This window comes from Thioalkalivibrio sp. ALE20 (assembly GCF_000381405.1).
In the GTDB taxonomy this organism is placed as follows: Bacteria; Pseudomonadota; Gammaproteobacteria; order Ectothiorhodospirales; family Ectothiorhodospiraceae; genus Thioalkalivibrio.
In genome coordinates this window covers 112,943-169,660 of record NZ_KB906471.1, presented here as the reverse complement: position 1 = coordinate 169,660, position 56,718 = coordinate 112,943, and the positions used below count along the sequence as shown (strand labels likewise).

Annotated in this window: 54 protein-coding genes and 1 pseudogene (2 of these 55 only partly in view); 34 read left to right on the top strand and 21 right to left on the bottom strand. The window is 68.6% G+C overall.

Going from position 1 to position 56,718, the window contains the following annotated elements; translation table 11 throughout:
* The 3 genes in view from lolA to F790_RS0100820 are tightly spaced (at most 29 nt apart) and all read left to right on the top strand, a layout consistent with a single transcriptional unit that may run on beyond the window.
* Window positions 1-184, top strand: the 3' end of a protein-coding gene (gene lolA / locus F790_RS0100830; protein ID WP_019590591.1) for an outer membrane lipoprotein chaperone LolA. 440 nt of this gene lie to the left of the window's left edge; 184 of the gene's 624 nt are visible here — the last part of the coding sequence; its start codon lies beyond the left edge, outside the window; the stop codon is at window positions 182-184.
* 29 nt (window positions 185-213) lie between these two features.
* Window positions 214-1,620 (top strand): replication-associated recombination protein A, encoded by a 1,407-nt coding sequence (locus F790_RS0100825; protein ID WP_019021058.1) that lies wholly within the window; start codon window positions 214-216, stop codon window positions 1,618-1,620.
* A 5-nt stretch (window positions 1,621-1,625) separates the two neighbouring features.
* Window positions 1,626-2,402, top strand: a complete 777-nt coding sequence (locus F790_RS0100820) for a TVP38/TMEM64 family protein (RefSeq protein ID WP_019021057.1) — start codon at window positions 1,626-1,628, stop codon at window positions 2,400-2,402.
* Here the strand turns inward: F790_RS0100820 and F790_RS0100815 are convergent.
* The gene (locus tag F790_RS0100815) at window positions 2,337-2,894 is read right to left on the bottom strand and encodes a TMEM165/GDT1 family protein (RefSeq protein ID WP_018876967.1); all 558 of its coding nucleotides are present in this window, start codon (window positions 2,892-2,894) and stop codon (window positions 2,337-2,339) included. The two genes, F790_RS0100820 and F790_RS0100815, sit on opposite strands and share 66 nt — an antisense overlap.
* 303 nt (window positions 2,895-3,197) lie before the next feature.
* On the opposite strand from F790_RS0100815, the gene F790_RS0100810 reads away from it, so the two are divergent.
* From F790_RS0100810 to F790_RS0100760, 11 genes are all read left to right on the top strand, one after another.
* On the top strand, window positions 3,198-3,440 hold the full coding sequence (locus tag F790_RS0100810) for a hypothetical protein (RefSeq protein ID WP_019590155.1): 243 nt from the start codon (window positions 3,198-3,200) through the stop codon (window positions 3,438-3,440).
* A gap of 90 nt (window positions 3,441-3,530) precedes the next feature.
* Window positions 3,531-3,887, top strand: coding sequence for a DsrE family protein (locus tag F790_RS0100805; protein ID WP_017941855.1), 357 nt, complete (start codon window positions 3,531-3,533; stop codon window positions 3,885-3,887).
* 127 nt (window positions 3,888-4,014) lie between these two features.
* Window positions 4,015-5,328, top strand: a complete 1,314-nt coding sequence (locus F790_RS0100800) for a nitrate regulatory protein (protein ID WP_018876965.1) — start codon at window positions 4,015-4,017, stop codon at window positions 5,326-5,328.
* A 468-nt stretch (window positions 5,329-5,796) separates the two neighbouring features.
* Window positions 5,797-7,215 carry a CmpA/NrtA family ABC transporter substrate-binding protein gene (locus F790_RS0100795; protein WP_019021055.1) on the top strand — a complete coding sequence of 473 codons (1,419 nt, stop codon included), beginning with the start codon at window positions 5,797-5,799 and terminating at the stop codon, window positions 7,213-7,215.
* A 12-nt stretch (window positions 7,216-7,227) separates the two neighbouring features.
* Window positions 7,228-8,175, top strand: a complete 948-nt coding sequence (gene ntrB / locus F790_RS0100790) for a nitrate ABC transporter permease (protein ID WP_019570561.1) — start codon at window positions 7,228-7,230, stop codon at window positions 8,173-8,175.
* A gap of 10 nt (window positions 8,176-8,185) precedes the next feature.
* Window positions 8,186-8,983 carry an ABC transporter ATP-binding protein gene (locus tag F790_RS0100785; RefSeq protein WP_019021053.1) on the top strand — a complete coding sequence of 266 codons (798 nt, stop codon included), beginning with the start codon at window positions 8,186-8,188 and terminating at the stop codon, window positions 8,981-8,983.
* On the top strand, window positions 8,983-11,463 hold the full coding sequence (gene nirB, locus F790_RS0100780; protein WP_019021052.1) for a nitrite reductase large subunit NirB: 2,481 nt from the start codon (window positions 8,983-8,985) through the stop codon (window positions 11,461-11,463). The genes F790_RS0100785 and nirB overlap by 1 nt, the downstream gene beginning before the upstream one ends.
* Window positions 11,460-11,831: a nitrite reductase small subunit NirD gene (gene nirD / locus F790_RS0100775; protein WP_019021051.1), complete on the top strand. Its 372-nt coding sequence runs from the start codon at window positions 11,460-11,462 to the stop codon at window positions 11,829-11,831. The genes nirB and nirD overlap by 4 nt, the downstream gene beginning before the upstream one ends.
* 1 nt (window position 11,832) lies before the next feature.
* A complete protein-coding gene (locus F790_RS0100770; protein WP_019021050.1) occupies window positions 11,833-14,523 on the top strand; it encodes a nitrate reductase in 2,691 nt (896 codons plus the stop codon).
* Between the two features lie 2 nt (window positions 14,524-14,525).
* Window positions 14,526-15,992, top strand: coding sequence for a siroheme synthase CysG (cysG, locus tag F790_RS0100765; protein ID WP_019021049.1), 1,467 nt, complete (start codon window positions 14,526-14,528; stop codon window positions 15,990-15,992).
* Window positions 15,989-16,855, top strand: a complete 867-nt coding sequence (locus tag F790_RS0100760) for a uroporphyrinogen-III synthase (protein WP_019021048.1) — start codon at window positions 15,989-15,991, stop codon at window positions 16,853-16,855. The genes cysG and F790_RS0100760 overlap by 4 nt, the downstream gene beginning before the upstream one ends.
* Here F790_RS0100760 and F790_RS14755 read toward each other — a convergent pair.
* A pseudogene (locus F790_RS14755) lies at window positions 16,799-17,323 on the bottom strand (alpha/beta hydrolase); the annotation flags it as partial. The gene F790_RS0100760 and the pseudogene F790_RS14755 sit on opposite strands and share 57 nt — an antisense overlap.
* 163 nt (window positions 17,324-17,486) lie before the next feature.
* Window positions 17,487-18,293 carry a RibD family protein gene (locus F790_RS0100755; RefSeq protein ID WP_018871195.1) on the bottom strand — a complete coding sequence of 269 codons (807 nt, stop codon included), beginning with the start codon at window positions 18,291-18,293 and terminating at the stop codon, window positions 17,487-17,489.
* Between the two features lie 104 nt (window positions 18,294-18,397).
* Between F790_RS0100755 and ribA the strand changes: the two genes are divergently transcribed.
* Window positions 18,398-19,543 (top strand): GTP cyclohydrolase II RibA, encoded by a 1,146-nt coding sequence (gene ribA, locus F790_RS0100750; RefSeq protein ID WP_019021047.1) that lies wholly within the window; start codon window positions 18,398-18,400, stop codon window positions 19,541-19,543.
* An 8-nt stretch (window positions 19,544-19,551) separates the two neighbouring features.
* Here the strand turns inward: ribA and F790_RS0100745 are convergent, their stop codons facing one another.
* From F790_RS0100745 to F790_RS0100715, 7 genes are all read right to left on the bottom strand, one after another.
* Window positions 19,552-20,811 carry an adenosylhomocysteinase gene (locus F790_RS0100745; protein WP_019590590.1) on the bottom strand — a complete coding sequence of 420 codons (1,260 nt, stop codon included), beginning with the start codon at window positions 20,809-20,811 and terminating at the stop codon, window positions 19,552-19,554.
* 64 nt (window positions 20,812-20,875) lie between these two features.
* Window positions 20,876-21,490 (bottom strand): hypothetical protein, encoded by a 615-nt coding sequence (locus tag F790_RS0100740; protein WP_231363075.1) that lies wholly within the window; start codon window positions 21,488-21,490, stop codon window positions 20,876-20,878.
* 125 nt (window positions 21,491-21,615) lie between these two features.
* Window positions 21,616-22,080, bottom strand: a complete 465-nt coding sequence (locus F790_RS0100735) for a glycine zipper 2TM domain-containing protein (RefSeq protein WP_018871199.1) — start codon at window positions 22,078-22,080, stop codon at window positions 21,616-21,618.
* Entirely contained in the window at window positions 22,077-23,927 is a 1,851-nt protein-coding gene (locus tag F790_RS0100730; protein ID WP_024329560.1) for a DHH family phosphoesterase, read from the bottom strand. The genes F790_RS0100735 and F790_RS0100730 overlap by 4 nt, the downstream gene beginning before the upstream one ends.
* A 121-nt stretch (window positions 23,928-24,048) precedes the next feature.
* Entirely contained in the window at window positions 24,049-24,723 is a 675-nt protein-coding gene (locus F790_RS0100725) for a thioredoxin family protein (protein ID WP_024329561.1), read from the bottom strand.
* Between the two features lie 14 nt (window positions 24,724-24,737).
* The gene (locus F790_RS0100720; RefSeq protein WP_019590586.1) at window positions 24,738-25,184 is read right to left on the bottom strand and encodes a glycine cleavage system protein H; all 447 of its coding nucleotides are present in this window, start codon (window positions 25,182-25,184) and stop codon (window positions 24,738-24,740) included.
* Between the two features lie 2 nt (window positions 25,185-25,186).
* The gene (locus tag F790_RS0100715) at window positions 25,187-25,585 is read right to left on the bottom strand and encodes a hypothetical protein (protein WP_018871203.1); all 399 of its coding nucleotides are present in this window, start codon (window positions 25,583-25,585) and stop codon (window positions 25,187-25,189) included.
* A 183-nt stretch (window positions 25,586-25,768) separates the two neighbouring features.
* On the opposite strand from F790_RS0100715, the gene F790_RS0100710 reads away from it, so the two are divergent.
* Both F790_RS0100710 and F790_RS0100705 read left to right on the top strand, forming a co-directional pair.
* Entirely contained in the window at window positions 25,769-26,020 is a 252-nt protein-coding gene (locus F790_RS0100710; RefSeq protein ID WP_018871204.1) for a globin domain-containing protein, read from the top strand.
* Between the two features lie 427 nt (window positions 26,021-26,447).
* Window positions 26,448-26,897, top strand: a complete 450-nt coding sequence (locus F790_RS0100705; RefSeq protein ID WP_019570551.1) for an Rrf2 family transcriptional regulator — start codon at window positions 26,448-26,450, stop codon at window positions 26,895-26,897.
* A 79-nt stretch (window positions 26,898-26,976) separates the two neighbouring features.
* Here the strand turns inward: F790_RS0100705 and F790_RS0100700 are convergent, their stop codons facing one another.
* Window positions 26,977-27,408 carry a DsrE family protein gene (locus F790_RS0100700; RefSeq protein WP_019590585.1) on the bottom strand — a complete coding sequence of 144 codons (432 nt, stop codon included), beginning with the start codon at window positions 27,406-27,408 and terminating at the stop codon, window positions 26,977-26,979.
* Between the two features lie 288 nt (window positions 27,409-27,696).
* Here F790_RS0100700 and F790_RS0100695 point away from each other — a divergent pair, with 288 nt between their 5' ends.
* The 5 genes from F790_RS0100695 (at window position 27,697) to F790_RS0100675 (ending at window position 33,688) form a co-directional block, all read left to right on the top strand.
* Window positions 27,697-29,811, top strand: a complete 2,115-nt coding sequence (locus tag F790_RS0100695) for a S9 family peptidase (protein WP_019590584.1) — start codon at window positions 27,697-27,699, stop codon at window positions 29,809-29,811.
* Window positions 29,808-30,467, top strand: a complete 660-nt coding sequence (gene nudF, locus F790_RS0100690) for an ADP-ribose diphosphatase (RefSeq protein WP_019590583.1) — start codon at window positions 29,808-29,810, stop codon at window positions 30,465-30,467. The genes F790_RS0100695 and nudF overlap by 4 nt, the downstream gene beginning before the upstream one ends.
* Window positions 30,468-30,567: 100 nt before the next feature.
* Window positions 30,568-30,867, top strand: coding sequence for a circadian clock KaiB family protein (locus F790_RS0100685; protein ID WP_018871300.1), 300 nt, complete (start codon window positions 30,568-30,570; stop codon window positions 30,865-30,867).
* A complete protein-coding gene (kaiC, locus tag F790_RS0100680; RefSeq protein ID WP_019590582.1) occupies window positions 30,864-32,357 on the top strand; it encodes a circadian clock protein KaiC in 1,494 nt (497 codons plus the stop codon). Before F790_RS0100685 ends, kaiC begins: the two co-directional genes overlap by 4 nt.
* Window positions 32,354-33,688, top strand: coding sequence for a diguanylate cyclase domain-containing protein (locus F790_RS0100675; RefSeq protein WP_019590581.1), 1,335 nt, complete (start codon window positions 32,354-32,356; stop codon window positions 33,686-33,688). Before kaiC ends, F790_RS0100675 begins: the two co-directional genes overlap by 4 nt.
* 31 nt (window positions 33,689-33,719) lie before the next feature.
* Here the strand turns inward: F790_RS0100675 and F790_RS0100670 are convergent, their stop codons facing one another.
* Window positions 33,720-33,926 (bottom strand): hypothetical protein, encoded by a 207-nt coding sequence (locus F790_RS0100670; RefSeq protein WP_018871297.1) that lies wholly within the window; start codon window positions 33,924-33,926, stop codon window positions 33,720-33,722.
* A 195-nt stretch (window positions 33,927-34,121) separates the two neighbouring features.
* On the opposite strand from F790_RS0100670, the gene F790_RS0100665 reads away from it, so the two are divergent.
* The 8 genes from F790_RS0100665 to F790_RS0100630 all read left to right on the top strand — a co-directional run bounded on the left by F790_RS0100665 (window position 34,122) and on the right by F790_RS0100630 (window position 43,880).
* Window positions 34,122-35,105: an MBL fold metallo-hydrolase gene (locus F790_RS0100665; RefSeq protein WP_019590580.1), complete on the top strand. Its 984-nt coding sequence runs from the start codon at window positions 34,122-34,124 to the stop codon at window positions 35,103-35,105.
* A 43-nt stretch (window positions 35,106-35,148) separates the two neighbouring features.
* Window positions 35,149-36,444, top strand: a complete 1,296-nt coding sequence (locus F790_RS0100660; protein ID WP_019590579.1) for a TlpA disulfide reductase family protein — start codon at window positions 35,149-35,151, stop codon at window positions 36,442-36,444.
* Window positions 36,445-36,466: 22 nt separating this feature from the next.
* On the top strand, window positions 36,467-39,007 hold the full coding sequence (locus tag F790_RS0100655; protein ID WP_019590578.1) for an ABC transporter substrate-binding protein: 2,541 nt from the start codon (window positions 36,467-36,469) through the stop codon (window positions 39,005-39,007).
* A complete protein-coding gene (locus F790_RS0100650; protein WP_018871293.1) occupies window positions 39,000-40,112 on the top strand; it encodes an ABC transporter permease in 1,113 nt (370 codons plus the stop codon). The genes F790_RS0100655 and F790_RS0100650 overlap by 8 nt, the downstream gene beginning before the upstream one ends.
* Window positions 40,109-41,443: an ABC transporter permease gene (locus F790_RS0100645; RefSeq protein ID WP_019590577.1), complete on the top strand. Its 1,335-nt coding sequence runs from the start codon at window positions 40,109-40,111 to the stop codon at window positions 41,441-41,443. Before F790_RS0100650 ends, F790_RS0100645 begins: the two co-directional genes overlap by 4 nt.
* Window positions 41,443-42,432, top strand: coding sequence for an ABC transporter ATP-binding protein (locus F790_RS0100640; RefSeq protein WP_019590576.1), 990 nt, complete (start codon window positions 41,443-41,445; stop codon window positions 42,430-42,432). Before F790_RS0100645 ends, F790_RS0100640 begins: the two co-directional genes overlap by 1 nt.
* Complete coding sequence (locus tag F790_RS0100635; RefSeq protein WP_019590575.1) at window positions 42,429-43,427, top strand: ABC transporter ATP-binding protein; 999 nt, start codon at window positions 42,429-42,431, stop codon at window positions 43,425-43,427. The genes F790_RS0100640 and F790_RS0100635 overlap by 4 nt, the downstream gene beginning before the upstream one ends.
* 66 nt (window positions 43,428-43,493) lie before the next feature.
* The gene (locus F790_RS0100630) at window positions 43,494-43,880 is read left to right on the top strand and encodes a nucleotidyltransferase domain-containing protein (RefSeq protein ID WP_019590574.1); all 387 of its coding nucleotides are present in this window, start codon (window positions 43,494-43,496) and stop codon (window positions 43,878-43,880) included.
* 189 nt (window positions 43,881-44,069) lie between these two features.
* On the opposite strand, the gene F790_RS0100620 is transcribed toward F790_RS0100630, so the two are convergent.
* Together F790_RS0100620 and F790_RS0100615 are read right to left on the bottom strand one after the other, a co-directional pair.
* Window positions 44,070-44,273: a DUF2892 domain-containing protein gene (locus tag F790_RS0100620; RefSeq protein ID WP_018871287.1), complete on the bottom strand. Its 204-nt coding sequence runs from the start codon at window positions 44,271-44,273 to the stop codon at window positions 44,070-44,072.
* 107 nt (window positions 44,274-44,380) lie between these two features.
* Entirely contained in the window at window positions 44,381-45,685 is a 1,305-nt protein-coding gene (locus F790_RS0100615) for a citrate synthase (RefSeq protein WP_026279629.1), read from the bottom strand.
* Window positions 45,686-46,050: 365 nt separating this feature from the next.
* Between F790_RS0100615 and ftsY the strand changes: the two genes are divergently transcribed.
* The 4 genes from ftsY to rpoH all read left to right on the top strand — a co-directional run bounded on the left by ftsY (window position 46,051) and on the right by rpoH (window position 49,679).
* The gene (gene ftsY, locus F790_RS0100610; RefSeq protein ID WP_019590573.1) at window positions 46,051-47,055 is read left to right on the top strand and encodes a signal recognition particle-docking protein FtsY; all 1,005 of its coding nucleotides are present in this window, start codon (window positions 46,051-46,053) and stop codon (window positions 47,053-47,055) included.
* A gap of 7 nt (window positions 47,056-47,062) precedes the next feature.
* Complete coding sequence (ftsE, locus tag F790_RS0100605; protein WP_019590572.1) at window positions 47,063-47,740, top strand: cell division ATP-binding protein FtsE; 678 nt, start codon at window positions 47,063-47,065, stop codon at window positions 47,738-47,740.
* Window positions 47,737-48,666, top strand: a complete 930-nt coding sequence (locus F790_RS0100600; RefSeq protein WP_019590571.1) for an ABC transporter permease — start codon at window positions 47,737-47,739, stop codon at window positions 48,664-48,666. Before ftsE ends, F790_RS0100600 begins: the two co-directional genes overlap by 4 nt.
* A gap of 143 nt (window positions 48,667-48,809) precedes the next feature.
* Entirely contained in the window at window positions 48,810-49,679 is an 870-nt protein-coding gene (gene rpoH / locus F790_RS0100595; protein WP_019021593.1) for an RNA polymerase sigma factor RpoH, read from the top strand.
* Between the two features lie 271 nt (window positions 49,680-49,950).
* Here rpoH and ccoS read toward each other — a convergent pair whose 3' ends face one another.
* The 7 genes from ccoS to ccoO all read right to left on the bottom strand — a co-directional run.
* A complete protein-coding gene (gene ccoS, locus F790_RS14970; RefSeq protein WP_019021592.1) occupies window positions 49,951-50,226 on the bottom strand; it encodes a cbb3-type cytochrome oxidase assembly protein CcoS in 276 nt (91 codons plus the stop codon).
* A gap of 53 nt (window positions 50,227-50,279) precedes the next feature.
* Complete coding sequence (locus tag F790_RS0100580) at window positions 50,280-52,769, bottom strand: heavy metal translocating P-type ATPase (RefSeq protein WP_019590570.1); 2,490 nt, start codon at window positions 52,767-52,769, stop codon at window positions 50,280-50,282.
* A 39-nt stretch (window positions 52,770-52,808) separates the two neighbouring features.
* Window positions 52,809-53,636, bottom strand: coding sequence for a FixH family protein (locus tag F790_RS0100575; RefSeq protein WP_026332811.1), 828 nt, complete (start codon window positions 53,634-53,636; stop codon window positions 52,809-52,811).
* Window positions 53,637-53,726: 90 nt separating this feature from the next.
* Window positions 53,727-55,133, bottom strand: coding sequence for a cytochrome c oxidase accessory protein CcoG (ccoG, locus tag F790_RS0100570; protein ID WP_019021590.1), 1,407 nt, complete (start codon window positions 55,131-55,133; stop codon window positions 53,727-53,729).
* Window positions 55,134-55,279: 146 nt separating this feature from the next.
* Window positions 55,280-56,209, bottom strand: coding sequence for a cytochrome-c oxidase, cbb3-type subunit III (gene ccoP / locus F790_RS0100565; RefSeq protein ID WP_018869083.1), 930 nt, complete (start codon window positions 56,207-56,209; stop codon window positions 55,280-55,282).
* Window positions 56,206-56,427, bottom strand: coding sequence for a cbb3-type cytochrome c oxidase subunit 3 (locus tag F790_RS0100560; protein ID WP_019570135.1), 222 nt, complete (start codon window positions 56,425-56,427; stop codon window positions 56,206-56,208). Before F790_RS0100560 ends, ccoP begins: the two co-directional genes overlap by 4 nt.
* A 24-nt stretch (window positions 56,428-56,451) precedes the next feature.
* On the bottom strand, window positions 56,452-56,718 hold the end of the coding sequence (gene ccoO / locus F790_RS0100555) for a cytochrome-c oxidase, cbb3-type subunit II (RefSeq protein WP_018869081.1). 468 nt of this gene lie beyond the right edge of the window; the window shows 267 of its 735 coding nt (coding positions 469-735); its start codon lies off the right edge, out of view; the stop codon is at window positions 56,452-56,454.

Below are 56,718 nucleotides of genomic sequence, written 5' to 3'. Positions count from 1 at the left end.
TGCGGATTTCGTGCGCATGATGCTGGATCTGACCCCGGACGGCGACCTGGTGCGCATGCAGTTCGAGGACCTGTTCGGGCAGGTCACCGACGTGCGGTTCAGCGCCAGCGAGCGCAACCCGGAGCTGGATCCGGACACCTTCCGCTTCGAGGTGCCCGACGGGGCCGACGTCTACCGGCCCTGACCCGTTCCCGGCGGGGTTACAATTCCGGCATGAGTGACGACCTGTTCGACAACGACCTGTTCGGGGACGATCCCGCCGGCGGCCCGGAGGCCGACCCGCCGGCCCACCCGTCATCGCAGTCCGCAGCCGCGGCAACGACCGTGGATCCCGCTGCCCCGCTGGCCGAGCGCATGCGCCCGGCGCGGCTGGACGAGATGGTGGGGCAGGATCACCTGGTGGGCGCGGATGCCGCGCTGCGCCGCGCGATCGAAAGCGGTCAGACCCCGTCCATGATCCTGTGGGGGCCGCCCGGCTGTGGCAAGACTACGCTGGCGCGGCTGGTGGCCGAGGCCGGCGCCCAGCGGCTGGTGACCCTGTCGGCGGTGCTGGCCGGAGTGAAGGACGTGCGTGCGGTGGTGGATGCGGCGAAGACCCGGCGGCGCAACGGCGTCGGCACGCTGCTGTTCATCGACGAGATCCACCGCTTCAACAAGGGGCAGCAGGACGCGCTGCTGCCGCATATCGAGGACGGCACGCTCACGTTCGTGGGGGCCACCACCGAGAATCCGTCGTTTGCGCTGAACAGCGCGCTGCTGTCGCGGGCGCGGGTGTATCGCATGGAGGCGGTGGGGGCGGAAGCGGTCGAGTCCCTGATCGAGCGCGCCCTGGAGGATCCGGAGCGGGGCCTGGGCGGCCGCGGCCTGACACTGGATGCGGAGGAGCGTCAGCGCCTGGCGCGGGCCGCGGACGGGGATGCCCGGCGTGCCCTGAACTGGCTGGAGACCGCCTCCGACCTGGCCCGCGACGGGGCGATTACCGGAGACGCCCTGCGCGCGGTCATGGGCGCGCAGTCCCTGGCCTTCGACCGCCAGGGCGATGCCTTCTACGATCAGATCTCCGCGCTGCACAAGTCGGTGCGCGGTTCCGACCCCAACGCGGCGGTGTACTGGCTGACCCGCATGCTGGATGCCGGCTGCGATCCGGACTACCTGGGCCGGCGGCTGCTGCGCATGGCCTACGAGGACATCGGCCTGGCCGCAGTCGGGCTGGGCGCGCGGGTGCTCGCGGCCTGGCAGACCCTGGAACGCCTGGGCCGGCCGGAAGGTGACCTGGCGCTGGTGCAGGCGGTGATCGAACTGGCCGCCGCACCCAAGAGCAACAGTGCCTACGTTGCGCTGAACCAGGCGCGCGCGGCGATCCGCGAGACCGGGAGCCCGGGCGTGCCGCTGCATCTGCGCAACGCGCCGACCGAGCTGATGCGCGCGGAAGGCTTCGGGGCCGGGTACCGCTACGATCACGACGAGCCCGATGGCTTCGCCCGCGGGCAGGTCTACCTGCCGGAGGGTCTGGAAGACGAGCGCTTCTACAGCCCGCGCCGGGACGGCACCGAGCGCGCGCTGGCGGAGCGCCTGGACCGTCTGCGCGACGCGGGCGGAAACCCCGGCGGGGAGGGCTGACCGGGTTGCGCATCCGGCATCACAAGCGGTGGCTGACGGTGGCGGCGATCCTGTTCGGTGTGTCGCTGGCGTGGATCCTGCTGACCACCGAGTGGCCGAGCCTTGGCTTCCCGCTGGGCGAGGTGGAGGCCTGGCTGCGGGGCTGGGGTGCGGGTGCCTATCTGGTGTTCGTGCTCGCCTTCATGCTGCTGGCCCTGTTCCCGCTGCCCAGTACCTTCTGGATCCTGCTGGGCGGGGCCCTGTTCGGCCCCTTCACCGGCGCCGCCCTCAGCCTGCTGGCAGCGACCCTGGCGGCGGTCATTGCCTTCCTGCTGGCGCGTACCTGGCTGCAGCCCTGGCTGGCCCCGCGCATGGGCCCGCGCAGCTCGCGGCTGCGCGCCGATGTGGAGGCCGAGGGCTGGCGGGTCGTGGCCCTGACCCGCCTGGTGCCGGTGTTTCCGTTCGCCCCAACCAATTACGCCCTGGGGCTGGTCCGGCTGCCGCTGCCGGTCTTCGCGCTGACCACCATGGTCGCCCTGATCCCCAGCCTGTTCGCCTATGCCTGGCTGGGGCACGCCACCCGGGAGATCGCCAGTGGCGCCGACAGCGGGGTACAGCTGGGTCTGGCCCTGCTCGCGGTGCTGGCGCTGTTGCTGTTGCTGCCGCGCCTGGTGCGCCGCATCTGGCTGGGCCAGAAGACACTGCACACCGAGGCGCCAATGACTTCAGTGTCTCCCTCAGACCCAGGCGAGCAGGACCCCGATGCCCAGGGCGAGGAACAGCAGGGCGGCGAGCGCGCGTAACAGCCGCAGGGGCAGGTGGCAGGCGAAGCGCTGGCCCAGCCACACCACCGGGGCATTCGCGAGCACCATGCCGATGGTCGAGCCGATCACGACCAGGATCAGGCTGTCGAAGGTCGCGGCCAGCGCGCCGGTGGCGACCTGGGTCTTGTCGCCCATCTCGACCAGGAAGAACAGCACCGTGGTGGTCCAGAACACGCCGTGTTTCGACGCGGCCGGCAGCTCGTCCTCGCCATCCGGGACCAGTACCCAGGCGGCCATCACGATGAACCCGATCCCCAGACCCCAGCGCAGCCAGTCCTCCGGGATGCTGGCGCCGATCCACACGCCCGCCAGCGCGGCCAGGAAGTGATTGGCCAGCGTGGCCACCACGATGCCCCAGATGATGGGCCAGGTCTGCTGGTAGCGGCAGATCAGGAGCAGGGCGAGGAGCTGGGTCTTGTCGCCCATCTCGGCGATGGCGACGATGACGGTAGAGACGAGCAGGGCTTCCATGACGGTCTTCCGGGCCGGGTGGGTGGGCAAGACACGTGACATCGCACCACCCACCCGGCCACGGATCGGGGCGCCATGCCACAGGTCTCGCGGGGCCCGGTGCCGCATCGGCGGCGGGGCTGTCTGCACCACGGTCCTCCGGGCGGAGGATCGAATCTGTTGATGCAGACCCCGGTGAGGCAAGGCCACCCGGGTCGCTACTCCCCTGAAGCTGGCAGGACTCTAGTCATCCCGGTCCGCGCGGGCAAGGACGATCGCGGCTCCGGGCTGCGCCGCCGCCGGGGCTTGGGTAGCATGCGCGCGATGAAACGCTTCCTTTACTGGGTCGATCGGGCCCCCCTTTGGCTGTTCGCACTGCTGGTTGCGACCGTCGGCCTGGCCCCCTGGATCCCCGAGCCGCATGTCGCGGAGAAACTGCGCTGGCTGTTTGCCGGGGAACTTACCCGGCCACTCGATGTGCTCGACCTGGTCGTCCATGCCGTGCCCTGGCTGTTGATGGCGTTCAAGCTCTATCGCAACAGTCTCACCACGAAGGGCGCCCCCTGAGCCGATTGTTTCTCCCTGGCTTGTGGGAAATCGACGCGCCGCTTGCCGGCCGCTACCGATTTCGCACCTTTTCAACCCCGGGAGACTCCCATGCGCTTTATTGTTGCCGTCACCGCCGGTACCGACGACCCGACCCGCGCCACGCTTGGCATGATTGCCGCCAATGTGGCCAAGCAGCAGGGCCACGACGTGACCGTCTGGCTGCAGGGCGAGGCCGTGAACATCGCCAACCGCAACGTGTACGACAAGATCGTCGGCCATAACATGCCGGCAATGAAGGACATCGTGGATTCGCTGGTGAGTGAAGGCGTTCCGTTCTGGGCCTGCGAGGCCTGCGCCAAGGGTCGCGACGTCGGCGAGCACAACTTCCTGCCGAACGCCGAGATGGCCGGCATGGGCCACTACGTCCAGGCCGTCGCCGAGTTCGACCGCTCCATGAGCTTCTGATCGGCCGTGCCGTTCCGCGGGCGGGGCGTGATGCCCCGCCCGTTTTTGTTTGTACCCCCGCTGTCAGTCGGTCGAACTGGCACATCGCATGCTTGTTTGTTCCGGGAGTGATTCACGGACGACGAGCATGACCCAGAACACATCCCCGAATTTTTCCCTCGAAGAGTCCATTGGCGATTTCCTGGTCGCCTCGCGCAAGTGCGAGGTGGTGAGCCTGGAGCGCCTGCTGGAGGCGGTGCAGCTGGTCGGGCGCATCCGCGCGCTGGTGCATGCCCTGCAGCGCGAGCGCGGGGCCTCCAGCCTCTGGATCGGGTCCGGCGGCCAGCGCTATACCCGCGAACTGGAGCAGTACCGGGCCGAATCGGACGCCGCCGCGGCCGCGTTCCGCGAGCACCTGGATGGCTGGCTGGCCCCGGACGCCTGCGCCCATGGCCGCAGTCGGCTGCTGGGGCGCATGGCGCTGGCGCTGCATGGCCTGTCCGGCCTGGGCAGCCTGCGCGAGGAGGTCCTGGAGCTGACCCTGAGCCCGATGGACTCGACCCGCGGCTTCAGCGAGCTGATTCGCGCCCTGATGGCCCTGGTGTTCGAGGCTGCGGATTCGGCGACCGATCCCGAGGTCTCGCGGGCCCTGGTGGCCCTGCTGAACTTCATGCAGGGCAAGGAACTGGCAGGGCAGGAGCGCGCGATCGGGGCCGCCGGGTTTGGCGCCGCGAACTTCGAGCCCGAACTGCGCCAGGCGCTGGTCCATCGGATCGATGCCCAGGAACGGGCGTTCCGCATCTTCTCCGAGTTCGCGGCACCGGCGGCCTGTGCCGCCTGGCGCGAGCTGCAGACGGCGGCCTTCGCCGCCGACATCGAGCGTCTGCGCCGCCGGGCCTGTACCGAGGCCTCAGGGCACCACGACCCCGCCCGGGCCGAGGAATGGTTTGCCTGTACCACCGCGCGCATCGACGCGATGAAGGAGATCGAGGATCTGCTGGAGATGCACCTGAACGAGTGCTGCTCGGCACGCATCACGGCGGATCGCGCGGACCTCGGCGCGGTGCGTGACCGGGTCGCGCAACTCGCCGAGTCGGAACTGCGCGACAGCGTCCCGTATGCGGTGTTCTTCGGCGCGCCGGAGGGCCTGGAGCCCGCGCAGGAGGAGGGCGATGCCGCACTCAACGTACCGATCGTCGGACACTCGGTGATGGACTTGGTGCAGCGCCAGGCGGCCCGGCTGCAGTCGGTGGAGGATGAACTGCATGCGGCACGCCAGGCCCTGGCCGAGCGCAAGACCATCGAGCGTGCCAAGGCGCTGCTGATCCAGCACCGCGGCCTCAGCGAGGACCAGGCCTACAAGCTCCTGCGCCAGACGGCGATGAACCAGAACCGGCGCCTGGCCGAGGTCGCCGAGGCGACCGTCGCGATGTCCGACCTGCTGGGCAAGGGCGGCCTGTAGCTAACTCCCCGGGAAACGGATGCCGGCCCTGTGGGAGCGGGCTTGCCCGCGAAGCACCTGCCAGTGTCCGCGACTGGCAGGGGCTTCGCCGCCAAGGCGGCTCCTACAGGTAGTGCACCAGCGCGGTTCATCTGCACCGCCGGTGTGCCCCAGGGTGGTGCCGCTTGCGAGTGATATTCCCCTGCGAAGATTCGATTGAGTACCGGGAACCGTCCGATTTTTCCGCGTCAGGATAGGCTTTGCGCCCTATCGGTCGATCAGCAACGGCTAATTGGCACACCTCCTGCAGGAATACCGGCAAGACGAGCCAACGGCGGTTCGTCGCCTGACAACAGGGAGACCCGACGACCGGGCCTCCCACGGGACTGGACAAAGGCGTCCATCACCCGGCTGCAAACGCGGCCGGGCTGATAGGACGCCTTTTTTCGTTTTTGGGATGTGTTTGCTGACAAGGGGAGTGAACCCGCAATGACCGATCACACGAATGACACGAAAAAGACCTCCGGCCTGTCGCGCCGGCGTTTCCTTCAGGCCGGCGGCGTTCTGGCAGGGGGCGCCGCCTTGGGGATGCATCCGGATTTTTTCCGGTCGGCGGCCTATGCCGGGGGATCCGAAGGGCTGGAAAAGACCAAGCTCGAGTTCGGATTTATCCCCTTGACGGATTGTGCTCCGCTCGTAGTCGCCCAGGAGAAGGGATATTTCGCTCGCCACGGGCTCGACGTCCATGTGGCCAAGGAGGCTTCCTGGGCCAATATTCGCGACAAGGTCTCCGTTGGGAGCCTGGATGGCGGGCACATGCTGGCGGGGATGCCGATCGCCGCGACGCTGGGCGTGGGTGCTACCCAGCGCAACACCATCACGGGGTTCAGCATGGACCTCAACGGCAACGCGATTACCGTTTCCAACGAGCTCTACGACCGGATGGTCGAGGCCGATCCGGAGGCTATGAACGAACGGCCGATTTCCGCGCGCGCCCTGAAGAAGGTCATCGATGCCGACCAGGCAGCGGGCCGTGCCCCGATGACCTTCGCCATGGTTTTCCCCGTATCCACGCATAACTATGAACTGCGCTACTGGATGGCCGCTTCCGGGATCAACCCGGATCGGGATGTCCGCCTGGTTGTGATCCCGCCACCCCAGATGGTGGCCAACCTGCGCGCGGGCAACATGGATGGCTACTGCGTCGGCGAGCCCTGGAACATGCGTGCGGTGGACATGGGTATCGGCAAGACCCTGGTCACCAACTACGAGATATGGAACAACAATCCGGAGAAGGTGTTTGGCGTACTGGAGAGCTGGGCGGAAGAACACCCGAATACGCACCAGGCAGCGTTGCGGGCCTTGATCGAGGCCAACGAGTGGATGGACAAGCCCGAGAATCGCGAAGAAGTGGTGCGCATCATTTCGGGCCGCCGTTTTGTCAACGCCCCTGAACACGTAGTGGCCATGTCGATGACGGGGACGCTCCAGTTCAATCCGGACGGAGACCCCGAACCCTTCCCGGACTTCAATGTGTTCCACCGTTACGCGGCCAGCTTTCCGTGGCGCTCGCATGCGGCCTGGTTTGTCACGCAGATGGTTCGTTGGGGGCAGCTGGAAGAGCCTGTGGATATGCGTGCGGTGGCCGAAAAGGTCTATCGCCCCGAACTGTATCGGCAAGCGGCTGCAGAAGTGGGCGTCGCCTATCCCGAGATCGACTGGAAGACGGAAGGCACACGCAATGAACACTGGACCCTGGAGGCGGCCTCCTCGCCGATCGAGATGGGCCCTGACCGGTTCATTGATAACCGCGCCTATGACCCGGATGACCTTGTCGGCTATGTCGACGGTTTCGATGTACACAGTCGCAAGGTCGCCCTCGATGACCTCGCCGACGTCAACGGCTGAGGGAGGCCCACCATGTCCACCAATTACGCCGATATGCAACTGGCGGTTGAACGCGAGAACGACAAGGACGCCGAAGGTCGAACGGAGGCCGCCGCTGGCCGGGAAACCAAACCGGCGGAACGCAACGACACCGCCGGGGCGATCGAATCGGCACACGATGACCGATTCGAGGTGATGGCGGATATGTTCCAGCGCTGGATTCCTGTGCTGGCACTCCCGCTGATTGCGTTCGGATTGCTGCTGGGGGGCTGGGCCTGGCTGCAGTCGACGGTCTCGCCGGACCTCCCGACGCCCGGGCAAGTGTGGGCCGAGGCCGTCTACCTGCTAAGCGATCCGTTCTACGACTACGGTCCGAACGACATGGGGATCGGCTGGCAGGTGATGTATTCCCTTGGCCGCGTCCTGGCGGGCTTCGGCCTGGCAGCACTGGTCGGCATTCCGCTGGGCTTGATGATGGGCGCTTCGCTCTCGATGCGCCGCGCCATTAGCCCGGTCGTGCAGCTGTTGCGTCCCGTGTCCCCGCTGGCCTGGCTGCCGCTCGGTCTGCTGGTGTTCCAGGCGGTCAATCCCTCCGCGATCTTCGTGATCTTCATCACCAGCATCTGGCCGATCCTCATCAATACCGCGGCCGGGGTCCAGGCCATCCCGCGTGACTACACCAACGTATCCCAGGTGCTCCGTCTCGGGCGCCTGGAGGCGGCGCGCAAGATCCTGATCCCCGCAACCATGCCCTACATCCTCACCGGCATGCGGTTGGCGCTGGGGATTGCCTGGATGGTGATCGTGGCGGCCGAGATGCTCACCGGCGGGGTCGGCATCGGATTCTTTATCTGGGACGAATGGAACAACCTCAATGTCGCTTCGATCATCGTGTCGATCTTCGTGATCGGTCTTGTGGGCATCGCCCTGGACGCTGGGGTGGGCCTGATCAAGAAACGCTTCGACTACGCGCCCGCGTAAGGAGAAACACATGAGTCACTATCTCAATCTCGATTATCTGGACATGACGTTTGCGACTCCACGCGGGCCGCTCAACGTGCTGAACAACGTGAATCTGAAGGTCCAGAAAGGCGAATTCGTATCCATCATCGGGCATTCCGGCTGTGGCAAGTCCACCGTTCTGAACATCGTGGCTGGGCTGCTGCGCGCAACCACTGGGGGCGTTCTTCTGGAAGAGCGCGAGGTAGTGGAACCCGGGCCAGAGCGTGCCGTGGTGTTCCAGAACCACTCCCTGCTGCCCTGGATGACGGTGTACGAGAATGTCCGTCTGGCCGTTGACAAAGTGCGCCGCGGAGCTCCCCAGGCCGAGCGCGACGCCTGGACGCTGGAGAATCTCGAACGTGTCCACATGACCCACGCGAAGGATCAGTACCCCGGTGAGATCTCCGGGGGTATGAAGCAGCGCGTCGGGATCGCCCGGGCGCTGGCGATGGAGCCCAAGGTCCTGCTGATGGATGAACCGTTCGGCGCGCTGGATGCGCTGACCCGGGCACATCTGCAGGACGAGGTCATGAAGCTGCGGTCGGATCTGGGCAACACCGTGCTGATGGTCACCCACGACGTGGACGAGGCGGTGCTGCTGTCCGACCGCATCGTGATGATGACCAACGGCCCGGCCGCGACCATCGGCGAGATCCTGGAGATCGACCTGCCAAAGCCGCGCGAGCGCCTGGTGATGGCCGACAACGCGCAGTACAACCACTACCGGGCCGAGGTGCTGCGCTTCCTCCACGAGCGTCACAAGAATCCCGAGTCGGAGGCCGCGTGATGGATACCGCGAACGACAAGCCGCGGCTGGTCCTGATCGGCAACGGCATGGCCGGGATGCGCACGGTCGAGGAGCTGCTGAAGCTCAAGCCGGACATGTACGACATCACCGTGTTCGGTGCCGAGCCCTGGGGCAACTACAACCGCATCATGCTCTCGCCGGTGCTGGCCTCGGAGAAGACCGTCGACGAGATCATGCTGAACGACGATGCCTGGTATGCCGAGCGCGGCATCACCCTGCACAAGGGCCGACGCATCGAACGGATCGACCGCGTGAACCGGCGGGTGATCGCCGAGGACGGCACCGAGGCGCCCTATGACCGCCTGCTGCTGGCGACCGGCTCCGACCCGGTGATGATCCCGGTGCCGGGGCATGAACTGGAGGGCGTGGTCGCTTTCCGCGACATCCACGACGTGGACGCGATGCTCGCGGCCAGCCGCGCACACAAGCATGCGGTGGTGATCGGCGGCGGCCTGCTGGGCCTGGAGGCCGCCAACGGCCTGATGCGCCAGGGCATGGAGGTCACCGTGGTGCACCTGATGGAGCACCTGATGGAGCGCCAGCTGGATGCCGAGGCCGCCGGGATGCTGCGCGGCTCGCTGGAGGAGCGCGGCATGCGTTTTCGCATGGCGCATCAGACCGAGACGATCCTGGGCGAGGGCCGCGTCACCGGTGTGCGCTTCACCGACGGCAGCGAGGTCGAGGCGGATCTGGTGGTGATGGCGGTCGGCATCCGCCCGAACACGGCGCTGGCCGCGTCCGCCGGGCTGCACTGCGAGCGCGGCGTGGTGGTGAACGACACCATGCAGACCTATGACCCGTCGATCTACGCGGTCGGCGAGTGCGTGCAGCACCGCGGCGCCACCTATGGCCTGGTCGCGCCCTTGTGGGAACAGGCAAAGGTCTGCGCCAACCACCTGGCCGAGTACGGTATCGGGCGCTACGAGGGCTCGATGACCTCCACCAAGCTGAAGGTGACCGGGATCGACCTGTTCTCCGCCGGCGACTTCACCGGTGACGAGACCACCGAGGACCTGGTGTTCAAGGATGCCGCGCGCGGCGTCTACAAGCGCCTGGTGCTGAAGGACAACCGCATCCAGGGGGTCGTGCTGTACGGCGATACCCTGGACGGCTCCTGGTACTTCCAGCTGATGCGCGACGCCACGCCAGTGGCCGACATCCGCGAGAACCTGCTGTTCGGCCAGGCGCATATCGGCGACTCCGGCCACGGCGACGAGGCCTCGCGGGTCGCGGCCATGCCCGACGAGGCCGAGATCTGCGGCTGCAACGGCGTGTGCAAGGGCGAGATCGTCCAGGCAATCAGCGAGCACAAGCTGTTCACGCTGGAGGACGTGCGCGCCCACACCAAGGCGTCGAACTCCTGTGGGTCCTGCACCGGGCTGGTGGAGTCCGTGCTCGCCACCACGCTGGGTGGAGACTACTCCGACGCCCCGGCGAAAAAGCCGGTCTGCGCCTGCACCGACCACAGCCACGACGAGGTGCGCGCGGCCATTGCCCGCGACGGCCTGAAGACCATGGACGCGGTGTTCGAGGCCCTCGACTGGAAGACCCCGAACGGCTGCCATGTCTGCCGTCCGGCGCTCAACTACTACCTGCTGGCGGCCTGGCCGAAGGACTACCAGGACGACGCCCAGTCGCGCTTCATCAACGAGCGCGCGCACGGCAACATCCAGAAGGACGGAACGTATTCCGTCGTGCCGCGCATCTGGGGCGGAGTGACCACGCCGGCCGAGCTGCGCGCGATTGCCGAGGTGGCCGAGCGCTACCAGGTGCCCACGGTCAAGTTCACCGGCGGCCAGCGCATCGACCTGCTGGGGGTGCAGAAGGCCGACCTGCCGGCGATGTGGCGCGATCTCGGCGCCGCCGGGTTTGTCTCCGGCCATGCCTACGGCAAGGCCCTGCGCACGGTGAAGACCTGTGTTGGCTCCGAGTGGTGCCGCTTCGGCACCCAGGACTCGACCGGACTCGGCATCCAGCTGGAGCGGATGACCTGGGGCTCCTGGACGCCACACAAGTTCAAGATGGCGGTCTCCGGCTGTCCGCGTAACTGCGCCGAGGCCACGATCAAGGACCTGGGCGTGGTCTGCGTGGACTCGGGCTACGAGCTGCACGTGGGCGGCAACGGCGGGGTGAAGGTGCGCGCCACCGACTTCCTCTGCAAGGTGGAGACCGAGGTCGAGGTGCTCGAATACGCCGGGGCCTTCATGCAGTTCTACCGCGAAGATGCGCGCTACCTGGAGCGCACCGCCCCGTGGATCGAGCGCGTCGGCCTGACCCGGGTGAAGGAACGCCTGGTGGACGACGCCGAGAACCGCGCGGCGCTGTACGCCCGCTTCCTGGAGTCGCAGGAGGTGGCGCAGGTGGACCCCTGGGCCGAACGCGCCGCCGGGCATGCGGCGCACGAGTTCATCCCGATCAAGCCGGTGGACGCGGCCCCGCGCCAGGGGGTGTCGGCATGAGCTGGCTTGCGATCTGTCCGCTCGAGGACATCCCGCCGCTGGGTGCACGCGTGGTGGCGGGCCCGAACGGCGACATCGCCGTGTTCCGCACTGCGGATGACCGCGTGTTTGCCCTGCGCGACCAGTGCCCGCACAAGGGCGGGCCACTGTCGCAGGGCATCGTCCACGGCGAGCGCGTGACCTGCCCGCTGCACAACTGGGTGATCGACCTGCAGTCCGGCGAGGCCACCGGGGCGGACAGTGGGTGCACCCATGCCTTCCCGATCCGGGTGACCGACGGTCAGGTGTGGCTGGACCTCTCCGGCGCCACGGCCAACGCTGCGGACGATTCCGCGGCGGTGCCGTCCGCCTGCCGCGAGGCGGGCTGAGATGGCTGCGGAACAGTCGGTCACCCGTACGACCTGCCCCTATTGCGGGGTGGGCTGCGGCGTGGAGGTGACCGCGACGCCGGAAGGCGAGTTTCCGGTCGCGGTGCGCGGCGACCCCGCCCATCCGGCGAATGCCGGTCGCCTGTGCTCCAAGGGCGCGGCACTGGCCGAGACCCTCGACGACGAGGGCCGGCTGCTGCACCCGGAGATCGGCGGGCGGCGTGTCGACTGGGAGACCGCGCTGGATCATGTGGCGAACGGCTTTCGCGAGACCATCGCGGCACACGGGCCGGATGCGGTCGCCCTGTACGTCTCCGGGCAGATCCTGACCGAGGACTACTACGTCGCCAACAAGCTGATGAAGGGCTTCATCGGTTTGGCCAATATCGATACCAACTCCCGGCTCTGCATGTCCACCGCCGTGGCCGCCCATACCCGCGCCTTCGGGGTGGATGGCGTGCCGGGGAGCTATACCGACCTCGAGCAGGCCGATCTGGTCGTGGTGACGGGCTCCAACATGGCCTGGGCCCACCCGGTCCTGTTCCAGCGCCTGCAGGCCGCCCGCGCGGCGCGCCCGGAGATGAAGCTGGTGGTGATCGACCCGCGGCGTACGGCCACCGCCCAGGCGGCCGACCTGCACCTGCCGCTGGCGCCGGGTACGGATGCCTGGCTGTTCAACGGCCTGCTGGACCATCTGCGCCGGGAGGATGCGCTGGACCCTGGCTTCCTGGAGCGGCATGTCGACGGCTTCGCCGACGCCCTGGCGGCCGCGCGGGCCTCCAGCCCGTCGATCGCCGCGACCGCCGAGGCCTGCGAACTGGAGCCGGAGGCGGTGGCAACGTTCTTCCAGTGGTTTGCCCGTACCGAACGCACCGTGACCGCCTTCTGCCAGGGCATCAACCAGTCCGACAGCGGCGTGGACAAGGCCGGGACGATCCTCAATGTGCACCTGGCCACCGGCCGTATCGGGCGCGCGGGCATGGGCCCGTTCTCGCTGACGGGCCAGCCGAACGCGATGGGCGGGCGCGAGGTCGGCGGACTGGCCAGCCAGCTGGCAGCCCACATGGGCTTCGACGACGCGGCCCTGGACCGGGTCGGACGTTTCTGGGGCGCACCGAACCTCGCGCGCCAGCCGGGGCTGAAGGCGCTGGACCTGTTCCGCGCGGTCGAGTCGGGGCAGGTGAAGGCGGTCTGGATCATCGGCACCAATCCGCTGTTCAGCCTGCCCGAGGCCGCGCGCTTCGAGCAGGCCCTGGCCGCATGCCCGCTGGTCGTGGTCTCCGACTGCGTGCGCGAGACCGAGACCACGCGGGTAGCCGACGTCCTGCTGCCGGCGACCACCTGGGGCGAGAAGGACGGCACGGTAACCAACTCCGAGCGCCGCATCTCGCGCCAGCGCCCGTTCCGGGCGCCCCCGGGCGAGGCCCGCCACGACTGGTGGGCGCTGGCCCGGGTCGCGCAGCGCCTGGGTTTCGCCGACGCCTTTCCCTATACCCGCCCGGGCGAGGTCTTCCGCGAGCATGCGGCGCTGTCCGCCTTCGAGAACCACGGCACGCGCGACTTCGACATCGGCGCGCTGGCCGGGCTGTCCGACGCCGAGTACGACGCCCTGGAGCCGGTGCAGTGGCCGCTGCCGGCGGGGAGTCGGACGGGCGCCGAACACCTCTATGCCGATGGCCGTTTCTTTACCGCCAGCGGCCGCGCGCAGCTCGCGGCCGTGACCCCCCAGACTCCGACCGACCCAGTCGATGCCGAGTATCCGCTGCGCCTGAACACCGGCCGCATCCGCGACCAGTGGCACAGCATGACCCGGACCGCACGCACCCCGCGCCTGAGTGCGCATCAGCCGGAACCGTTCGTCGAGATCCATCCGGTGGATGCCGGACTGTTCCGGGTCCAGGCCGGCGATCTCGCCGAGGTGACCAGTCGCCACGGTCGTCTGCTCGCGCGGGTGCAGGTGAGCCGCGAGCAGCGCCCGGGCAGCGTGTTCGTGCCCATGCACTGGAGCCGGCCGATCGCGCGGCTCGCCCGAGTCGATGCGCTGGTGCCCGCGCATGTCGACCCGGTCTCCGGGCAGCCAGCGTTCAAGCATACGGCCGTGGCCGCCCGCCCGGCGACGCTGGACTGGCACGGCTTCGTGCTGAGCCGCGAGCCGATCGCCGCGCCGGAGGCGGACTATGCGGTCACCGCCCGCGGTCCCCGACACCTGCGCACCGAACTGGCCGGGCGGGGCGCACCGCCCACGATGGATGCGTGGCGCGAGCGCCTGGACGGGCCGGGGGAATGGCTGGAGTTCGCCGACCCCGCCGGGGGACGCTATCGCGCCGCGCGGATTCACGAGGGCCGGCTCGCCTGCGTGCTGTTCGCGGGCCCCGACCGGGGCTTGCCCGAGCGCGAGTGGCTGGCCGGCCTGTTCGCGGCCGAGACGATCAGCGATACCGAGCGCATGGCGCTCCTGACCGGGCGACCGCCGAACGGCCAGGCCGCGCGCGGACGCATGGTCTGCGCCTGCTTCGGCGTGGACGAGACGCGTATCCGGGCCGCGATCCGCGAGCAGGGGCTGGCCACCTGCGAGGCCGTCGGTGCGGCCCTCGAGGCCGGGACCAACTGCGGCTCCTGTAGCCCCGAGATCCAGACCCTGTTGAATGAAGAAGCCGAGGCGCCCACGGACCCCGTGGCGCGGGAGGGATAAGCATGGAACACCTGCCGATCTATATGCAGTTGCACGGCCGCGAGGCCCTGGTGGTCGGGGCCGGGCCGGTGGCCACGCGCAAGGCCGCGCTGCTGCTGGAGGCCGGGGCGCGGGTGCGCCTGCGGGCCCCCGAGTACAGCGCCGCCGCCGAGCGCCTGCTGCGCGAACAACCGGGGGCGATCCGCCGCGATCCGGGGATCTATGACACCGAATGCCTGGCGGGGGTGGCGATCGTGATCGCCGCGACCGACGACGCGGCGGTGAACCGTCAGGTCTCGGAGGACTGCATCGCGCGTTCGATCCCGGTGAACGTGGCCGACCAGCCCGAGCTGTGCAGCTTCATCCTGCCGGCGATCGTGGAGCGCGGGCCGCTGACCATCGCGATCGGCTCCGGTGGCCGCGCCCCGGTGCTGGTGCGCCTGCTGCGCGCGAAGATCGAGAGCCTGATCCCGGCCGGCTATGGCCGGCTCGCCGATCTCGCCGGGCGTCTGCGCGACCGGGTGCGCACCCACTTTGACAGCGTGAACGCGCGCCGCGCGTTCTGGGAACGGGCCTTTGCCGGGCCAGCCACCGAGTTCGCCCTGGCCGGGCGCATGGACGCGGCCGAGGCGCGCCTGGAGCAGGAGCTGGCGGATGCCTCGGCCCGCACGCCGGGCGAGGTCTACCTGATCGGCGCCGGGCCGGGCGATCCCGACCTGCTGACCTTTCGCGCGCTGCGCCTGCTGCAGCAGGCGGATGTGGTCGTCTACGACCGGCTGGTGTCCTCCGAGGTGGTGAACCTGGCCCGGCGCGAGGCCGAGCGCTTCTATGTCGGCAAGGAGCGCGACCATCACTGCGTGCCGCAGGAGGAGATCAGCGCGCTGCTCTCCCGACTGGCGCGCGAGGGCAAGCGCGTGGCGCGGCTGAAGGGCGGCGACCCGTTCGTGTTCGGCCGGGGCGGCGAGGAGCTGGATGTGCTGGCGCGCGACGGCGTGGCCTACCAGGTCGTCCCCGGCATTACCGCGGCCAGCGGCTGCGCCGCCTATGCCGGCATACCGCTGACCCACCGCGACCATGCTCAGTCGGTGCGGTTCATCACCGGCCATACCCGCGAAGGGCGGCTGGATGTGGACTGGTCGCAGCTGACCAGTACCCGCGAGACCCTGGTGTTCTACATGGGCCGCAAGGGCGTGGGCGAGATCTGCCGGGGGCTGAAGGGTGCCGGCCGCGCCGGGCAGACCCCGGCGGCGATCATCGAGAACGGCACCACCGCCCGCCAGCGCGTGGTCAGCGGCACGCTGGATAAGCTGGCCGCGCGTGCCGAGCGCGAGCAGGTGGGTTCGCCCAGCCTGATCGTGATCGGCGAGGTAGCGGCCTGCCACGCGCGTCTGGCCTGGTTCCAGCCGGATGCCGGGGCCGCCACGGTGTTTCCGCAGCCGATGCCGATGTCGGGGCCGGGGTCGCGGGCCGCGGCGGCGAGCGCGGCGTGACGGCCGCATCCGTCCTGCCGGAGGTGGCGGCCAGTGGCCTCGCGGGTCGCCGCGTCGCCTTGCCTGAGAGCCGGGCGCTGGAGGTCTTCGCCGGTCTGCTGGAGCGGCGCGGGGCCGAGGTCTGGCGCTGTCCCCTTATCGCGATCCACGACAGCCCCGACCGCACGGCGATCGAGGCCTGGCTGCACCGGGCGATCGAGGCGCCGTTCGACCGCCTGATCTTCCTGACCGGCGAGGGCTTCACCCGCCTGACCGGTTTTGCCCGGAGTGCCGAACGCGAGGACGCCTGGCTGGCGGCCGTGGCGCGGACGCCGACCCTGGTGCGCGGCCCCAAGCCGGGGCGGGCAATGAAGCCCTTCGGCGTGCGGCCGGATGCGATCGCGGCCACACCGACGACCGAGGGCATCATCGAAACCCTTTCCGGACAGGATCGGGCCGGGCAGCATCTGGCCGGGCAGCGTATCGGGGTGCAGCTCTACGGCGCGGAACCCAACCGCCGCCTGCTCGAGTTCCTGGAGCAGGCGGGCGCCGAGGTCTTTCCCGTCTGGCCCTACCGCTATGCGGACGCCGCCGCGACCGGGCGCGTGACCGGGCTGATCGAGGCCCTGATCGCGGGGGAGGTGGATGCGATCGCCTTCACCAGCCAGGCCCAGGTGCGGCGCCTGCTGCGTGTCGCCCGTGACTCGGGGCATCAGGACACGCTGCTGGCAGCGCTCGGCCGGACCGTCGTCGCCGCGATCGGCCCGGTGGTGGCCGAGGAACTGCGCACCCACGGCATTTCTCCCGCGGTGGTCCCCGAAGGCCGCTACTTCATGAAGCCGCTGGTCTCGGCGCTTACCCGGCATCTGCGGGCGGCTGCGTAGGGAACTTGTGGCCCGGGCGGATGGCCCACGGATTGAATCCCCTGCGGTGATCCGGGCCATGAAACCAACGTCCACACGGCGTTCGCGCCGATCCTTCCTGCGCTGGATGGCCGGCTCCGCCCTTGCGGCCGGTGCCGGCTCGCCGGTCACCGCCAGGGTCGCCACCGCCGCGCCCATGCTCTTGCCGACCACGTACGGGCGCAGGTCCGTGTAACGTTCGTCCAGGGCGCGGAGCAGGGCGCGGGCGTCGACGGCCAGGGCCGTGTGGCCGGCCCAGTACCCGGCCGAGTCGGTGCGGCCGAAACCGCGCTGGTCCGGGGCGTAGACCGCAATGCCGCTGGCGGCCAGCGGGCGTGCGAGGGCGTGCATGCTGCCGCCGTAGTCATTGAAACCGTGCAGGGCGAGGACCACCCGTTCGGGCTCGCGCGGACCCCAGCGGCGCAGCGGCAGTTCGCTCCCGTCGGGCATCCGGGCCAGACCCTGTTCCAGCCGCGCGGGCTCGGGATTCTCGGTGGCCGGTGCGGGAAGGCCGGCGGGCGTGGCGGCGCAGCCACCGAGCAGCAGGCCGACCAGCAGTGCCGGGATGAGACGGGCGAGGCGTGTCATGCGCGCTCCGGAGGCGGCGGGGGGGTCAGGGCTTGCTGCGCAGGTCCAGGTCATAGAGGTTGTCGCCGCCCAGCCGGAACTCGCGAAACGGCGGTCGCAGTGCCCGCGACAGCGAGTCGATCGGAGGCAGGGTGATGCCCGGGCGGCCGGAGCCGATGATCATCGGGGCGATGGTGAGATGCAGGCGATCCAGGGTGTCCGCGGCCAGGAAACGCGAGACGGTACGCCCGCCGCCCTCCACCAGCAGGCGGTTCAGGCCGCGCGCCTCGAGGTGGTCGCGCACCCGGCGGGGGGCAAAGCGTTCGCGCTGTTCGCCGTCGGCCATTACCGTCTCGACGGGCAGCTCCGCGCGTTCCACGTGGGCCGGCAGGTGATCGGGGGCATGCCCGGGCTTGTGCAGGACCAGGGTGGTCGGCCCGCCGGCCGCGAACACCTTGTGATCGGCCGCGAGGCGGCCTTCGGGGTCCAGCACCACGCGCAGCGGATTGCGGCCCTCGACCTCGCGCACCGTCAGCTGCGGGTCGTCGCTGGCGACGGTGCCGGCACCCACCACGATGGCATCCACCAGGGCCCGCAGTCGGTGCAGGTGGCGGATGTCCTCCGGTCCGGTCACGTACTGGGAGTGCCCGGTATGCGTCGCGATCCGTCCGTCGAGACTCTGTCCCAGCTGGCCGATGGCGATGGTGTCGGGTTCGAGGATCGGGCCGTAGAGGTCCAGGACCTCGTGGGCGGCCGGGGCCAGCGGGCCCGGCAGGGGCTGGCAGGCCGCATTGTCACAGCGGGTCAGCAGCCATCGCCAGGCCCGCGCTTCGGTGATGATTTCTTCGCTCATGGCTTCTCCCCGAGCAGGGTTTGGGGACGGCGGCGGGGCAGTTGGGGTAGTCTGACCGTTCGAGGAGCTAACTTCATCAACCCGACTCCGTATGGAAGTACCCGATGCACAACGCCGATCGCGGGATCTTTGACCTTCGCCGGGGCCATCCGATTCGTGTCAGCGGTTCCGGAACGGATGTCCTTGCAGCGGCCGTCGAGGGCCTGACACCGGGACAGCTCGATCGTCTGACCGTGATGACCGGCGGACGGCCCCGTCTGATTCTAACCCCCCACCGGGCGTCGGCAATGGGCTGGCCGCAACCGCTGGAAGAAGGCTGGGAAGGCGTGGCGCTGCAGCCGACCGGCACGGTGGATCCGGAATCGCTGTTTGTCCTCGCCAGCGCGCCCGAAGGCTCCGATGATGCCAGTTCCGCCGCCCGCCTGCTGGAAGGCGCGGTGCTCCAGCGCGCCGGCGAGAGCGAGGCCGCCGCGCTGGAGCTGGTTCGTGCCGGTCGGCTGCTGCCGGCGGTGGTGACGGCCTTCATCCCCGATCCGGAGCCCGAGGCGATCGCCTCGGCGGTGGCAGACGGCATGCTGCTGGACGTGGACGCCGCGCAGGCGCGCGAGGTGGCGGAGCATCCGCGCCTGGAGCTGGCGCATGTCAGCGAGGCCCCGGTACCGCTGGCGGACGCTCCGGTGACCCGGTTCATGCTGTTTCGCGAGGGCAACGGGATCCAGGAACACGTGGCGGTGGTGATCGGCGAGCCGAGCCGCTGGCCGGATCCGGTGCCGGTGCGCCTGCATTCGGCCTGCCTGACCGGCGACCTGTTCGGCAGCCTGCGCTGCGACTGCGGGGATCAGCTGCGTCGCGGGGTCAAGATGATCAACGACAGCGGTGGCGGGGTGCTGCTGTATCTCGCTCAGGAAGGCCGCGGCATCGGTCTGGCCAACAAGCTGCGCGCCTACACCATGCAGCATGCCGGCATGGACACCATCGACTCCGACTGCCAGCTCGGCTTCGGTGCCGACGGGCGCCGCTACGAGGCGGCGGTAGAGATGCTGGAGTTCCTCGGGATCGACCGTGTGCGCGTGCTGACCAACAATCCTGCCAAGATCGACGCCCTGCGTGCCGGCGGGATCGAAGTGGCGTCGCGCGAGCCGGTGCATGGCACCGTCAACCCGCACAACCTGCGCTATCTCAGCACCAAGGCGGATCGTGGCGGGCACTGGCTGGAAGAACTGCTCGCCGCCGAGGCCGAGCGCGGCTAGGGGGGTGCTCAGACCCCCTTGATCTGATCGTCGCGCCAGGCGTAGAGGAAGCGCTGCTGCGACTCGGTCAGGGTGTCGAGGCCGATGCCCAGGGTCTCCAGCTTGAGCTCGGCCACCTCGCGGTCCACCGCGTCGGGCACCGGGTGGACACCGGGCTCCAGCCCCGCCGCGCGCTCGACCAGATGGCAGGCGGCGACGATCTGCATGGCGAAGGTCTGATCCATCACCTCGGCCGGGTGGCCCATGGCGGTGGGCGTGGCCAGATTCACCAGCCGGCCCTCGCAGACCAGATGCAGGCGGCGGCCGTCGGCCAGGCGATACTCCATGATGCCCGGCCGCGCTTCGTGCGGCGGCTCGACGCTCAGCCCCGCCAGCGCCTCGGCGTCGATCTCCACGTTGAAGTGGCCGGCGTTGGCCAGCAGCGCGCCGTCGGCCATCGCCTCGAAGTGCTCGGCGCGGATCACGTCGCGGTTGCCGGTGGTGGTGATGAAGATCTCGCCCCAGGCGGCCGCCTCCAGCATCGGCATCACCTCGAAGCCGGCCATGTGGGCGCGCAGTGCCTGGCGCGGTTCGATCTCGGTGATCGCCACCCGCGCCCCCAGCGCCCGCGCCTTGGCGGCGATGCCGAGACCGCAGTCACCAAAGCCGGCCACCACCACCCGCTTGCCGGCCAGCAGCAGATTGGTGGTCAGCAGCAGGTTGGTGAGCGACGACTCGCCGGTGCCGTGGATGTTGTCGAACTCGTGCTTCATCGGCGTGTTGTTCACCGCATAGGCGGGGAACGGCAGGGCGTCGGCGCGCGCCATCGCCTGCAGCCGCTGCACGCCGGTGGTGGTCTGCTCGCACATGCCGATGAACTCGTCGAGCAGCGCCGGGCGCTGGTGGACCAGCCGCGCAGTCAGCTCGGCGGCGTCGTCGAGGATGAAGCTCGGTCCGTGGTCCAGCGCCTGCAGGTGCAGAGCTTCCAGCTCTTCCTCGGAGACCCCGCGCCGGGCGTAGCCGGTGATGCCGTCCTGCTCGTTGAGGGCGGCGACCACGTCGTCCTGGCTGGAGCCCGGCTCGCTGCCGGTGAACACCACCTCGGCGCCGGCGGTGGCGAGCGTCTCGACGAACACGCCCGTCTTGGCCTCCACATGGGAGCAGACACCCAGGGTGATGCCGGCCAGCGGCCGGCTGTGGCCGAGGCGTTCACGCAGGGCGGCGTGCACCGGCATGTGCTCCCGTGCCCAGGCGAGTTTCTGGCGACCCTGTTCGATGTCCGCGGCCATGACGTCCTCCCGTGAATGCGAAAGGCGGGAGTGTGCCGCGCCCCGGTGGGGACGTCCACCGTCGTCAGAGCAGGGCCACCACGAGGATGGCCACCAGGCCCAGGGCGAGCAGGCCGAGCATGACCACGGGCGAGGCCCCCGCGGCACGCTGCGCCCGCCGGCCCGCGCGGCCCTTGAAGGTCATCGCCAGGGCATGCGAGGCGGCATCGAGATGAGCATGCAGTTCCGCGTGCAGCCGCCGCGACCGTTCTTCATCGAGGGGTTCGAGAATCCGGCCTTCGACTCGTGCCCGGCCGTTGTCGAAGCCGACGGTCACGATATCCACCGGCCAGTGGCGTTCGGCGCGGAACAGGTCGACCAGCGCGGTCTGCGCGCTGGGGCTGGTCCTGAGGGCCTCGTGATCTGCTGCAGAGGCGGCGCTAATGCGCACACGCCGGGTCAGCCGTGAATCCGGCAGGGGGCGTTCCAGCGGCCCCAGCAAAGGGCGCAGCAGGCGCTGCCACCAGCGTCGGCGCCGGAGGATCAGACGAAGGTCCGGCGGGGCGTCCCGCTCGATCCGGAGCAGGTCGCCGGACGCGGCTGCCTGCGACGGGGTCCCGGGGGACGCGCCCGATGCGGGCCCGGGCAGGTCCGCGCGCAGCGGGGCGGGGTGCCCGGGCGGATGCATGGGTGAATGCATGGGTGAAGGTCCCTCCGATTCAGCATCTTGGCCAGACCTTGAGGGAATTCACACGGCGGAACAATACACCCAATGGGCCATTCCGTTAGCCGGGCGTGAAGCCGCGCGGCCCGCGCCGCGTCGGGCTACTGCATGACCCAGTTGCCGTAGACGTCGCGGCAGGCGGTGCCGGTGATGGTCTCCGCTTCGCCGTCGATGGTCGCCAGCACTTCGTATTCGCGGCACGGGCGGCCGTCGCGTTCATAGGTACGTTTCGGCGTGGCCCGGTACTGCTGTCCGGTGTTGGGATTGCGCCACTCCCGGGTTTCGCGGTCGGGGGCGGTCTCCAGGGTCTGCTGCACGCGCATGCGGTCGACCTCGTCCATGGAGCGGCCGATGGCACCGCCAATGGCCGCACCGGCGAGGGTCCCCGCGATGGTGGCGGCCATCTGCCCGCGGCCGCCGCCGATCTGGCTGCCGATGACGCCCCCGGCCGCGCCGCCGATGACCGCGCCGGTCTGTTCGCGGGTGGGAGGGTGGGTGCAGGCGGCCAGGGCCAGGGCGGTGCCGCCAACGATGGTGACGATGAGGGACTGGCGAACGAACTTCATGGTTTTCTCCCCACGGCCGCCCACCGCGCCGCGTGAATGCGGACCTGCAGCCTTGACGTGCCGTTGTAATGGTTCCATTCAGGAGACCCCGCAAGCTGTATCCGGGTTCCCGGCGGCCACGGATCCCGTGCATCCGGTTCCAGCGCATTGAACCAGATCCCCTGCAGGTCACCATCGGCCGTCTCCAGACGCAGCCGCAGATGGCGTCCGTCGCCCATCCGGCGCAGGCCGCGCAGTTCGCCTTCCCAGACGAACACCGGGCGCGGGAAACCGCGGCCCCAGGGGGCGAGGGCGTCGATCTGCTCGAGGGTCCCGGCCGCCAGGGCACGCGGGGACGGGCCCTCGCCATCGATCTCCAGCACCGGGCCGGGTGTCCAGCCGTGCTCGCGCTGACTGTCGGCGCAGACCCGTTCCCAGGCCCGGGCCAGGCGTTCGCGGTCGGCGCGGGCCAGCGTCAGGCCGCCTGCCTGCGCGTGGCCGCCGTATTTCTCCAGCAGATCGGGTTCGGCGGCGGCCATCGCGGCGAATGCATCGGCGACATGGAAGCCGGGCACCCCGCGCGCGGAGCCGGTCACCCGCCGGTCGCACTCCCATACCGGCGATACGCACAGCACCGGCAGGCCGCGGGCCTCGACCATGCGCGAGGCGATGATGCCGTGTACCCCCGGGTGGCCGTCGGGCAGCCACAGGCACAGACCCGAGACCCCGCGGGCGGCGGCCCGGGCGGCCTCCTCGCGGGCACGCACGGTGAGCTCGCGCTCGATGCGGCGCCGGTTTTGGTTCTCTTCGTCCAGAGCCGACCACCAGTGCTCGGCTTCCGCTTCGTCCTCCGCCAGCAGGAAGCGGACCCCGGCCATTGCCTCGTCCAGGCGGCCGCGGGCGTTGATGCGCGGGCCCAGGCCGAAGGCCAGGTCGGATTCATCCAGCGGGCGCTCCCCGCCGGTGAGCCGCCGCGCCGCGACCCGCCAGCAGGGGCGGGTGTCGTCGGCGTTCATGCGCCGCAGGCCCTGATGGACCACCACCCGGTTGTTGAGGCTGTCGCCCAGCGTCACGCAGTCGGCCACGGTGCCCGCGGCCACTTCGGCCAGCAGGTCGATCAGCAGTGCCCGCCCGGCGGCATCCTCGCGCCCGGTGTCCTGCTGGCGCAGGCGGTGGACGCGCATCAGCAGCAGCCAGGCCACCATGCAGCCGGCGATGGCGGGGTCGCCATAGCGGCTGTCGCTGCGCGCCGGGCTGACGCAGGCCAGCGCCGAGGCGGGCACGCCGTCTGTCGGGATCACGTGATGGTCGGTGACGATGGTGTCGATGCCGGCGGCGTGCAGGCGGGCGATGCGTGCCTCGTCGCCGGATCCGTTGTCGGCGGTGATTACCAGATCCGGCCGGGGGTGGGCGGCGAGGATACGGTCGGCCAGGGCATCGGACAGGCCGTAGCCCTCGCGCAGCCGGTGGCCGATCCAGGACTGCAGACGCACCTCCGGGTGACCCAGTACCCGGGTCAGGCCGCGATACAAAAGCGCGTGACTGGTGACCCCGTCGACGTCGTGGTCGGTTTCCAGGGCCACGGTCTCGCCGGCCTCCAGCGCCCGCAGGATGCGCCGTGCCGCCGTGTCCAGATCGGGCAGGGCATCGGGGGGCGTCAGGGCGCGCAGCGGGCGTTCGACGAAGCCGGCCCGCAGGACCTGCGTGTCGGTCTCGCTCACCCGGGCGGCGATCAGGCGGGCCTGCAGCGGGGTCAGTCCGGCCGCGCGCGCCGCGGCCTCCACGTCCGGGTCCGGCTGGCGCCGGACCCAGGTCGGCTCCGGCGGGGGCGCAAGGTTCTGATCAGGCGGGGGATCCGTGCTGGACATCGGGGCACCGCGACCGTGGGTCGTCGGGAAACGGGCGCACAGGATAGAGGGGGCGGCGCGTACCGGGAAGTGTCCCGTCCGCGGGCAGGGCAACGCCCGTCCCGGGAAGCGGTTCGGTCCGTCAGTGGTCGGACGCCGCCGCGGGCCACAGGGCCGGCCACAGGCGCAGGGTCAGCAGCGCCAGCCCGGCCGTGGCGAGGGTGATCCCGGCGGCGGCCAGTGCCGGACCGACGAGCCAGCCGCCGATGGCGGTGACGGCGGCCCCGGCGTTGAGCAGGCCCCACTGGGTCCAGGACCACGGGCCCGCGCGCACCGGCCGCTCCATGAACCGCGGGATCATGTGTTCCGCCAGCCCGGCGATGAACGGGGTGATAAAGCCGAGCAGGAAGACATGCAGCGCACCCGGCCATGGCCCGTCGGGTGGCAGCAGGCCGCCGTGCAGCGCCAGCAGGCCCCCGGCGATCGCCAGCCACACGACCGCGGACAGCAGATGGGCACGGCTGGACGGCGCCAGGGCGATGCCCACCGGCGCCGAGTGGCCGCTGCGCTCGGGCGTGCCGGCCACGATTTCGCGCGCCTCCTCCGGACTCTGCACACCGACCCCGCGCAGTTCGCCGTCCACGACCAGTGCGGGGACGGTCTTCAGGCGCAGCCGCTGGACCAGTTCGCGGCCTTCGGGCGTGCCCATGTCCACCACGCTGAAGTCGAACTCGCGTTCGGCCGCGATCTGGCTCCACACGGCCTCGGCCGAATCGCAGGAGGGGCACCACTGAGAGACAAGAAGCTGTACGCGCATGCGTGCCTCCGGGATCAGTCGGCGCAGCGCATGCACTGCACGCCGTAACGTTCGATCCACTGTTCCAGCGACTCGCGGGCCCGCTCCCCGGTGTACAGGTGCTCGCGCGCGGTCTCGGGGTCGTCCGGGCGCAGGCGCAGCAGCCAGGCCTCGTCGTAGGGTGCACGGTTGACCAGGTCGGGCTGTGCGGTCACCGCGGTATTCACCTCCTCGATGGTGCCGTCGAACGGTGCGGGCACTCCGCCGGCCCATTTGCCGGATTCCAGCCGTGCCAGCGTCTTGCCCTGCCTGCGGTGCGTGCCGGGGCGCTTGAACGTGGTGTACTGCAGGCGCCCGGCCATGGTCTGCGCCGGGTCGGTCAGCCCCAGGGTAAAACAGCCGTCGGCCTCCTCGCGGGCCCACAGGTAATCCAGATCGTAGTAGAGATCCTCGGGGATCTCGCAGCCGCGATATTCGCTCATGATCAGGCCTCCCCGGGGCCGCGCCGGCGCACCGTGAGCAGGATGTTGAGGGTGAACAGCAGCATGGCCGCCCAGGTCAGCAGGCCCCCCGCGAGCAGGATCTCGCGGCTGCCGGCCAGCCAGCCGGCGGCCATCGCCGGCAGACCGGCGTTGGCCAGCACGAACTGGGCATCGGCGGTGCGCTCGGAAAACAGGTTGCGTCCCGAAAAGCGGGGCAGGGCATGGAGGCCGATCCCGTAGATCATCATGGTGACGAAGCCCAGCAGCATCAGGTGGGCATGCAGGCGCACCGCATCGCCGGTGATCGTGCCCGGCGCCAGCAGCCAGAGGACGGCCACCCCGCCACCGAGCAGGGCATAGACGAGAGCGATGGTGATGAACAGACGGTTGCGCGTCAGCACGCCTTTCTCCATTCCGAAAAGATTTATACTGAATCAACCTTATAGTCGGAAGGTGTCGGGGTCAACGTATCTGTGCTAGAGAAAAAGGGGTTTTGCAATCCACGGTAAGAAAATAGAACTTGCTAATTACATACATCTGCGATTAGCGTTCCCGGCTCCACCTGAATACCGAGGAATGTCTGCATGCTGGAATCCGGGACCCGCGAGATCGTCAAATCCACCGTGCCCGTGCTGGCGGAGCACGGCGAAACCATCACCCGGCGTTTCTATGCCCGGATGTTCGAGGCCCATCCGGAGCTCAGGAACGTCTTCAACCAGGCGCATCAGGCCGCCGGTGAACAGCCGCAGGCCCTGGCCCGGGCAGTGATGGCGTGGGCCGAGCACATCGACGAGCCGCAGGTGCTGGAAGACACCGTGCGCCGGATCGCACACTAGGGAAACACTGATCAATGTACACGTTCGCGCTCGAGTCGCTTTTGCGTGCGAACAAGGCGCGGCGACCGCCGTGCAGTCATTCTGCACAAGGGAGCCGCAACGCCGTGCGCGCGCCCGTTTTTGATCAACAACGGGCGGCCGAGCCCCTTCGGGGTTGGCACCCCAGGTTCCCCGATCCTGCGTTGCGGCCCTTGCCGGTAGAACCACTACCGGCTGCGCACCGCGCCTTGTCTCGGAAAACCTGGGGTGCCAACGCGAACGTGTACATTGATCAGTGTTTCCCTAGTGACACCGGTGACACGGAGGTGACGGGCGCGATGTTCGACGCGTGCCGCCGGGTACGGGGCATGTTAAATTAGTCAAAGCTAATACAAGGGCCGGCCCCGGCGTTGCGCGCGGGCCGGCCTTTCTGCAAGAGGTCGGTGCCATGCAGCTTACCCGCCATACGGACTATGCACTGCGCGTGCTTCTGTTCGTGGCCGTGCAGCCCGATGGTGGCCGCACCACGGTCTCGGAGATCAGCGAGCGCTTCGAGGTCCCGCGCAACCACATGGTGAAGATCGTGCACCGCCTGGGGCGGCTCGGCTATCTGGCCAACCGGCGTGGCAAGGGCGGAGGGATCTGGCTGGCGGTGGCGCCCGAGGAGATCAACCTCGGCGAAGTTGTGCGCAACATGGAACCCACGCTGGAAGTGATCGACTGCACCCGGCCATGGTGCCCGGTCGCGCCGGCCTGCCGCCTCAAGCCCCTGCTCGACGAGGCGCGCGACGCCTTCCTCGCCGTGCTCGACCGCTACACCCTCGCCGACATCGTTCGCAACGAAGCCCGTCTGCGCACCCTGCTGCAGATCGAACCGCACGCCCCCGACGCCGGCTGAGCCGACCCGCCCATAAAAAAGGGCCCTCCGGATGGAGGGCCCTCGGGGATCTGCCCGGGGTCGCCGGGCAGCGTGCGGCTTAGTTGGAGAAGTAGCGCACGGTCGGGTCGGCCATGTAGGCGCCCACGTCTTCCGGGTCGGCCGGGGTGACGCCGTCGATCAGGTCTTCTTCGGTGTAGTCGGTGTTGGGCAGGAAGATGGCGCAGGTCTCGACCTTCGCACCGTTGTTGATCAGGTTCATCAGCAGCTGCTGGGCGTTGCGGTCGGCGGGCTGCATGGTCGCGCCGTCAAAGTCGTCGGTCGCCATCTTGGCGGCCGGGCCGCACAGCAGCACGCGCACTTCCTGACCCTGACCCATGGCCTGGTTGCTCAGCACCATCGACATGAACTGGGTGTGGCTGTCACCGGAGGTGACGCTGGAGAACATCTTCGAGGGTTCGTCGGCCTGAACGGCGCTGGCGCCGGCAAAGGTCAGGACAGCGGCGGCTGCAAGGGTCTTCATGGTACGCATGGGGTACGTCTCCCGTTTGGCTGGTATGTAAGCGTTTCCGAATGTAGTCCAATGCTTATATGGAATGCAAATCAGACTGCGTCCAGATGTCGATTGCGTCGCATCGGGTGCTTCGTTGTTCGCGCGGATTCCCGGGGGGTGCGGCACGCGGCTCCTTTCGGGAGGCAGGTCTTTCGCCGGAATCTCACCAGTAGATGCGGGACGGGGAAGGAAGTTCCCGGGCCGGCGGCGGAACCGTGAACCGGCCGATGCTGTCATCCTGTATTCAGAGCGACTGGGGAGGACGTGATGCTGGAGACGCTGGACAGGACGAACCGGCGCGGCGCGCGCGACCGGGCCAGAGGCCCCCGCGGGCGCACCGCGATCATGGGTGCGCTGCTGCTGACGCTGCCGGCCCTTGCCGGTGCGCAGATTGAGACCGCACCGGCCGAGGAGGGCGCCGGCCCGTGGACCGAGGATGCGCCGCCGCTGGTGAAGCTGGAACGCTTCTTCCGTGACCCGGAATACGCCTCCGCGCGGATCTCCCCGGACGGCGATCGTGTCGCCTTCCTGCGACCCTACGAGGGGGCGATGAACATCCATGTGGTGGCGCGGGGCGAGCCGGTCGAGCAGGCTCAGCCGGTCACCACCGAAGAGCGTTCGGTCTCGGGCTTTTTCTGGTCGCGCGACGGCGAGTACCTGCTGTACGCGCGGGACGCCGACGGTGACGAAGACTTCGAGATCCGGGCCCTGCAGGCCCCGGAGACCCCCGACCCGGAGGCCGACGGATATCCCGACTCACGCGCACTGGCCGGAGGTGACGGGGTGCAGGCGCGGATCATCCATGTACCGCGAGAGGCGCCGGAACATCTGTTCGTGGGGCTGAACGAGCGCGATCCCCGGCTGCACGACGTCTACCGCGTCGACATCGCCAGCGGTGAGCGCGAGCGGGTGGTGAAAAACACCGCGGAGATCGAAGGCTGGCATTTCCACGAGGGCGAGCTGCGCAAGGCGACGCGCACCACCGGCGACGGAGGGAGCGAGATCCTGCGCGTCGATGGCGAGGACGACTTCCGGCAGATCTACGCCTGCGAGTTCGGCGAGAGCTGCTCTGTGGCCGGATTTCACAAGGATGGCGCCAGGCTCTATCTGCGCACCAACGCGGGCGAGGATCGCGATCTGAGCGAGCTGGTCCTGTTCGACCCGGATTCCGGCGAGGAGACCCGGGTGCACCGCGACCCGGAAGGCGAAGTCGATCTCGGTCGCGCGCTGTTTTCCGACGAGGACCACCGCCTGCTGGCCACGCAGTACACCGGCGACCGGCAGCGGATCTACGCGCACGACGAGGAATTCGAGCAGGCGCTGGACTGGCTGCGCTCGGAGCTGGGTGACGCGGAGCTGTCGTTCTCCTCGCGAACCCGTGACGAGGACGTGTGGACCGTGGGCGTGCAGCGCGACGTCGATCCCGGCAGTGCCTGGGTGGCGGATCTGCGCGAACGCGAACTCGAACGCCTGTATCGCACCCGGCCGGATCTTCCCGAGGATGTGCTGGCGTACATGGAGCCGATCCGCTACGAGGCCCGTGATGGCACCGAGATCCCGGGCTACCTGACCCTGCCGCGCGGGGCGGAGGCCGAGGACCTGCCCCTGGTGGTGATGCCGCACGGCGGTCCCTGGGTGCGCGACACCTGGGGCTACAGCGGACAGGTGCAGTTCCTCGCCAACCGTGGTTACGCCGTGCTGCAGCCGAATTTCCGCGGTTCCTCCGGTTTTGGCAAGGTGTTTCTCAATGCCGGCAATCAGGAGTGGGGCACCGGCGTGATGCAGCACGACGTGACCGACGGGGTGAAACATCTGATCGACGAGGGCATCGCCGATCCGGATCGGGTGGCGATCTATGGCGGCTCCTACGGGGGGTATGCGGCCCTGGCCGGGCTGACCTGGACCCCGGAGCTCTACGCCGCCGGGGTGTCGATGGTCGGCCCGTCCAGCCTGATTACCCTGATGGAATCCATCCCGCCCTACTGGGAGGCCGGGATCAAGCGCATGCACGGGCGTGTGGGTGACCCGGACGATCCGGAGGACCGCGAGCGGCTGAAGGAGCAGTCGCCGCTGTTCCACGTCGACCGCATCGAGTCGCCGCTGCTGGTGGCCCAGGGGGCCAACGACCCGCGCGTCAAGCAGGCCGAGTCGGACCAGATCGTGGCGGCACTGCGCGACGCCGGGCATCCGGTGGAATACCTGCTGGCGCTGGACGAGGGCCACGGTTTCGTCAACGAGACCAACCGCCTGGCGTTCTTTGCCGGCCTGGAGGGCTTTCTCGCCGAGCATGTCGGCGGGCGTCGGCAGGCGGAATACCCGGAGCCGGTGCAGGAACGCCTGGAGCTGCTGCGTCAGGACATCGATGAGGTCGAGGCCCCGTGAGCGCCGGCGATGGCCGCCGCCCGGGCCTGGGGCCCGAAGATGTCGAGGTCCTCGAGCGCGAGTCGCTGTTCGAGGGCTTCTTCCGTATGGCCCGCTATACGGTGCGCCACCGGCTGTTCGGCGGTGGCTGGAGCCGGCCGCTGACGCGCGAGCGCTTCGAACGCGGACATGCGGCCGTGCTGCTGCCCTATGACCCGGTGGCCGACCGTGTGGTGCTGATCGAGCAGTTCCGCATCGGCGCGCTGGAGAAGCCGGCCGGACCCTGGCTGCTGGAGTTCGTCGCCGGGGTCATCGAACCGGGCGAGGAGCCGGAAGCCGTGGTGCGGCGCGAGGCCTTCGAGGAAGCGGGGGTGAACCCGGCGCGCATCGAGTTCATGCAGGAGGTGTATGTCAGCCCCGGCGGCAATTCCGAGTCGCTGCGGATCTACTGCGGCGAGGTGGACAGCCTCGGCGCCGGGGGCGTGCACGGACTGGATGCCGAAGACGAGGACATCCGGGTGTTCACCGTGCCCTTCGACGAGGCGATGCAGCTGCTGCGCGACGGCCGGATCGACTCGGCGGCTCCGGTGATCGCGCTGCAGTGGCTGGCCCTCAATCGCGAGCGGCTGCGGTGCGAATGGGGAGCGGGTGCCCGGGCGGATGAGCCGCGTCGCTGAAGCCCCCCGGTCCGGACCGGGTTGCGTTGACGCATGGCGGGTGGCTTCCGGATAATTCCCTGCTCGAGACAAGGGCGCAACCGCCGTCCGGGGAGGGTTTGTGGCGCAGGAATACCTGCTCCGCCTGTATGTGACGGGGCAGACGGCCCGGTCCGCACGGGCACTGGCCAATCTGCAGGCCATTTGTGAAGAGGAACTCCAGGGACGCTATCGGATCGAGGTGATCGACGTGCTCGAAAATCCCGAGCGCGGCGAGAACGAGCGCATCGTTGCCACCCCCACCCTGATCCGTGAGCTGCCTCCGCCGATCCGCCGCATCATCGGCGATCTCTCCGACCGCGACGAAGTGCTGCACGGGCTGGAGCTGGTGACGCCCGGGCAGCGGGAGTCCCTGCAATGACCGCAGAAATGGGTGGAGGAATCGACAAGCTGGCCACCGGGATCCCGGGGTTCGACGCGATCGCCCGTGGCGGTCTGCCCGAGGGGCGCACCACGCTGGTTGCCGGTACCCCGGGCAGTGCCAAGACCGTGTTTGCCGGCCAGTTCCTGGCCGCCGGCATCCAGCGCGATGCCACCCCCGGCGTGTTCGTGACCTGCGAGGAGTCGCCCGCGGACCTGCGGCGCAATTTCAGTGCATTCGGCTGGCCGATGGCGGACTGGGAAGCCGACGGTCGCTGGACCTTCGTGGACGTGTCGCCGGATCCGGACGAGGAGACGGTGGAGGCCGGCAGCTACGACCTCGGGGCCCTGGTGGCGCGCATCGAGCATGCGGTGGAGCGCAGCGGGGCCCGCCGTCTGGCGATCGACTCCCTGGGCGCGATGTTCTCGCGCTTCCCCGACACGCGCCAGGTACGCCGTGACCTGTTCCGCATCGCCTCCCGGCTGAAGGCCCTGGGCGTAACGGCGGTCATGACCGCCGAACGCGAGACCGAATACGGCCCCGTGGCCCGTCACGGGGTCGAGGAGTTCGTCGCCGACAACGTGGTGATCCTGCGCAACATCCTGGAGAACGAGACCCGCCGGCGCACGCTGGAGATCCTCAAGTTCCGCGGTACGCAGCACCAGAAGGGCGAGTACCCGTTCACCATCCTGCCGGAGGGCGGGCTGATCGCCATCCCGCTGTCGGCGATGGAGCTGACCCAGCATTCCACCGACGTGCGCACGACCTCCGGCAACGACGAGCTGGACCGGATGTGCGGCGGCGGTTTCTACCGCGACTCGATCGTGCTGGTGTCCGGTGCTACCGGCACCGGCAAGACCCTGATGGCGACGGAGTTCACCGCGGGCGGACTGGCCGCCGGCGAACGCTGCATGCTGTTCGCCTTCGAGGAAAGCCGCGAACAGCTGATGCGCAACGCGCGCGGGTGGGGCGTGGATTATGCCCCGGCGGAGGAGGCCGGGAACCTGGCGATCCGCTGCGACTACCCCGAGGCCGCCGGACTGGAGGACCACCTGGTCCGGATCAAGGAGGAGATCGACCGCTTCCGCCCGGACCGGGTCGCCCTCGACAGCCTGACCGCGCTGGAGCGCGTGGCCAGCCCGCGCGGTTTCCGCGAGTTCGTGATCAGCCTGACCTCGTTCATCAAGGAGCGTCAGATTGCGGGGCTGTTCACCGCCTCCACGCCGTCGCTGATGGGCGGCGCCTCGGTGACCGAGGCGCACATCTCCACCCTGACCGATTCCATCATCGTCCTGCGCTATGTCGAGATGCGCGGGCGGGTCCATCGCGGCCTGGCCGTGCTGAAGATGCGCGGCGCGGGACATGACGCCGGGATCCGGCGTTTCAACATCGACGGTCGCGGGATGCATGTCGGCGAGCGCTTCCGTGGCGTGGAGGGTATCCTCGAAGGCCATCCCGTGCATGTGCAGCAAGGAGACGAGGACACATGATGCCGAATCCGGACCTTTCGATGCCCCCGGCCGCGGTGCCCGGCGCCGTGCTGTGGGCGGGCGACGGGGGCGGCGACTTCGCCGGCGCGGGTCCGTCGGGCGATGGCCTGCGGGCGATCCTCGAGGCCTCCGCCGATGCCATCATCGTGGTGGACTCGGCGGGCGTTCTGCGCTATGCCAACCCGGCCGCCAGCCGGCTGTTCGGGCGCGACCTGCAGGCCCTGAGGGGCACCGGGTTCGGTTTCCCGACGGCTCCCGGACGCACCGAGATCGACGTGCTGCCTCCCGGCGAGGCCCCGCGCGTCGCCGAGATGCACGTGACCGCCCTGAGCTGGGACGGGGAGGACGCCAGCCTGGCGATCCTGCGCGATGTCACCGAGCGCAAGGCCATGGAAGACGAGCTGCGCCTGGCGGCCCAGGTATTCGAGAACGCCTCCGAGGGGCTGCTGATCACCGATGCAGGGCAGCGCGTGCTGAAGGTGAACCCCGCCTTCATGTCCATCACCGGGTACCAGCCCGGAGAGGTGCACGGCCGGCCGATGGGCGAACTGCTGGATTCGGAATACCAGGACCCGGCCCTGCTGGAAACCATCGAGGCCGCGGTGCACAGCGCCGGCCGCTGGGAGGGCGAGCTGGTCAAGCGCCGGCGCGACGGCGGGCCCTGCTACACCTGGACCACGGTGATCGCGGTCCGTGGCGAGATGGGGCAGCCGACCCATTTCATCGTGACCTTCGAGGATATCACCCGCTGGAAGGAGGCCCAGCAGCGCCTGGACCATCTGGCGCACGCCGATCCGCTGACCGATCTGCCGAACCGGACCGCCTTCCATCAGCATCTCGATCTGGCGCTGGGGCAGGCGCGGCGCCACGGCGACATCGTGTCCGTGCTGTTCGTGGACCTGGATCACTTCAAGCCGGTCAACGATGCCCTGGGACATGCGGTGGGCGACGAGATCCTGCAGGCCGTGGCCGCACGCCTGCGCGAGACCGTGCGCGAGAGCGACCTGGTCGCGCGGCTGGGCGGGGACGAGTTCATCGTGCTGGTGCGGGATATCCAGCGCGAGGCCGATGCGGGTGTGGTGGCGCAGAAGATCATTGACGCGCTGCGGGCGCCGTTCCACGTGCGTGATCACGAGATCCACATCGGATCCAGTGTGGGCATTGCCGTTTACCCGGAAGACGGGCGCGACGGCGACACCCTGATCCATGCGGCCGATCAGGCCATGTACCGTGCCAAGGATCGCGGGCGCGGGCTGTTCGCGTTCGCGAACAGTGCCGGAGAAACCCCGCCGGTCCCCCCATTCGCGGGAAGGCCGGCGGACTGCGGCTGACCCCTTGATGCCCGGCGCCGGCCGGGTGCCGTCAGGCCGGGCAGGACTCGTCGGGGATCCGGCGGTCGCGTTCCTCGTCGCGCGCGACGGTTGTATGCGTAGTGCCGGCCGTCATCCCGACGGCCACCGGTTCGCCCATCGAGCGGTCGGTGTCGGCGATCGCGGGGGCGGCCCCGGCGAGCATCAGGCCAAGCGCGGCGGTGCCGGCAAATATGAACGTGGTCTGGCGGTGTTGCATGGCGTTCCTCCCGAGTGTCCCGTAGCCCGAGATCGCCTTCCGCGGTCGGGCGCGCAAGACGGACTCCTTAAGCATGGACGGCGATGGTGCGTCCTGCATTCCCCGCGAGTGGTGGGAATGAACCGGCGCGCCAGGCGTCCCATGGATAATCAATAACGACCGCTCGGGGGTTACCTGATGAAGAGACTGCAATGGATGATGGCCGGATGCCTGTGGCTGGTCATGGCCGCTCCGCTGAGTGCCGACGCGGGGAGCGAGGTCGAGGTCCCGGGGCCGAACGAGCGCCTGAGTGATGCCCGCACCAGCGACCTGGAACGGGTGGACGAACTGCAGCCGGTGCGTGTGGCGGAAGACGTGTACGCGATCATTGGCTCCATCGACGGGCGCAGCTACGACAACCTCGGGCTGACCATGAATCTGGGCTTCGTGGTGACCGACGAGGGGGTGGTGCTGATCGACTCCGGTCCGTCGTACGCCTTTGGCGAGATGCTGGAGGCCGCGATCGGCGAGGTCACCGATCAGCCGGTCACCCATGTCATCGGCATCGGTTCGCAGGATCACCGCTGGATGGCCGATGGCTATTTCCGCGAGCAGGGGGGCGAGCTGATCACCCTGGAACGTACGGCCGAGACCCGCAGGGATTTTGCCGACGACCACATCGAACGCATGTCGGGGATCCTCGAAGACCGTTTCGAGGTTACCGAGGCCGTGGTGACCGACGAGCCGCTGGAAGGTGACCGCCACGAGCTGAAGATCGGCGGCACCGAATTCCATCTGGAGTTCTGGGCGGATGCCCATTTCCCCGGCGACGCGGTGGTGTACCTGCCGCAGACCGATGTCTTCTTCTCCGGGGACATGGTCTATCTCGACCGCATGCTGGGCATCCATCCGTGGAGCGATCCGGTGGCCTGGCTGACCGCAGTGGAAAAGCTGGAAGAGAAGGCACCGGCCGCCGTGGTGCCCGGCCACGGGGACGTCGCGGGCATGGACCTCGTGACCGCGGAAACCGGGGACTACCTGCGGTTCGTGATCAGTGGCGTGGAACAGGCGCTGGAAGACTGGGCCTCGCTGCAGGAGGCGGTGGACGACCTTGGTGATGCCCCGCAGTTCGAGCATCTGGAACATTTCGGCGACTGGCATCGGACCAACATCAATCGAACCTATCTCTTCATGGAGTAGGCGTTTCGGGTTTCCGGTTATCCCACCATTCGCGAGGTTCAATGTGCGGTCGATTCCGTGGTCCCGGACGGGGCGTGCGCTGCTGTGGCTGCTCTTTCTCCTCCTGCCGTCGGGTCTGCTGGCCGACGACGTGGCGAAGGAGTTCACCATCGAACTGGATGGCGGGGATCTCCTGGAGGTAGAGACCCTCGGCGAGGCCGAAGGCACGGGTCCGCTGTTCATCTGGCTGATCCCGGCCGCCGAGCATCTGGATGCCCCGCGCGAACTGCTGGGCGAACTGGCGGAGCAGGGCGCCACGGTGTGGGTGGTGGACCTGCTCGATTCGCTGCTGCTGGAACGCTCGAGTTCCACCGTGCGCGGGCTGGAGGGCAAGCCCGCCGCGGCGCTGCTGGAGGAGGCCGGGGCGCGGGGTTACGCCCCGGTGACCCTGGTGGCCTCCGACCGCATGGGCGTGCCCGCGCTGCGCGGGCTGCGCGAATGGCAGGCGGCGACCGACGACCCGGATGCCGTGGCCGGCGCGATCCTGCTGTTCCCCAACCTGTATCGCGGTACCCCCGCCGCCGGCGACGACCCGGAGCTGTTCGGGATCGTGGATGCGACCAACATGCCGGTGGCGGTGTTCCAGCCCGCCGAGGGGGCCCATGCGGCCCGCCTGCCGGAACTGATGCGGCATCTGCACGCGGCCGGCAGCCCGGCGCTGGCGCGCATCATCGCCGGCGAGCGCGACTACTACATGCGTCCCGACGAGGCGGGCAGTGACGCGGTCGGGCGAACCCCGCGGCAGCTGCTGGCCACGGCGCGCGTGCTGGCGGGTCTGCCGCGCCCGGCGCAGGTCGCCGAACTGGACGCGGAACGCGATCAGCCGCTGCGCAGCGAGCACGGGATGGTCGAGCGCGAGCCCGAGGAGCCGCCCGGCTACGAACTGACCGCCGCGCGCGGCGAGACCCACCGGCTGGAGGATCGTGCCGGTCAGGTGACGCTGGTGAACTTCTGGGCCAGCTGGTGCCCGCCCTGCGTGCACGAGATCCCGTCGATGAACCGCCTCGAAGGCTCGTATGACGAGGACGAGTTCGCGATCGTGTCGATCAATTTCCGCGAGTCGCCCGAGCACATCCTGGAATTCATGGAAGAGGTCGAGGTCGATTTCCCGGTGCTGATGGACGAGGATGGGGCGGTCTCGCAGGAATGGGGCGTGTTCGCCTTCCCCAGCTCGTTCCTGCTGGACCGCGAGGGCCGGGTGCGGTATTCCGTGAACGAGGCCATCGAGTGGGACACCGACGAGGTGCGTGACGTGATCGACGAGCTGCGCGACGAACCCGCCCCTGACGCCACGCCCTGAGCCCGTAACCCGAGGAGATCCCTTGTTCGATCTGCGCCGCCTGCTGCCTCTGCTGATTCTCGGCCTGTTCGTGCTGGCGATCGCGGGCACCCTGTGGATGGGGGATCGCAGCGAAGATACCGCCGCCCCGCAGCCCGTGCCGGGCGATCCGGCGGAGCGAAAGGGGGCACTGGTCGACGAGGTGGTGTTCACCGTGGAATCCGACCCCGGCCGCATCACCGCGCTGATCGAACGGGGCTCGCATCATCTGTTTGGCCAGGGGCTGGATTCGGCCACGCTGTTCCGCCAGATCCAGGCTTCGCCCGCGGTGGGGCATCATTTCTCGCGCGGTTCGGTGGCCGAGCTCACGCTGAATCCGGCCGAGTTCGAGGACGGCCAGCTGAACCCCTTCGCCGATCGCGAGATCCGCGAGGCAATGAACTGGCTGGTGGATCGCAGCCATATCGCGGAAGAGCTGTATGGCGGGCTCGCCACGCCGCGTTATCTCCCGCTGAACACCGCCTTTCCGGATTACGCTCGCCTGGCCGGACCGGCGCGCGAGCTCGAGATCCGTTACCGCCACGATGCCGAACGCGCGCGCCGGGTGATCGGCGAACGCATGGAGGCCCTGGGCGCGGAGCGACGCGACGGTCGCTGGTTCCATGACGGCGCGCCGGTCCGCATCCGGGTGCTGATCCGCACCGAGGACAACCGCGAGCGGGTGGGCGACTACGTGGCCAACCGGCTGGAGGACCTCGGTTTCGAGACCGAGCGGCTGTACCGCACCGCGGACGAGGCGACCCGCCTGTGGATCGCCAGTGATCCTGCCGCCGGCCGCTGGCACGTGTATACCGGCGGCTGGATATCCACGGTCATCAACCGCGATGTCGGCGGCGACTTCAACTATTACTACACCCCCCGCGGGCGACCGGACCCCCTGTGGCAGGCCTACGATCCCGATCCCGAGCTGGACGAGCTCGCCGAGCGCCTGGAACGCCGCGAGTATCAGTCCGTGGAGGAGCGCGAGGAGCTGATGGGGCGCGCGCTGGAGCTGGCCATGAAGGATTCGGTGCGCATCTGGCTGGTGGATCAGCAAAGCGTCTGGCCGCATGCCGCGAACCTCGAGGTGGCGGTGGATCTGGCCGGCGGCGTGACCGGTTCCGGCCTGTGGCCCTATACCCTGCGTTTCCGCGACGGCCTGGGCGGACGCGTGGTGGTCGGCACGCCCAGCATGCTGACCGAGCCCTGGAACCCGGTGGCCGGTTCCAACTGGATCTTCGATCAGATGATCCTGCGTTCCCTGTCGGATCCGGCGGCGCTGGCCGATCCGTTCACCGGGCTCTACCGGCCCCAGCGCATCGCGCGCGCCCGGGTCACGGTGGAAGAGGACGCGCCGGTCGGGCGCACGCTGGACTGGGTGGAGCTGGACACCGCCGGGCGCATCGAGGTGCCCGGCGATGCCTGGCTGCGCTGGGACGCCGGAGAGGGGCGCAAGGTGACGGTGGACGAGGCCGAACCGGAGGGCCTGACGGCGCGTTCGCGCACCGAGATCGAATTCCACGACGGGTACCTGGATCGCTACTGGCACGATGGTTCCCGGGTCTCCGTCGCCGACATGATCCTGCCGTGGATTCTGACCTTCGAACGTGCCGACGAGGACAGCGCGCTGTTCGATCCGGGGCATGTACCCACGTTTTCGGTCTATGAGCGGCATTTCCGCGGCTGGCGCATCACGGATACCGACCCGCTGACGGTGGAGGTCTACAGCGATCAGGTGTTCCCGGATGCGGAGAACCTGGTGGCCAACCGCGTGCCCGCCACCCAGCCCTGGCATGTGCTGGGGCTGGGGATCGAGGCCGAGCGCCAGGGCGATCTGGCCTTTTCCACCGGTCAGGCCGACCGGCGCGGCGTGGAGCAGACCAACCTGGTGGGCGGACCGGCACTGGAGATCCTGCGCGACTACCTGCGCGCGGCGCACGCGGCGGAGCGGCTGCCGTTCGAGGAGACCCTGAGCGAGTGGGTCGATCCGGAGGAGATCCGCGAACGCTACGCGGCGCTGGAGCAGTGGCAGGCCGAACGCGGGCATTTCTGGGTCGGCGACGGGCCGTTCTATCTCCACCGCGTGCGCGCGGTGGAGGGCAGTCTGGTGCTGCGCCGCTTCGAGGACTTCCCCGATCCGGCGGACAAGTGGCTGCGCTTTGCGGAGCCGCGGATCCCCGAGGTCAGCGTGGACGGCCCGCTGATCGCCGAGCTGGGCGAGGCGGTCAGTCTGGATCTCGACATCCGCTTTGGCGGCGAGCCGTATCCGCATGAGGACATCGACGAGGTGCGCTGGATGCTGTTCGATGGCGACGACCGTCTCGCGCGGCGCGGCGAACTGGAGCCGGATGCGGACGGGCGCTGGCGCCTGGATCTGGATGCGGAGATCCTCGACGTACTGGGTACCGGGGCCAACAGCCTGGAGTTCGCGGTGACCGCGACGCCGGTCGCCCTGCCGGCCTTTGCCACCCATGCGTTCGCCACGGTGCCTGGCGGTCGGGTGCCGCAACCCCGGGCCGATCCAGCGGAGGAAGGCGATGACTGACGGGGCCGTCAACGCCGCCCGACGCGGCTGGCTGCGCGATCTGCGCCGCCTGGCCGTGTTTACCGGCAAGCGCCTGCTGGCGCTGCTGGTGACGGTGCTGATCGGGGTCTACCTGACCATCGTGATCGCCAACATGGGCGGGCAGGTGGATGACCTGCGCCTGGCCCAGATCGAGACCACGGCGGCCGAGGCGGTGCGTGCGGATCCGGCGTTTCATGATCTGCCGTCCGATGAGCGGACCGAGCTGGTCGAGCAGCAGGTGGCGCTGGAAGTGGAGCGCCTGCGCCTGGACGAGCCCTTCATCTGGCGCAGCTTCGACTATCTCTACCAGGCGATGATCCTGGACCTGGGGCGGGCCGAGGAGATGCATTCCGATGCCGGCTCGCGCCAGGTCTTCAACATCATCGCCGAACGCCTGCCGGCCACCCTGCTGCTGTTCGGTACCGCCAACCTGCTGGTGTTCTTCGTCGCGGTGTTTGCCGCGCTGGGGCTGTCGCGGCGCTACGGCTCGGCGCTGGATCAGAGCGTCATCGGCCTGGCGCCGAGCTCGGCGGCGCCGGGCTGGTTCTACGGCATCTTCCTGATCCTGCTGCTGGCGTTCATCTGGCCGCTGTTCCCGGCGGGAGGGATGGTCTCGGTGCCACCGCCGGAGGACGGCTGGGCCTACGCCTCCAGCGTGCTCCGGCACATGGCGCTGCCGGTGCTGGCGATGTTCATCTCGCAGATCTTCATCTCGATCTATTCCTGGCGCACCTTCTTTCTGATCCATTCCAGCGAGGACTACGTGGAGATGGCACGCGCCAAGGGGCTGCCGGATCGCCTGATCGAACAGCGCTACATCCTGCGGCCCACGCTGTCGCCCATCGTGACCAGCTTCCTGTTGATGCTGATCGGGCTGTGGAGCGGCGCGATCATCCTCGAACAGGTGTTCAACTGGCCGGGTCTGGGCACGCTGCTGTTCGAGGCCATCGGCCATCGCGACACCCCCGTAATCATCGGATCGGTGGTGATCTTCGCCTATCTGCTCGCGATCACCGTGTTCGTGCTGGACTTCCTCTACGCCATCCTCGATCCGCGCGTGCGCATTGAAGGAGGCCGTTCATGAGCCCCTGGAGCGAGGGCCTGCGCCGGCTGCGGCGTTATCCGTCGGCGGTGGCGGGGATGCTGATCATCCTCGCCCTGCTGGGCACGGCGATCTACGCGGTCACCGCCATCCCGTACAGCGAGGCGCAGAAGCTCTGGCGCGGCGGCGAGGTCTGGCAGGACCTGCCGGTGAATGCCGCACCGGTGTGGACGGACCGGCTGTTCGGCGGCAACGCGCCGCGCACCGTGAAGGCCGGGAGCGAGGCGGCCGAGCGGGAATTCGCGGCCTTCGACGGCGGACGCATCGAGGAGCAGACCCTGCGCTTCGATTTCCCCTATGACGATTTCCCGGGGGAGATCAACCTGTTCCTGCAGGCCGAGTTCGAGCAGCGGCCGCCGTTCGTGCGCATGAGCTGGCACCGGCCCGACGGCAGCGAGGTGCCGCTGGGGTCGCGCCGGGTCAGCGCGCAGGAGCGGGTGTCCATCTCCCAGGACCGGGTCCTGGAAGACCGCCTCGGGCATGCGCCGCAGATCGGCCTGTTCAGCGATGCCGAGCCCGGCGATGGGAGCCCCGGGGTCCTGCCGGGGAGCTACGAACTGGTGCTGGAAACCGTGCATTTCGAGCCCGAAGGCCGCATGGACGCCGAACTGGTGGCCTACGGGCAGGTCCACGGGCTGTTCGGCACCGACCATCAGCGCCGCGATCTTTCAGTGGCCCTGCTGTGGGGCACGCCGGTGGCGCTGGCGTTCGGCCTGATCGCCGCGGTGGGGACCACCATCACCACCCTGATCATCGCCGCCGCCGGCGTGTGGTACGGCGGCTGGGTGGATGCCGCGATCCAGCGCCTGACCGAGGTCAACATCATCCTGCCGCTGCTGCCCATCCTGGTGATGGTGGGCACCCTGTATTCCACCAGTATCTGGCTGATGCTGGGCGTGGTGGTGGCCCTGGGCATCTTCTCCGCCGGGATCAAGATGTACCGCGCGATGCTGCTGCCGATCCGCCAGGCCCCGTACATCGAGGCGGCGCGCGCCTACGGGGCCAGCAGCCCGCGGATCGTGCTGCGCTACATGGTGCCGCGCATCCTGCCGGTGCTGATCCCCACGTTCGTGACCCTGATCCCGACCTACGTCTTCCTCGAGGCGTCGCTGGCGGTGCTGGGCCTGGGGGATCCGGTGCTGCCGACCTGGGGCAAGGTGCTGCACGACGCCCAGGCCCAGTCGGCCCTGTACCACGGCTTCTACTACTGGGTGGTCAGCCCGGCGGCGCTGCTGATGCTGACCGGACTGGGCTTCGCCATGCTCGGCTTCGCCCTGGACCGCGTGTTCAACCCCCGGCTGAGGAACCTGTGATGACGGTGGCGGCCAACCCCGACAGCCCTCTTCTGGAGATCGAGGACCTGCGCATGCAGTACCGCACCGAGCAGGGGCCGGTGAACGCGGTGGACGGGGTCGATCTGGAGATCCGCCGCAACGAGGCGCTGGTGGTGCTGGGCGAGTCCGGCTGCGGCAAGTCCTCGCTGGCAAAGGTCCTGCTGCGCACCCTGCCGCGCAATGCCGGGCGACCCACCGGCCAGGTACGCCTGGACGGGCACGACGTGCTGGGCCTGTCGGAGGAACGCTTCCGCCGCGAGGTGCGCTGGGTGCGCATCGCGCTGGTGATGCAGGCCGCGATGAATGCGCTGAACCCGGTGGTGCGGGTGGGCGAACAGGTCGCCGAGCCGCTGCGCATCCACCGGGGCTGGTCGCGGCGGGCGGCCATGGCCCGCGCGGCCGAGGCGTTCGAGGAGGTCGGCATCGCGACGGACTTCCTGCAGCGTTATCCGCACGAGCTGTCCGGGGGCATGCGCCAGCGCGCGGTGCTGGCGATGGCGCTGGTGACCGACCCCGACCTGGTGATCCTCGACGAGCCCACTTCGGCGCTGGACGTGCTGACCCAGGCCTCGATCATGAACGTGCTCAAGCGCATCAAGCGTGATCGTGGCACCAGCTTCGTGCTGATCACCCACGACGTGGCCACCTCCAGCGAACTGGCCGACCGCGTCGCCCTGATGTATGCCGGGCAGGTGGTGGAGGAGGCGTCCGCCGAGGCCTTCTTCACCGCCCCGGCGCACCCCTATTCGCAGATGCTGATGGCCTCGGTGCCGCGGCTGCGCCAGGAGGAACCGCCGGTGCCCATTCCCGGGCGTCCGCCCAGCCTGCAGGATCCGCCGACCGGCTGCCGCTTCGCCGAGCGTTGCCCGCGGCGGTTCGAACGCTGCGCCGAGGACCCGGCGGTGTTCCACCCGGATGCGCGCCATCGCGTGCGCTGCTGGCTGCATGACGCGGGAGGTACCGGATGAACACCCGTGCCCGCAGTGAACCCCTGCTGGTCGCCGAAGACCTGCAGACCCATTTCGAACTGCGCCAGTGGGGATTCATCCGCACCGGGACCGTGCGCGCGGTGGACGGGGTGCGTTTCACCCTGGATGCCGGCGAGGCCGCCGCGGTGGTGGGCGAGTCCGGCTGCGGCAAGTCGTCGCTGGCGCGCACCCTGCTGGGGCTGAACCGGCCCACCGGCGGGGCCGTGCGCTTCGAGGGGCAGTCGCTGGCCGATCTGAAGGGAGCCGACCTGAAGGCATACCGCGCCCGGGTGGGGTACGTGCAGCAGGATCCCTACGGGGCCCTGCCGCCGTTCATGGACATCCGCCGGGCGCTGGAGGAACCGCTGATCGTGCACGGGATCGGCCCGCGCGCCGAGCGCGAACGGCGCATCGACGCGGCGCTGGAGGAGGTCGGGCTGACCCCGGTGGCGCAGGTGCGCGGCAAGTTCCCGCATCAGCTGTCCGGCGGGCAGCAGCAGCGGGTGGTGATCGCCCGCGCCCTGCTGCTGCGGCCGAAGCTGATCATCGCCGACGAACCGGTGTCGATGCTGGACGCCTCGGTGCGGGTGGAAATCCTCGACCTGCTGCATCGCGTGCAGCGCGAGCACGACATCGCGCTGCTCTACATCACCCACGATCTGTCCACCGTGCGTCACTACGCCGGGCGGGTGATGGTGATGTACGCCGGCCGCATCGTGGAGCAGGCGCCGGTGGACGCCCTGCTGGACGCCCCGCAGCACCCCTACACCGAGGCGCTGCTGTCCGCGCTGGCCGACCCCGACCCCGCCAACGCGCGGCAGATGCGCGAGATCCCCGGCGGCGAGGCCCCCAGCCTGGTCAGCCCGCCGCCGGGCTGCCGTTTCCATCCACGCTGCCCGCAGGCCATGGCCGGCGTCTGCGAGACCCGCGACCCGCCCGATTTCCGCCCTGCACCGGAACACCGCGCCGCCTGCTGGCTGCGCGAACCGGAGTAAACGGCGCTCTCCGCCCGGGGGCTGCTACCATGATTCCTGCACTGAATCTCGCAACGGAGCAGGACCATGACGGAACCGACGGTACTGCGTCGCGCCCTTGAAGACCTCGACGGACTGGACTTCGTGGTACTGATCGGCAGTCGCGCGAGGGGCGATGCGCACGAGCAAAGCGACTGGGACCTGGCCGTACAGTGGTCGGACGCCCCTGATGATGCCCTCGACGCTTTCGCGCGGGACGAGTCCCTGCGTCGCCGGATTGCGGCCGCGTTGGGCACCCACGACGACCGGGTCGACATCGTCAATCTGGAGCGGGCCGGACTGGCCATGCGGGCCGTGGTCGCCGGGGAGGGCATTCCGGTGGTCGGCGAGGATCGACCGCCATGGGCGTGGTTCCTGACACGTACCTGGCGCGAGCTGGAGTTCTGGGAATGGGAGCGTGAGCATGCAGCTTGAGCTCTATCTCCAGGAAGTGCGGCATCTGGCCGGCCGCCAGAGGGCCGTGCTGGACGAAGCCGCCGAACGCCTCCGGCCCCGGTCCTGAAGCCCGAGCCTCTGAACGAAAAAGGGCCCGGACGGAGACGTCCGGGCCCTTTTGTGCGCCCGCCGGTCGGGGCGGGCGCGGGGTGTTTGCCGGGGCTGGCCTCAGCTGAAGGCTTCGCCCGGCTTCACGCCCAGGGCCTTGAGGATCATGGCCAGCGGGCAGAAGCCGGTGAAGGCGGACTGCAGCAGATTGAGGCCGACAAAGCCGGTCAGCAGGAGCCACAGCGGGCTGAACTGCCAGGCCAGGATGGCACTGATGATGATGACGGTGCCGGCAAACGCCATGACGATGCGGTCGATGCTCATGGGGATCTCCTCCTCGTATATCGATTTCTTCTAATGTACAGCCGTCGCCGGGCGTCCACAAGGGAGGCACCCGGCGTGGCCCGGTGCTCCGGCGCGCGCGAACGGACTCAGCGCTCCTCGATCGGCACGTACGAGCGCTCGGGATACCCCGTATATAGCTGACGCGGGCGCCCGATGCGCGATTCGGGGTCCTGCATCATCTCGTTCCAGTGCGAGATCCAGCCGACCGTGCGGGCCAGGGCGAAGATTACGGTGAACATGTTCAGCGGGATGCCCATCGCGCGCAGGATGATGCCGGAGTAGAAGTCGACGTTGGGGTAGAGCTTGCGCTCGATGAAGTAATCGTCCTCCATCGCGATGCGTTCGAGTTCCATGGCCACGTCGAACAGCGGCTGGTTGTCGGCGCCCATGTCGCCCATCTCTTCCAGCAGTTCGTGGCACATCTTGCGGATGATCTTCGCGCGCGGGTCGTAGTTCTTGTACACCCGGTGGCCGAAGCCCATCAGGCGGAAGGAGTCGTTCTTGTCCTTGGCCCGGGCGACGAACTCCTCGACGCTCTTCCCGCTGTGCACGATCTCCTCGAGCATGCGGATGACCTTCTCGTTCGCGCCGCCGTGCAGCGGACCCCACAGCGAGGCGATGCCGGCGGAGATCGCGGCGAACGGGTTGGCCTCGGAGGAGCCGGACAGGCGCACGGTGGAGGTCGAGGCGTTCTGCTCGTGGTCGGCGTGCAGGATCAGGATCAGGTCCAGCGCGCGCACGAACACCGGGTTCGGCTGGTAGGGCTCGCTGGGCACGCCGAACATCATCGACAGGAAGTTGGCGGTGTAGGACAGGTTGTTGTCCGGGTACATGAACGGCTGGCCGTTGGCGTACTTGTACGACCAGGCGGCGATGGTCGGCATCTTGGAGATCAGCCGGTGCGCGGCGATGCGCCGGTGTTCCGGGTTATGCACGTCCACGTTGTCGTGGTAGAAGGCCGACAGCGCCCCGACCACGCCCACCATGATCGCCATCGGGTGCGCGTCGTGGCGGAAGCCGTCGAAGAAGCGGCGCACCGCCTCGTGCAGCATCGAGTGCTCCTTGATGATGCGCGAGAAGTCGTGCAGCTCGTCGGAGGACGGCAGGTCGCCGTTGAGCAGCAGGTAGCAGACCTCCAGATAGGTGCTCTCGGAGGCGAGTTGCTCGATGGGGTAGCCGCGATACAGCAGGGTACCTTCGTCGCCGTCGATGAACGTGACGTCCGAGCGGCAGCTGGCGGTCGACATGAACCCCGGATCGTAGGTGAAGTAGCCGAGCTCCTTGTACAGCGCGCGGATGTCGATGCAGTTGGGCCCGTGCGAACCCTCCTGTAGCGGCAGCTCGATGCTCTTGCCGGTGGAGTTGTCGGTCAGCGTGACGGTCTTGCTCATGGAACGGCCTCGCGTGGAATCGATGATGGCGACCAGACCCGAATGGTAAACCAATCGTTCCGCGGCCACAGCCGCACATGTGCACGCTAGCGTTGGCACCCCGGGTTTTCCGAGACAAGGCGCGTCGCGCAGCGGGTAGTGGTTCTACCCGCAAGCGGCGCAACGCAGGATCGGGGAACCCGGGGCGCCAACCCCGAAGGGGCTCGGCCGCTTTTGCGCGCGCACGGCGTTGCGGCTCCCTTGTGCAGAATGACTGCACGGCGGTCGCCGCGCCTTGTTCGCACGCAAAAGCGACTCGAGCGCGAACGTGCATATTGATCAGCGTTTCCCTAAGATTGTGCATCTCTCAACAGACCTCTCCGGGCATGTTCGGTTTCCGCAAAAAGAAAAAGTCCGAAGACTCCGCGAACGACGCCACGCCGGCCGCCGAGGAAAAACCGGCGCGCGGCGGGTGGTTCCAGCGCCTGCGCCAGGGCCTGTCCAAAACCGGCCAGGTGCTCAACGCCGATCTCGGCAGCCTGTTCCGCCGGCGCATCGACGACGAGCTCTTCGAGGAACTGGAAGAGCGCCTGCTGATGGCGGATGTCGGCCTGGAAGCCACGCAGAAGATCATGGACCGAATCACCGGCGAGGTGAAGCGGCGCGAGCTCGACAACGCCGAAGCGCTGATGGACGCGCTGGAAAACGCGATGATCGAGGTGCTGGAACCGGTCTCCGAACCGCTGACCCTGCCCGATGATCCGGGGCGGCCGTTCTCCATCCTGGTGGTGGGCATCAACGGCGCGGGCAAGACCACCACCATCGGCAAGCTGGCCCATCACTTCCGCGCCGACGACTTCTCCGTGATGCTGGCCGCCGGCGACACCTTCCGCGCCGCGGCGGTGGAACAGCTGCAGAACTGGGGCGAACGCAACGAGGTGCCGGTGATCGCCCAGGGCACCGGCGCCGACTCCGCCTCGGTCGTCTACGACGGCCTTCAGGCCGCCACCTCGCGCGGCATCGACGTGATGATCGCCGACACCGCCGGGCGCCTGCACACCCAGACCAACCTCATGGACGAAGTACGCAAGGTCAAGCGGGTGATGGGCCGGCTGGATGCGCAGGCCCCGGACGAGGTCCTGCTGGTGGTGGACGGCGGCACCGGGCAGAACGCCCTGAGCCAGGCACAGCAGTTCCACGAGGCGCTGGGCCTGACCGGCATCGTCGTCACCAAGCTGGACGGTACCGCCAAGGGCGGGATGATCTTCGCCCTGGCGGAACAGCTGGGCGTCCCGGTGCGTTTCATTGGCGTGGGCGAGAAGCCCGAGGACCTGCAGCCCTTCGACGCCCGCAGCTTCGTACGGGCCCTGCTCGGCCGGGACGACGACTGACCCGTCGATGATCTTCCTGCAGCGCGTCACCAAGCGGTTCGGCTCCCACTCCGAGGCCCTCAGTCAGGTCAGCCTGAAGATCGACCCCGGGGTGATGGCGTTCATCACCGGCCCGTCCGGGGCGGGCAAGAGTACCCTGCTGCGCCTGATTGCCGGGCTGGAACGTCCGACCCGTGGCCGCCTGCGGGTCAACGGCTTTGATCTCGATCAGCTCTCCGCGCGCGACATCCCGCAATTTCGCCGCAGCATCGGACTGGTATTCCAGGATCACCGCCTGCTGTATGACCGCCCGGTGTACGACAACATCGCCCTGCCGCTGGAGATCATGGGGTACCGGCGACCCGAGATCCGCCGCCGGGTGCGCGCGGCGCTGGACAAGGTGGGCCTGCTGCAGCGCGAAGGGGCACGGCCACAGACCCTGTCGGCCGGGGAACAGCAGCGGGTCGGGATCGCCCGCGCGATCGTCCACCGCCCGGCCCTGCTGCTGGCGGACGAGCCCACCGGGAACCTCGACCCGGCGCTGTCGCGCGAGATCCTCGCCCTGTTCGCCGACTTCAACCGCATCGGCATGACCGCGCTGGTCGCCTCGCACGATCAGGATCTGGTCGAACGCATGCCGCACCCGGTGCTGCATCTGGAAGACGGGCGCATCGAGGCCCGCGCGCGCCAGGAGGCCGGCGCATGAACCGCGCCCGGGCCCTGCGCGACCGCCTGGGCGCGTGGCGCGAGGCCCACGCGGACGCCGCGCGGCGCAGCCTCGCACGGCGGCTGCAGGCCCCGGTCATGTCGCTGATCAGCATCGCGGTGCTGGGTTTCATCCTCGCGCTTCCTGCATTCCTGTGGGTCCTGCTGGACAATGCGCGGGCACTCTCCGCTCACGTCGACCATGAACCGCGCATCGCGGTCTATCTGGAAGCCGGCGAGTCCGACGCACTGCAGGAGCAGGCCCGGGAGCTGGAGCGGCTCGCGGATGTCGGCCGCGTGACGGCCATCCCGGCCGAACGCGCCCTCGAGGACTATCGCGCCGACCTGGCCGACCCGGCCCTGCTCGACTGGATGGACGGCAACCCCCTGCCGGACACCCTGGACGTGGTGCCGCAGCGCAGTGATCCGGAAACGGTCACGCGCCTCGAGACGACCCTGGCGGAGCGTTTCCCCGACGCTACGCTGGTCAGCGATGACGAGTGGGTGCGCCAGCTCAACGCGCTGTACCAGCTCGGTACGCGGGTCCTCACGATCGTCGCCGGCCTGCTGGGCCTGGGTGCCCTGCTGGTGCTGGCGCTGGCCAGCGCGTCGGAACTGCGCGAGCGGCGCGAGGAGATCACCATCGCGCGGATCAGCGGCGCAACCCACCGTTTCCTCCGCCGACCATCGCTCTACGGCGGCATCTATGGCGGGCTGGGCGGCGGGCTGTTCGCCGTGCTCCTGCTCTACCTCGGCACCTGGCAGGCGCGCGAACCGCTGGAGTCGGCCGCCGGGGCATTCGACATCGACTACGCGCTGCGACTGCCGGGACCGGAAGTCGCGCTTGGCATCATCACGGCGGCGGTGCTGCTCGGCTGGGCCGGCGCGCGCCTGGGCAGCGGCCATGCCCTGCGCGATGCCCCCTGAATCTCCGCAGGTGAATCCCCGCGCAGCCGGCTGGCTTGAAATACGGGCCGGACACCCCATATTCCGGAACTCTTGCGGGGTTTAGCACTCAAAGGAATCGAGTGCTAAGGTTGAAACGGTTACGAACGGAGGGATGCGAATCCATGAGTCAGGCACTGATGCCCCATCGCGCGGACATGCCCGTCCCGGTGGGCGATCTCAATCATTACATGCAGGCGGTATCGCAGATCGAGGTGCTGGACGTCGAGCAGGAGCGCGAACTGGCGCTGGAACTGCACGAGCGCAACAACCTCGAGGCCGCCCGCAGCCTGATTCTGCACAACCTGCGGTTCGTGGTGCACGTGGCCCGCGGCTACAAGGGCTACGGCCTGCCGCTGGGCGATCTGATCCAGGAAGGCAACGTGGGCCTGATGAAGGCCGTGCGGCGTTTCGACCCGCACCAGGGCGTGCGCCTGGTCTCCTTCGCCGTACACTGGATCCGGGCCGAGATCCACGAGTACATCCTGCGCAACTGGCGCATCGTGAAGGTCGCGACAACCAAGGCGCAGCGCAAGCTGTTCTTCAACCTGCGCAGTGCCAAGCAGCGCCTGGGCTGGATGAACCGCGAGGAGGTGTCGGCCGTGGCCGAGGACCTCGGCGTCAGCGAGGCGGAAGTCTGGGAGATGGAGAACCGCCTGGCCAGCCAGGACACCAGCTTCGACCCGCTGCCCGAAAGCGATGACGAGGAGCGCGCGGCCCTGGCGCCGGCACAGCGCCTGAGCCTGGAGGACATGAGCGACGATCCCGCCCGGATGGCCGAGGAGGCCGACTGGGAGGCGCATTATCGCTCGCGCCTGGGCGAGACCCTGGAAGGCCTGGACGAGCGTTCGCGCGACATCCTGATGCGCCGCTACATGGGCGAGCAGAAGGCCACGCTCCACGAGCTGGCGGCGGAATACGGGGTCTCGGCAGAACGCATCCGGCAGATCGAGAATGCCGCGATCCGCAAGATCCGTACGGCCTTCGCCCACTGATTCGCGGATTTGCGCCCTTTCGCAGGGGCCGTGATCGAAAAAGCCCCCGGCGATTCGCGTCGCCGGGGGCTTTTGCGTTAGCGGTCTTCCGGTGCTCCCTCAGCCGAAGAGGATCACCGAGAAGAAGCTGAACCAGGAGAAAATGATCAGCGCCGCCGTGAAGGTCAGCGGGAAATTCTCGAAGGTAAACCAGTTACGCATGACGGCACCTCAACATCCATTACGTTTTCGGGGGCAAGATTAAGCCGGTTCGGCGGCGGGCGCAAGGGGGTCAGCCGTTGCGCGCTCCCGAACCGGCCTCCTCCGGACTCCGGGAGGTCCGGGACTGTCCGTCGTCCTCATGCCGCTCTTTCTCCGCCCCGTCCCCGCCGGACCCGCTGGCCGGGGGCTGCGTGGGAATCCTGGGGTCATCGTCGTCCATCAGGATACGGTGGGCCGGCCCCTCGAGGTCATCGTACTGTCCGGAGCGGATCGCCCACAGCAACAGCAGTCCGACCACCAGGGCGAACAGCATGGCCAGCGGAATGAGCAGGTACAGGATGTTCATGCCTCCAGTGTACGGAGGCATCCGCGGGCGTCAAAACCCCGCGCGGGTACCGCTCAGGTCGAGTCACGCGGGCGCGGCGGCCGCAGGCGCAGGGCGTTGCCCACCACCAGCAGCGAACTGAGCGACATCCCCAGCGCGGCCAGCCACGGGGTCAGGATGCCGGAAGCGGCCACGGGCAGGGCCACGACGTTGTAGCCGATGGCCCAGATGATGTTCTGCCGAATCACGTGCCGCGTCGCCCCGGCCCGCTCGAACACGCCGGGCAGGCGGTCGAGGCGATCCGACAGCAGCACCAGGTCCGCGCGGGTGCGCGCGAGGCTGCTGCCGCCGCCCATCGCCAGGGATACGTCGGCCCCGGCCAGCACGGGAGCATCGTTGACCCCCTCGCCCGCCATCAGCACGCACTCGCCACGTGCCTGACGTTCGCGCACATGGGCCAGCTTGTCGTCCGGCGACAACCCCCCGTGGGCTTCCGCGATCCCGAGCCGCTCGGCGAAACTCGCTGCCGCCTCGGGCCGGTCGCCGGTCAGCAGGACCACCCGCAGGCCGCGGTCCTGCAGGGCCCGGACCGTGTCCGCGGCCTCGGCGCGCGGGGTATCCGCCAGCCAGAAGGTCGCCACCACCCGGCCATCCACCGCCAGCCACACCGGCGAGGCCAGCGGGTCGGGCGAGGTGTTCGGACCGGTTGGCGGGACGGCGGGCATCAGCGACGCGCCGCCGACAGCGACCGGATGCCCGTCGATCGTGCCGGTCAGACCCTCGCCGGGGTGATTCTCGACCCCGGCCGCGACCGGCTGCCCGCCCGCCTCGGCGACCAGCGCGCGTGCCAGCGGGTGTTCGGAATGCCGCTCCAGAGCCGCGGCCCAGGCCAGCGCGCGCCCGGGATCGAAAGCGGGGTCATGTACCTCGGTCGCCACCCGGCGGGGCCGCCCTTCGGTAAGCGTTCCCGTCTTGTCCAGGCACACGGTGGTGACACCGGGCAGGGCCTCCAGCGCGGAGCCCCGGGTCAGCAGAACGCCGTCGCGCGTCAGGGTCCCCGTGGTCGCGGTGAGCGCCACCGGCGTCGCCAGGGCGAGGGCGCACGGGCAGGTCGCGACCAGCATGGCGACCATCACCCACAGGGCGCGGGCCGGGTCGATCAGGAAATACCAGACAAGCCCGGCCAGCAGCGTGAGGATCAGCACCGCGGCGACGAACCACCCGGTACCGGCCTCGGCCATGCGCGCGACCCGCGGCTTTTCGGTCTGCGCCCGATCCAGCAGTCGCTGGATCGCCGCCAGGGTGGTCTCCGCTCCGACCCGGCGGACCTCCACCACCAGCGGGCTCTCGACGTTCACCGTGCCTCCGACCACGTCGGTACCGGCACTGGCCGGGCGCGGCTCGGGTTCCCCGGTCAGCAGGGCCCGGTTGACCGTCGATCGCCCGTCCACCACCACGCCATCCGCAGGCACGGATTCACCCGGGCGTACCTGCACCCGATCGCCGGGCTCGAGCTCCGCCACGGGCACCGACTCGGTTTCGCCATGGGCGGTGACCCGGCGTGCGATCGCCGGGACCAGACGGTCCATGCGATCCACCGCTTCGCTCGCATGCTGGCGCGCCATCAGCTCGAGGTAACGCGAGGTCAGCAGGAAGAAGACGAACATCACCACCGACTCGAAATAGACATGCTCGCCGGCGCCGGAGAACACCGCCCACACGCTGGCCAGGTAGGTCGCGATGATCGCGATGCTGACCGGCACGTCCATTCCCAGTTGTCGGTGGCGCAGGTCCCGCCACGCGCTCTGATAGAACGGAATCGCGGAGTACAGCACCACCGGTGTGGCGAAGATCGCGGCCACCAGGCGCATGAAATCGATGATCGACTCGTGCTGCGGATCTCCCTCGCCCAGCCACAGGGCCACGGCGAGCATCATCACCTGCATCATGCCGAGCGCGGCAACCCCCAGGCGACGCAGGGCGAGCCCGCGTTCGCGCGCCAGAGCCTGTTCGCGCGTGCCGGGGTCGTAGGGATGGGCGCGATAACCGATGTCCCGGATCGCACGCAGGATATCGGACAGCGCCAGACGCTCGGGGTCCCAGGTCACCCGGGCCCGATGCGTGGAGTAGTTGACGCGGAATTCCTCGACGCCGTCCAGTGCCTGGACGTGGCGCTCGTTCAGCCAGACGCAGGCCGCACAGGTCATGCCCTCGAGGATCAGCGACGCCTCGCGACGTTCACCCGAGGCGGCCTCGCGCGCCGTCACGAACTGGCGCTGAACCGCCGGGGCGTCAAACAGTTCGAGTTCGCGCAGCTCGTCGGGGACGATGCTGTCGCCCGATGCGGCCGGCGGCGCGGTGCGATGATGATAATATGACCCGAGGCCGCGCTCGATGATCGCGCCCGCAACGGCCTGGCAGCCGGGGCAGCAGGTGGGGCGCCAGGTGCCCTCGAACTCCACCGAGTAGTCGGCACCGGGGGGCACCTCGAGACCGCAGTGAAAACAGTGCTCCTCCGGCGCCGCCTCCGACGGGGCCGGTTCGTTCACCGCATGCTGACTCACGACAGGGTCAGACGCATGGCCTCATCGGGACCCGCGCCGTCAGCCCGAGTGACCGTGAACGCGCGTGTTCGCCTGCTGTTCGACCTGCGCCCCGTCGCGTTCGACGAAGAAGCGCAGGTCCCAGCGCCCGGCCTCGGGAAGGGCCACGTCGACCTCGTAGAATCCGTCACCCCGTTCGCGCATGGCGAAAGGCTGATCCTTGCGATGGTCGGCGAGCCAGAGGAAGGTACCCGTGACTTCGGCCCCTTCCAGAGGACGGCCCTCGGCGTCGCGGACCTCGACCCGCAGGGTCTCGGTCTGTCCCTTGCGGGGCTCTCCCAGCCACCCCTGCCGGATTTCCCAGCCACGCGAGGCCTGCTCCTCCAGTTCGCTCATGCGATGCACCGCCAGCGCCTGGTCGCGGTCCTCGAAGCCGTCGACCAGCCCCGGGAACGCCGAGGTCACACGCTCCACGGGGGCGTCCGGCTCGGGCAGCAGGGTACCGATGAAACGGTCCGGCATGCCGTTGTGGGCGAGGGTAATCAGCACGGCCTGAACCGTCGCGATGATGGTAAAGAACCCGACGATCACCATCGGGGCCCAGTGCAAACGACCCACGTGGGCCTTGCCGGCGGCTGCCTCGGCCTCCTTCTGGCTGAACACGATCCCGAGCCCGTAAGGCACGATCACGTACAGCGCCAGATGGATGGCGAAGACATCGGCCCCCTGCCAGGTAAGGATGGAAGCCGGGATGAACACGAACAGCATGACCGCCACCACGACGGCAGCCGCATGATAGGCGCGCAGGCGCGTGAAGCGGTAGATCAGGAAGAACAGCAGCGCCAGGGCGGCACTGCCCAGGCCAAGGGTAATAACCAGGTTGCTCATGATGCCTTCAACGTCCACGGGGACGGGGTTGCGTCCGGTGTTTGCGAACCCCGGCGTATCCGTTTGCCGGGGTAGAGGTCCGCCCTCCGGTCAGCGTGCGTAGCTGAACTGGGAGCCGATCGTGTAGGGGTCGATCCGACCCTGACGATCCGTAATCACGAAGTCGAACGGGATCCGGGATCCGGAGGCATCCGCCGGGACATCGTAGCGCACTCGCGCCAGCACCGTCAGGCGTTCGCCCGGCTCCAGGCGGATGTCCGACACCTGCCCCAGATCCAGCGTGGCATCGTCCAGACCAGCGATTCCCAGTTCAAAGTCGAGCACTTCCTGACTCGTATTGTTCAGGCGGATCTCGTAGGAGTTCTGGATCTGGCCGTCCGACATCTGGACGTAGAGGGGCTGGCGGACCTGATTCACGTTGGCATCCATCGGCGGACGATCCAGGATGCTCGCCACCAGGGCCCCCAGGATGACCAGCATCACCGCCCCGTAACCCACGGTCTTCAGGCGGATCGGGTGCGTCTTGCCACCTTCCAGCTCGCGTTCCGAGGTGTAGCGGATCAGGCCGCGGGGCCAGCCCTGCTTGTCCATGATCGTGTCGCAGGCGTCCACGCACAGCGCGCAGTGGATGCACTGATACTGGAGACCGTCCCGGATGTCGATCCCGGTGGGACACACCTGCACGCAATAGCCGCAATCAATGCAGTCGCCGACGCCCGCCGCCTGGCGCTCCTCGCGCGTCTGAAGCCCCTTGACCGGTTTCGCCCGCCCTGCCGAACCTTCGCCGCGGTCCTCGTCGTAGGACACGATCATGGTGTCCTTGTCGAACATCACGCTCTGGAACCGCGCGTACGGGCAGATAAAGGTGCAGACCTGCTCGCGTGCCAGCCCCGCGGCCGTGTAGGTGGTGGCCGTGAGGATACCCGCTGTCACATAGGCCGCGAAGACGGCCTCGCCGACGAAGAACTGCTGCACGATGGTGGGCGCATCCCCCCAGTAGAGGACAAACCCCAGCCCGGTCGCGAACGCAACCAGCAGCCAGGAGGCATGCGTCGCGGCATATTTCAGGATCTTTTCGCCGTTCCATGGCTGCTTCGACAGCCGGATCCGCGCCGGCCGCTCGCCCTGGATCTTCCGCTCCAGGTACATGTACACGTCGGTCCACAGGGTCTGGAAACAGAAATAGCCGCAGAACACGCGACCGGCCAGGCCGGTCACAAAGAACAGAGTGACGGCCGCCAGCATCAGGAAACCGGCCAGCCAGAAAATATCCTGGGGATATACCACGAGATCGAACAGGAAGAACTGGCGACCCGGGATATCGAAGAGGATGGCCTGGTTGGGGCCGTACTCGCGCTCCCAGCGGATCCACGGAAGCAGGAAATAGACGCTGTAGGCGACGAGCAGGATACCGGTCTTGAGGTTGCGGAACCGCCCTTTAACCGAACGCGGATGGATCGGAATACGGGCTTCGTACATCGGCTGCTGTTCCGCCATCAATGCCTCCCGGGGAACGGCCCCGGATCAGGGACGCCGCAGGTCCGGTGTCCCATGGGATTTGAATCATTAACAGCTAATGCGGGTGCGAGGTCAAGAACCTCGCACCCATGCGGTCGGATATCGACGCGGCAGAGGCAGCGGGCTTACTGCCCGCCACCGAGGGAGTGCACGTAGGCCGTCAGGATCTTGATCTCTTCATCCGACAGCCGATCCGCGAAGGCCGGCATCTCGCGCTGGGCCCCGTTGCGGATGAAACGCGCGACCTGACGCTGACGCTCGCCATCGTCGGCGGCACCGTGGACGTCCACCAGACCCCAGATGTCATTGGTCAGGTTGGGCGCGCCCTGGGATTCGATCCCCTCGCCCCCGGTACCGTGGCACTGGAAGCAGCCGCCGTCATAGCCGGTGAAGACCCGCTCGCCCGCCTCGACCGCGGCCGGATCCATGTCGTAGCCGTTCATCGACAGGACGAAAGCGGAGACGTCATCCAGCTGCTCGTCCGAAAGCCTGCCCCGGTAACCGGGCATGTAACCCAGGCGCCCCTGAACCAGGGTTTCTTCGATCTGCTCGACCGTGCCGCCCCACTTCCAGTGGTCGTTCCGCAGGTTGGGATACTGGCCGATCACGCCGGCACCGCCCACCTGATGGCAGGCCGCGCACCAGGTCCCGAAGGAACCCTGCGCGTAGGCGTTCACGAAGCTCATGGCATCCGCGTCCTGCAGGATTTCGGCGTACTCCATACCCGCAACCTGCTCCAGCATGTCGCGCTGGCGCACGGCGTACTCACCGGTCTGCATGTCCCGGTAGAACAGCGCACGGGTGTTCCAGTGCGTGGTGACCTCCTCGCCGTCCTGCTCGTAGGTCACCGAGGCCAGTCCCTTGGTAAAAGTGTCGCCGATCGGCCAGGCCGGGTAGAGGACCCAGTAGACCAGGGCGAACACGACCGTGGCGTAAAAGCCCCACAGCCACCAGCGCGGCAGCGGATTGTTGTATTCGGCGAGGTCCTGGTCCCAGACGTGACCGGTGGTTTCCACCTCACCCTGACCCGGTTTGCGATTGTCCTGTGTGCTCATTGCTCGTCACTCTCGGTTTTGTCACGCCGGGACGTCGTCGGCTCCCGATGTGAATCATCATCATCCAGAGGAATGTAGCGATACGTCTCGAATTTCCGTGCACGCCGGGGGCTGGCGAACAGATAGATCACCACCCCGACGAACGTGCTCATGAACAGGATCAGGGCCAGGGTCTTGCTGTTGCCCATGTCCTGGATCCATTCCCACAAACTCAGCATGACGGAATCGAGCTCCCTGACGGCTTACCGGAATTCGGCAAAGTGGCCGTCATCGTATTCACTGAAATCGACCATGGTTCCCAGAACCTGCATGTAGGCAACAATGGCGTCCATTTCGGTAATGGTGGCGCTGTTGCCGTCAAAGTTCTCGGCCTGGGCCTGTTCGATCAGGTTTTCCTCTGCCCGGTTGATGTCGAACATGCGGGCGTGTTCTTCGCCGTACTTCTCGACGTTACGCTCGTACTCCTCTTCCGTAAGGGAGTAAGGAACGCCCACCCGCCGCAGGGCAAT

Coding starts and splice junctions, on each gene's coding strand:
- F790_RS0100825 (WP_019021058.1), top strand. CDS start 214: ATGAGTGACGACCTGTTCGACAACGACCTGTTCGGGGACGATCCCGCC.
- F790_RS0100815 (WP_018876967.1), bottom strand. CDS start 2,894: ATGGAAGCCCTGCTCGTCTCTACCGTCATCGTCGCCATCGCCGAGATG.
- F790_RS0100810 (WP_019590155.1), top strand. CDS start 3,198: ATGAAACGCTTCCTTTACTGGGTCGATCGGGCCCCCCTTTGGCTGTTC.
- F790_RS0100805 (WP_017941855.1), top strand. CDS start 3,531: ATGCGCTTTATTGTTGCCGTCACCGCCGGTACCGACGACCCGACCCGC.
- F790_RS0100800 (WP_018876965.1), top strand. CDS start 4,015: ATGACCCAGAACACATCCCCGAATTTTTCCCTCGAAGAGTCCATTGGC.
- F790_RS0100795 (WP_019021055.1), top strand. CDS start 5,797: ATGACCGATCACACGAATGACACGAAAAAGACCTCCGGCCTGTCGCGC.
- ntrB (WP_019570561.1), top strand. CDS start 7,228: ATGTCCACCAATTACGCCGATATGCAACTGGCGGTTGAACGCGAGAAC.
- F790_RS0100785 (WP_019021053.1), top strand. CDS start 8,186: ATGAGTCACTATCTCAATCTCGATTATCTGGACATGACGTTTGCGACT.
- nirB (WP_019021052.1), top strand. CDS start 8,983: ATGGATACCGCGAACGACAAGCCGCGGCTGGTCCTGATCGGCAACGGC.
- nirD (WP_019021051.1), top strand. CDS start 11,460: ATGAGCTGGCTTGCGATCTGTCCGCTCGAGGACATCCCGCCGCTGGGT.
- F790_RS0100770 (WP_019021050.1), top strand. CDS start 11,833: ATGGCTGCGGAACAGTCGGTCACCCGTACGACCTGCCCCTATTGCGGG.
- cysG (WP_019021049.1), top strand. CDS start 14,526: ATGGAACACCTGCCGATCTATATGCAGTTGCACGGCCGCGAGGCCCTG.
- F790_RS0100755 (WP_018871195.1), bottom strand. CDS start 18,293: ATGAGCGAAGAAATCATCACCGAAGCGCGGGCCTGGCGATGGCTGCTG.
- ribA (WP_019021047.1), top strand. CDS start 18,398: ATGCACAACGCCGATCGCGGGATCTTTGACCTTCGCCGGGGCCATCCG.
- F790_RS0100745 (WP_019590590.1), bottom strand. CDS start 20,811: ATGGCCGCGGACATCGAACAGGGTCGCCAGAAACTCGCCTGGGCACGG.
- F790_RS0100740 (WP_231363075.1), bottom strand. CDS start 21,490: ATGCATTCACCCATGCATCCGCCCGGGCACCCCGCCCCGCTGCGCGCG.
- F790_RS0100735 (WP_018871199.1), bottom strand. CDS start 22,080: ATGAAGTTCGTTCGCCAGTCCCTCATCGTCACCATCGTTGGCGGCACC.
- F790_RS0100730 (WP_024329560.1), bottom strand. CDS start 23,927: ATGTCCAGCACGGATCCCCCGCCTGATCAGAACCTTGCGCCCCCGCCG.
- F790_RS0100725 (WP_024329561.1), bottom strand. CDS start 24,723: ATGCGCGTACAGCTTCTTGTCTCTCAGTGGTGCCCCTCCTGCGATTCG.
- F790_RS0100720 (WP_019590586.1), bottom strand. CDS start 25,184: ATGAGCGAATATCGCGGCTGCGAGATCCCCGAGGATCTCTACTACGAT.
- F790_RS0100710 (WP_018871204.1), top strand. CDS start 25,769: ATGCTGGAATCCGGGACCCGCGAGATCGTCAAATCCACCGTGCCCGTG.
- F790_RS0100705 (WP_019570551.1), top strand. CDS start 26,448: ATGCAGCTTACCCGCCATACGGACTATGCACTGCGCGTGCTTCTGTTC.
- F790_RS0100700 (WP_019590585.1), bottom strand. CDS start 27,408: ATGCGTACCATGAAGACCCTTGCAGCCGCCGCTGTCCTGACCTTTGCC.
- F790_RS0100695 (WP_019590584.1), top strand. CDS start 27,697: ATGCTGGAGACGCTGGACAGGACGAACCGGCGCGGCGCGCGCGACCGG.
- kaiC (WP_019590582.1), top strand. CDS start 30,864: ATGACCGCAGAAATGGGTGGAGGAATCGACAAGCTGGCCACCGGGATC.
- F790_RS0100675 (WP_019590581.1), top strand. CDS start 32,354: ATGATGCCGAATCCGGACCTTTCGATGCCCCCGGCCGCGGTGCCCGGC.
- F790_RS0100670 (WP_018871297.1), bottom strand. CDS start 33,926: ATGCAACACCGCCAGACCACGTTCATATTTGCCGGCACCGCCGCGCTT.
- F790_RS0100665 (WP_019590580.1), top strand. CDS start 34,122: ATGATGGCCGGATGCCTGTGGCTGGTCATGGCCGCTCCGCTGAGTGCC.
- F790_RS0100650 (WP_018871293.1), top strand. CDS start 39,000: ATGACTGACGGGGCCGTCAACGCCGCCCGACGCGGCTGGCTGCGCGAT.
- F790_RS0100645 (WP_019590577.1), top strand. CDS start 40,109: ATGAGCCCCTGGAGCGAGGGCCTGCGCCGGCTGCGGCGTTATCCGTCG.
- F790_RS0100640 (WP_019590576.1), top strand. CDS start 41,443: ATGACGGTGGCGGCCAACCCCGACAGCCCTCTTCTGGAGATCGAGGAC.
- F790_RS0100635 (WP_019590575.1), top strand. CDS start 42,429: ATGAACACCCGTGCCCGCAGTGAACCCCTGCTGGTCGCCGAAGACCTG.
- F790_RS0100630 (WP_019590574.1), top strand. CDS start 43,494: ATGACGGAACCGACGGTACTGCGTCGCGCCCTTGAAGACCTCGACGGA.
- F790_RS0100620 (WP_018871287.1), bottom strand. CDS start 44,273: ATGAGCATCGACCGCATCGTCATGGCGTTTGCCGGCACCGTCATCATC.
- F790_RS0100615 (WP_026279629.1), bottom strand. CDS start 45,685: ATGAGCAAGACCGTCACGCTGACCGACAACTCCACCGGCAAGAGCATC.
- ftsY (WP_019590573.1), top strand. CDS start 46,051: ATGTTCGGTTTCCGCAAAAAGAAAAAGTCCGAAGACTCCGCGAACGAC.
- ftsE (WP_019590572.1), top strand. CDS start 47,063: ATGATCTTCCTGCAGCGCGTCACCAAGCGGTTCGGCTCCCACTCCGAG.
- F790_RS0100600 (WP_019590571.1), top strand. CDS start 47,737: ATGAACCGCGCCCGGGCCCTGCGCGACCGCCTGGGCGCGTGGCGCGAG.
- rpoH (WP_019021593.1), top strand. CDS start 48,810: ATGAGTCAGGCACTGATGCCCCATCGCGCGGACATGCCCGTCCCGGTG.
- ccoS (WP_019021592.1), bottom strand. CDS start 50,226: ATGAACATCCTGTACCTGCTCATTCCGCTGGCCATGCTGTTCGCCCTG.
- F790_RS0100575 (WP_026332811.1), bottom strand. CDS start 53,636: ATGAGCAACCTGGTTATTACCCTTGGCCTGGGCAGTGCCGCCCTGGCG.
- ccoG (WP_019021590.1), bottom strand. CDS start 55,133: ATGGCGGAACAGCAGCCGATGTACGAAGCCCGTATTCCGATCCATCCG.
- ccoP (WP_018869083.1), bottom strand. CDS start 56,209: ATGAGCACACAGGACAATCGCAAACCGGGTCAGGGTGAGGTGGAAACC.
- F790_RS0100560 (WP_019570135.1), bottom strand. CDS start 56,427: ATGCTGAGTTTGTGGGAATGGATCCAGGACATGGGCAACAGCAAGACC.